Source organism: Blastopirellula marina, from assembly GCF_002967765.1.
GTDB classification, from domain to species: Bacteria; Planctomycetota; Planctomycetia; order Pirellulales; family Pirellulaceae; genus Bremerella; species Bremerella marina_A.
This window is the reverse complement of sequence record NZ_PUHY01000006.1, coordinates 517,980-575,650: the sequence shown is the minus strand read 5'-3', so window position 1 is coordinate 575,650 and position 57,671 is coordinate 517,980. Positions and strand designations below refer to the sequence as shown.

Genomic DNA, 57,671 nt, shown 5'->3' with positions numbered 1-57,671 from the left:
CACTACGGCCGAATTGGCTCGAACTGCCTATGCGGAAGCCAGGTCAACGAATGACACTCTCATCCAAAAAGAGAACGCTAAGTCCGGTGCGGACGATTGGCAGCTAACCCGCGTGCGTGTCGATGCCGAGGGCTTTCGCAGCCCATGGATTGAAGGCTACTGCTCGAAGCAAAGTGTCGCTGCAGGCGAATCGATAGATGTGATGGTATCTTGCAACCCGGCACGATCCTTTCGGCTAGAGCTATTCCGAATGGGGTACTACGGCGGTAAAGGTGCGCGGCTTGTAAAAAACTACGGACCGTTGGAAGCAAGCACGCAGCCTACGCCGACTCCAGGAGAGAAGAACTTGCACGAGTGTCGCTGGGCAACCTCACTGACGATCGATATTCCCGCAGATTGGTTGAGTGGTGTTTACATCGGCCGCTTGACCACGATTCCTGAACCGGGGGAAGCCTATTGGCAGAGCCATATCGTGTTCGTTGTTCGCGATAACCGTCCCACCGATATCTTGTTTCAAGTCAGCGATAACACATGGCAGGCCTACAATCGCTGGCCGAATAACTACTCGATCTATACGCATCCGAAGGGAAACCAAGGACCTTGGGCCGATGTTAGTTTCGATCGACCATATGGTCGCGAGGCTTAGCATAACGGTGTGGTCGACGATCCAAGGACTGTGGGTTCTGGTGAGTTTCTTCCGTTTGAGTTTCCTTTAGCCTATTGGCTTGAACAGCATGGCTACGATGTCAGCTACTGTTCCAATAGCGACATGCTGACGCCCGAACGTGGCTTGAATTGCAAAGCATTCATCAGTGTTGGCCATGACGAGTACTGGAATATCCGTCAGTTTAACTCTGTGCAAAAAATGCGGGACGAAGGAGTCAATCTACTCTTTCTATCAGGTAACAGTGTTTGTTGGGTAACTCCGTTTCGCAAAAGCAGCAGCGGTTCGCCTAACCGAATCATCTTCCGAGGTGGGCCTTACGGTGGAGAGCAATCGCATGCGGTGACTCGGCACGCCGAGCATGGTCCGTTCCCGCATCGTGGGCCTGATGAAGGGATGTTGATGGGGGCTCGTAATGTGCGACCGGTCAACGGAGGTGGCGACTGGGTGATTACCAATCCCGAACATTGGATGTTCGCTGGCACGAACATCAAGGAAGGGGATGCCATCCCTGGCTTGGTCGGTTGGGAATACCATGGTGACCCAGCTGAAATCGAAGGCCTGGAAGTTGTCGCAGGCGGAACTGCATGGCAAGGTGGTGTTAATCCGCAGAACTGGACCGCAACGATTTATCCTGGTCCCAAAGGGAACTATGTCTTCAATGCGGCGACGATCTTCTGGGCGCAAGGACTTAGCACGCCGCCTGGGCATGTGCTGCCGTGGTCGCATTGGTCGCGCCCCCACGGGCCGGATGTTCGCGTCCAGCGAATCACGCACAATCTCCTCCGCCGTGCGATCCACAGCTAACAGGCTTAACCAATATTCCGGAGTCATTCTCTGATGTTCACGCGTACGTTCATTTGTGGTTTCGTGGTCCTTGGCGTTGCCACAGTTTCGATTGGCGAAGAGGCCAAGTTGTCGACGATCTCCGTTCCAGAAGAATACCAGGTCGAAGTGGCTGCCTCCTCAGCGCTGGTGGCGCATCCCTTGATGGCTGACTTCGACGAGCAAGGTCGTTTGTATGTCGCGGCCAGCGCCGGCGAGAATCTGCCCCGTGAAGAACTGGAGAAGCAACTTCCCAACTTTGTCCGCCGCTTAGAAGATACCAACGGTGACGGCGTATTCGATAAAGCGACCACGTTCGCGGACAATATGACGTTCCCACAAGGCTGTATGTGGCTTGAAGGCTCGTTGTACGTGGCCTCTAGCGGTGCGATTTGGAAACTGACCGACACCGACGACGATGGCGTTGCGGACGAACGCGTGAAACTTGTTGGTGACTTCGGCTATACCGGCAACGCTGCGGATGTGCATGGTCCGTTTAAAGGGCCGGAAGGCAGAATCTATTGGTGCGAAGGACGACACGGTCACGAGATTGTCGATTCCGAAGGCCAACTAGTCAGCAAAGGGAAAGCGGCACGCATCTTCTCATGCCTTCCGGATGGCAGCGATGTGCAGACGTTTAGTACCGGGGGAATGGACAACCCGGTTGAAATCGTTTTTACGCCCAGTGGCGATATGCTGGGAACGGTGAACTTAATGTACTCACGGCCACGGGGAGATTGCCTGGTCCATTGGCAATATGGAGGTGTCTACCCGCGAGAAGACTTTGCGGAAAGCCTCGACAGCGAGTTCGTGCGGACAGGCCCACTGCTTTCGGAAATATATAACTTTGGTCACGTCGCGGTCTCGGGCTTATGCCGCTGGACTTCCAAAAGTAGCGAGACGTTGCTCGTTACTGAGTTCAATACGAATCGAGTTGTTCAAGTCGATTTGAAGTCCGCTGGCAGTTCGTACGAAACGCAGCAAGTAGAAGACTTCTTCGTGTCGACCGACAAAGATTTCCATCCGACCGATGTGCTGGAAGCTCCTGATGGATCGTTGTTGGTAATCGATACCGGAGGTTGGTTTCGCATTGGCTGTCCCCAATCGGGCGTCGCGAAGTCGCATATCGAAGGAGCCATCTATCGAGTTAAACGGACGAAAAATAGTCCGAGTCGAAAGCTGAGCCAAACCGATTCAAAGGTCGATGTCGTTTGGAAACTTCGGAACAATCCAACACAAAAAACGTTAAAGCAGTTCATTACTCTATTGGAGTCTGGCGAACCGCCGATTCGCGAAGCAGTAGCTCGGTCGCTGCAAGATTGGCCTGCGGAAGTCGATCGGAAAAAGGCGATCTTACCACTGCTTCAATTGGCCAAAGAAGGAACACCTGCGGAGCGTCGCAATGCTCTCGCCACACTTGCCCATTGGAAAGTGAATGGCGATTTGTTCGTGAGAACATTGATTGAAATGCTGCCGGAAGTCGAGAGCGATCCGCAACTTCGACACGCTGCTATCTTGGGACTGATCCGAAGCGACCGTCGCGATCTGCTGCGTCAGGCCGTACTTGATCCGCGTATTGAGGTCAGTCATGCCGCTTCGCTGTCCCTAGAACAACTAACTCGACCCGCCGCGTTGGTCGATGATAGCGACTGGCTTGAGATACCGGCGCCTTCGATGGGGCAGCCGTTAACGGAATCGCAAAAGCAAACGCTTCTGGATGTTGAGGCGAAGCTTGGTGATGGGGATGCGATCCGCGGGCGTGACGTCTTTTTTTCCACCCAGGCAACTTGTAGTAAGTGTCACCGCGTGACAGGCGAAGGGGGACTGGTTGGGCCTGATCTAACCACGATTGGCCGCAGTCGATCGCGCCGCGATCTGTTGGAATCGATACTGTATCCGAGTGCAACATTTGCCCGTGGCTTTGCACCTTACCTGGTGATGACTGAGGAGGGGAAGGCGCACACCGGGATCATCTTAGGGGAGAGCCCAAAACAATTGCACATTGGAATCGATCATGAAAAGTCAGCAAAGGTTGCCAGCCGGTCGATCGAGGCCATCCGCGCCAGCGATACTTCGATCATGCCGGCGGAGTTAAACAAAGCTATATCTGAGGAGCAACTGGCCGATCTGTTGGCGTATCTGCAATCCCTAAGCACCGTTTCACAGAGTAGGTAATTGGGAAGCAAGCGATGGGCTTGCGGTATATTCACTTCTATCTCGCTAACTTGTGGTGGTTGCGCAGTGCGTTCCCGTAAGCGAGTTAAGTGAACTTGATGGTTGGCAAATGTCGAGGAAATTCTTCCAGAAGAACAGTTAACGCGATTCTCCTGGTGTTAGCTCTGAATGACTGCAATGTCGACATCTATGGATACTAATGCAGTCCATATCGGCTCATTTTATAATGTAGGGTACGTATGCTGACACCCAACATTCTTGCCGTTTGCTCACGATGAAAGTCGTTTGCGGCCAGGGAAGCCAGGATTGCTTCTTTCTCCGCAGACTCGGTTACTTCTGCTAATGAACGAAGTTGGTTTGAAGACTTGTTTATAGCGGCCGCATTGAGTTCGGCTGGCAAATCTTTGGCAGCAATCCTCTCGTCGTTAACGGTGACAACCAAACGTTCAATGACATTGCGAAGTTGGCGGACGTTGCCTGGCCAATTCGCCGACATTAGGACCTGCAATGCGTCGTCGCTGAGTGTCTTCGTTGGCCGATGATGACGCGTACAAAAGTGAATCAGGAAGTGATCCGTCAATAGAGGAATGTCCTCGCGCCGTTGCCGCAGAGGTGGGACGTCAATTGGGACAATATTAAGGCGGTAAAAGAGATCCTCGCGGAAGCCACCTTCTTCCACAAGTTGAGGTATGTCTCGGTTGGTTGCTGATACGATTCGCGCATCTGACGAAATCACATCCTCGCCACCCACCCTTGTGAATAGTCCCGTTTCAAGAACACGCAGCAGATCTACCTGGCACTTCATCGGGATTTCGGTAATCTCGTCGAGAAAGAGGGTTCCTCGCATGGATTGTTCAAAGCATCCAGGTTTTTGGCGAAATGCCCCGGTAAATGCCCCTTTTTCGTGACCGAACAATTCGCTTTCTAGCAAGTTCTCCGGCAGCGCACCAAGATTTACGGGAATGAATGGAGAGGCGAAACGTCGGCTCATATCGTGGATCGCCCTGGCAATCAATTCTTTACCGGTACCACTTTCTCCGTGAATAAGAACGGTGGCATCGGTATCGGCAACCTGTCGAATCTGTTGCAATACGTCGTTGAGGGCTCGGCAATTACCGATGATATTCGGCAACTCACCCGCTTCTGCTAACCGATCTTTCAGGAATCGGTTTTCTGTCTGCAATCGATGATGCGCGACAGCTTTAGCAATCTGTTGTCGAATCAGATTCAAATCAACCGGCTTCGTTATGAAGTCGAACGCACCACGGCGCATGGCGTCGACCGCCATTTCGACGGTACCGTGCGCGGTGATCATAATCATCGTCGTATTGGGTTCGCGTTGTTGGATCAGTGACAATAGTTCCAGGCCGTCGCAATCCCCCGGCAACCGGACATCGGCGATGACGATTTGGAAGTTGCCGGCATCGAATTTATCGATCGCCTCGACGACGTTACTAGCCGTTTCGATTCCGTCGACCTCTTTTTCGAGCCCCTTTGCCAAACCGGAGCGAATGTTGGGCTCGTCGTCCACAATCAAAATACGAAATGCTTCGTCCATGACGTTAATCTAAGAGAGGGGAGACTTGTAAGGTAGGCAACGTCATTACGAAAGTTGTACCATCTTCGCTACTGAGGAAGTCGAGGTTGCCATGATGCTGCCGAACGATTTTGTCACACAGGGAAAGCCCTAATCCGGTACCTTCACTCTTGGTTGTAAAATAGGCATCAAACACGCGTTCGCGGAGACTGTTGGGAATTCCATTGCCCGTATCGGATATTTCTAATCGAACCGAATCAGAATTCGCCGATGCCTTGATGATGAGTTCACCTCCATTGGGCATTGCTTGCATCGCATTGACCAGAATATTAAGCAAAGCTTGTTCCATCCGAACGAGGTCGGCCGTTATTTTGGGCAGCGGAGAGTCCGGTAGAATACTGTGAACCAATATTCCTTGCTCCCGGGCTTGAGGAAGTGCTAAATCGACTTGTCGCTTGATGAGCTTGGCAAGGTCGACCGGTTCCAGATTTAGTTTGTCCATGGATGCAAAATCGCGGAAACCCTCGAGCACACCTCCAATTCGAGTCACTTCTGCCTTGATGACAGCCAGCATCAGTTGAACTTCCTCTGAAACCTGACTTTCCTCCAGTTGCTCTTCCAAGAGTTGAACGTGTAATGACACAGCGGCGAGCGGATTTCGGATTTCATGATGAAGTCCCGCAGCCAAAGAACCAAGGCCCATATAGCGTTCCATTCGCCGCATCCGTTCTTCGATCAAGATGCGTTCTGTTACATCGCGTAACTGCAAGACCTGCCCAATCTCTCTTCCTTCATAGTCACTTAATTTTTGGCACGTCGCCCGTACGGTCCTTCCACTATTATTTGCATGAAAATCACGAGTCATCGAGACAGAACGATCCGACTGCCAGTCTGCTAGGAAGCGATCTAGAGGGATCGTCTTGGAAAGTGATTCCAAGTGCTTACTTACACAATCCGGTTTGCTCCCGAGTAATTCCAGACCTTGGCGATTAATACTGGTGATGAAACCGTTGCGGTCTGTCGTGATGACGGCATGGTCCATACTACTTAAGATATCCCCCGCTAGAGCCTTGAGGTCGCGGAGCGACTCTTGGGATGAGCGGTATGCCCGAGAAAGCAACACTAGGGCGAGCCCGGTTGCAACGAGATTTAGCAAAACCAGGATTGAGAGACGAAATTGCCATCCCAACTCAACGACTAACTCTTTGGCTGTAGCCGTTGAATCACGAGGTAGCTTTCGAGTTAACTCTTCGACGATGGCCTGTTCTCGTAAGAAATCAGCCATCGTCCAGATTGTTATTGCCAAAGCCGTCAAGCTAAGTAGCAGTAGTCCCGCAATGGGAAACCGGAAGTTGTTTTGGGTCCCGCCTTGATGATTACGAAACATAACAAGTTTAAAATATGACGTTATAGAAAACTGACTTAAGCCATTTCAGTCAGTTTTCCCAAACAGCACGGTAATCCATGCAGTGAGACCAAAAACGAAATGAAACGTTTCGTTGATCACGTCATATCGGCGGAAGGTTTCTCTGCAACTCGTTGACTGGAGAAGCGGTTTCCTGGAGAGGTAGGTACTGATTTTTGTCCGGATCGAACGCAAATACTTCGCCAGTCTCGAACTTATACACCCAGCCGTGAAGTTTTAATTCTCCTCGTCCTATCGCGGCGGCGACTGCGGGATGGGTTCTCAAGCTCTCTAATTGAACAAGAACGTTCTCCTCTACCGTCAGCGTCAGCCTTTGTGCGGGATCGGAAAGGTGTGAGTAGTTTTCCTCGACAATTCTACGGGTCGACTCCGCATGCTGAAGATAGGCGCGAACCGCAGGCATTTTCTCGACCATTTCGGGAGAGAGGAGACCTGCCATGGCCCCACAATGGGAGTGACCACAAATGACAATGTCGCGTACTTTCAATGCCGCAACTGCGTACTCGATTGTGGCGGCCTCGCCGCCCAGGATAGACCCATAAGGGGGGACGATATTTCCAGCAGTTCGTTGAATGAACAGTTCGCCAGGCTCGGTTTGAGTAAGACGACTCGGATCAATACGAGAATCTGAGCACGTAATAAATAGTGCCAGGGGATGCTGCCCATCGACGAGTGTCTCGAATAGTTTTTGATCCTTGCTAAATTGTTCTCGCTGAAAGCGATGGATTCCCTGGACTAATTGTTGCATCGGTCAATTCCTTGAATTGGGAGAGGCCTTCTAGTGCAAGTATCTGCATGTCGCCTGCAAATTGCTGCACGACACACGTCAACAGATTCTATTCACAAAGCACTTTTCTGTCCTCATCCCTTGCTGAAATTCTATGTGCCAAGTGAATACATTCGAATATCAGCGAGCCAGATGGGACAGTCTGAACCTTCCCCCATGACAGAATCGATCTAGGCACGAGAATTGCAATTACCTCGCGATCTGCGTACCCTTCATCATCGCCTACGTCCTCCCTTGCTTGCATTTTTCTGAAAAAATATCTAGATCCGATTAACCTTTGACAAACACCACCGTTTCTGCGACCAAGAAAGTCGACGGATCTTCCAGAGCTGATGAAATTCGAATGTGGGTGCAGCATGCTGCGCACCTGTTGCCCTCGCAGGGGCCGATCGAAGTATTTGTTCATCACAATACTCTGCACGCTTTTGAAGAACAGAGTTTTCACCAAGCCGTCATAATGGGGATGGAGCGTTATGGGGCTCATCCCTATCTACCAGAACAAGAGTATCGTCAACTCCTAAAGGAAGGCCGCATCAAGGATGAGGACCTTCAGGCCGTTCTGAGAGAGGATCTGGGTAATCGTGATCAGATTGACGGACTGGGGACGCACGAGCTGATCCGCCTCGCGATGCTTAGTCATCCGGTCCATGTAGGGTCAGATGCGGAATTGCGGTGGATCTTGGCCGAAACCGATGCACTCGATCGATTTCGCATGGAAGTGGCCAAAGATCGACGTGACCGAATCATTGCAGGTACACGGCAATGGTTGTGCCAAGAGCAGGCATCCCAGTCGACTCCCTATGCAGATCTGAATAGTTTGCTGACAAAATTGGGGCGGAATCACCAGAAGTGGGACGAGTCCGCCTGGGAAGCGTTTTCGTTGCATCTGCTATGGCGAATTTGCTGCAATGGAATTCGAGCGATCGCTCCTCGGCAACACACCCACCACATGGTCCGCCCTCGGAATCTAATACTGAATTCGCTCGGTGACGACATCGACCGGAACGTGCATGACTTGTTAATTCGGTTTTGTGCTTCGTATGTGGATCAAGGTTATTCCGATTGGGAATTGCCTTGCCGTGGCGAAGGTTTCTATCAAGCATTTTTGTCGATATACTCGCTGCCGAATTATTTTGCGGAACGATGGCAACAGGGACTTCCCGATGAGTTGCATCGATTAAAGCAATCTGGCATTTCTCCCGAAGAATCGATCGAAGAGTCGTTCCGAGAACTAGGTATTTTGGAATGCGATCGCGAGGAATTTGTGGCCCAAACATTGCTGAGCTTGCGTGGTTGGGCAGGGATGATTTGGCAGATCGAGTCAGGGGCCGGTCCCGTCGTCCATCGTATTCCACAAGGCTCGTTGCTTGGCCTATTAGCGGTTCACTTGATTCTTGAGCGATTTGCCATCATCGACGCAGGCTTAACCGAAACCGGGCAACGTAGTTCCGCCGCAGAAGTAATTCAATTCGCTCGAAGGAAGTTGTCCAAGTCGCATCCACTGAGTATTGAACGCCGAGCATTCCTCCTGTTCCAAGTTGCTCAAACGCTTGGCTGGCAGCCGTTGCAACTGCTGGAGTTGAGTCAGTCTCATTGGCAGGAACTTCATGACGAGGCGGAAGGATTTTCATCGATCGAGCGCCGTCGAATCTATCACGAGGCGTTTGAGCGAAAATATCGCCGGGAAGCCTTGGATGCATTCGTAAGTCATACGCGAAAGCCCCGCGATACTCGGCCCGAACCAGGAACATCACGTCCCAGCTTTCAAATCCTGACTTGCATTGACGACCGTGAAGAGTCTTTCAGGAGGCACTTGGAGGAAGTACATCCCTCGTGTGAGACGTTTGGAGCCGCAGGGTTCTTTGCTGTGGCCATGTATTATCGAGGAGCAGCCGACAGTTTCTATCAGCCGTTATGTCCCAATGTGATTACCCCTAGTAACTATGTTCAGGAGGACGTTGGCTACACGTTTGAAGGACTTCATCAAGAGCGAGCACAGTTGAGGCGGCAATTGGGGCTGGCTGGACATGTATTCCAAACACATAGCCGGACATTCTTGGGAGGCATCGTTGCCGGTATCATTGGATCGCTCGCCACTGTACCCCTCGTGGCTGGTGTACTATTTCCGCATTTAACGGCTCGGATCCGAAGGAAATTGGGCACGCTACTACAGCCACCACCCGTAACGACCCTCCAGTTGGAACGGTATGAAGATACGCCCGGACCAGAAAACGGACACATTGGCTTCAGCCGTGACGAAATGGCGGCCGTTGTTGTAAGGCTTCTTCAGGACATCGGTCTAACACGGTCGGAAGTATTCTCTCGTTTGTTCGTCATTTGCGGTCATGGTTCTTCAAGCTTAAACAATCCTCACGAGTCGGCCTACTGTTGCGGCGCATGTGCTGGAAAACGAGGTGGTCCGAATGCGAGAGCATTTGCCAAAATGGCGAATGATTGGCGAGTGCGATCGAAAGTCAGAGAGGCGGGGATTTCTATTCCGGATGACACCGTTTTCGTTGGAGCCTATCATAATACGTGTGATGACTCGGTCGTTTTCTTCGATTTAGATCTTTTGCCCGCATCGCACCATCGAGATTTTGAAGCCGCCCGGGATGCGATGGAAGAGGCACGTGGACGAAATGCCCACGAACGTTGCCGAAGGTTTGTTTCGGCTCCCCTTTCCATTTCTCAGCGCGAAGCGATTCGCCACGTCGAGTCCCGCGCACAAGATTTTTCTCAAGCTCGTCCGGAATACAACCATGCGACAAATGCGATTTGTATTGTCGGACGACGCCAGTGGTCGCGAGGGTTGTTTCTCGATCGCCGAGCCTTTCTCACGTCGTACGATCCTGCCCAGGACGACAACGAACACTCCATTCTTGCCCGGATCCTGGCAGCAGTAATTCCCGTTTGTGCGGGAATCAATCTTGAATACTACTTCTCGCGTATTGACCATGTCGTCTACGGTTCCGGATCGAAGCTACCCCATAACATCGTGTCGATGCTGGGCGTGATGGAAGGTACATCAAGCGACTTAAGAACTGGCCTCTACCAGCAGATGGTCGAGATCCATGAGCCACTTCGTATGCTCTTTGTTGTTGAGTCTACGCCGGAGGCGATGCTCTCTATAATGCAACGCAATGAGGCGATTGGTCGACTCTGTCGTGGTATGTGGATTCACTTGGCGGTCATCGATCCGGCAACGTCGGAAGTGCAGGTTTATCGAAATGGAAGTTTCGCGCCCTACGAATTCGGTGGCACCTTCCTTCCTTTAGCACCTTCGTCCGTGGCATGTTACCAAGGATCAAGAGATAACGTGCAATTCTTCACGATCGCGGATGCAATGGAGTAGCGATGACGGTCGAATCCGTTCTTTACATTTTAGGCGTTGTTGTCGTCGCCAGCCCGACAATCCTGTTGAGCTCACTTGGTCTTCCGCTTTTGATGGGACTCCATCTCAGCGAAGCGACTCAGTCGAAATTGACAAAAGGTGCTGTCGTTGCCGGGTTCCTAGCCTCCGTATGCATCCTTGGAGTAATGCTGGTCTCAGGCTTACGCCATGTTCCAATCGAATTTGGAAACTGGGTTTCTCTTTCGCAAGAGCACTTTCACTTTCATTTGAAATTCGTTTTCGATCGACTTTCTGTTCCATTTGTCATCCTTACATTTGTCCTTTGTGGGACAGTCGGGGCGTTCGCGTCGGTCTATTTGCATCGAGACCGCGGCTATAGGCGTTTTTTTCTGCTCTACGCATTGTTCCTCTTGGGCATGGTTGTTTCCTCGCTGGCGGGCACGATCGAGACCCTTTTTTTCGGCTGGGAATTGGTCGGGTTGTCGTCCGCGCTTCTTGTTGCCTATTTCCATGAACGTCCGGCGCCTGTTCGTAACGGACTTCGAGTATGGGCGACATATCGCATCGCGGATGCTGCTTTTCTAATCGCCGCCTTGGCCATGCATCACTTGACCGGCGCCGGCGACTTCGACGGCTTGATGGGATCTGGTCCCTGGCCGTACGGAGAGGCGGCGATTGGCTCCACATCCGCCCTGGTGGTTGGCCTTCTTCTTCTCTTGGCAGCAGCGGGAAAGTCAGGCATGGTGCCGTTTTCGGGGTGGATACCCCGTGCGATGGAAGGTCCTACTCCTTCGAGTGCCGTGTTCTATGGAGCACTGTCTGTTCATCTGGGTGTGTTTTTATTGCTGCGAGTAAGCCCTTTGCTCGATGTCTCGATCCCACTACGTATTGCCGTCGTAATGCTGGGAATCACGTCCGCCGTCTTTGGAGCCATCGCATCACGTGCACAGTGCGATGTGAAGAACGCTCTGGCTTTCGCCTCGCTGACCCAAGTGGGGATTATTACCGTCGAGATTGGATTGGGGCTACGATATGTAGCTCTCATTCATATGATTGGCCACGCTTGTTTGAGGACGCTGCAGCTATTGCGAGCACCTTCGGTATTGAAGGACTATCGGATGTTGGAAAATGCCGTAGGAATGCACTTAAGTGGCGATACGGTAGATAAGTCGGTCTCTATTTCTCCAAGTCGGATTTGGCTGTATCGATTCGCTATGGAGAGAGGCTTTCTCGACGCTTTGCTAAATCGCTGGATTGCCCATCCGTTTACAAGTCTCTTTCGTTTCTGCGATTCCATGGAGAAGCGTTGGACGGATCTCCTGTCTGGTGGTGACTCGCATGGGGCAGATCGCTTGGCGCCCTACGGAGATTCACTGGAGGACGTCGAGTAATGTCAGAATTTCACCTGCCATGGCTAAGCCTGGCCATGGCTATGCCGCTATTTGGCGCCATTGCCGTGTCCGTGATGAGGAGTCGAGATCGAGCGTGGAAGGTTAGCGTTGCAACTTGTGGCGTGACGTTATTGTTTGCCTGTGGAGAATGGGCAGATTTTGCGTTGCTCCATTCCTTTCAAGCACATGATCGCTGGGACCTTTTTCGGCTCTTCAATTTGAATGAGAAATTCGTCGTCGATGAATTGAGTGCTCCACTCCTTCCGCTTGGGGCGTTACTTTATTTCGCGACCGTGTTGACCACACTTCGTACGAAAATCAATCGATTTTCGTTCGCCCTGACTCTTTTTTCGGAAGCCGTCTTACTCGCCACACTAGCATGCCGTGAGCCATGGATCATTATTCTTTTGTTGATCGTGGGAGTCATTCCCCCGTGGATCGAACTGCGTAAACGTCGCCAATCAACTCGTGTGTACGTGTTTCATATGAGCTTGTTTGTGGGACTGTTGGTGGTAGGCCAATGTTTGGTGGGGCCAGAGGCATCGGTGACAGATCCGCCTGTTCTGGCTGGTTGCCTTCTGACAGCGGGTGCGCTGATTCGTAGCGGCATATTTCCTTTGCACTGCTGGATGTCTGATCTGTTTGATAAGGCAACGTTTGGGACGGCACTATTGTTTGTCACGCCGATGGCAGGTGCCTATGCCATTATACGGCTGGTCTTCCCGATTGCTCCTTCGTGGGCTTTGCAGAGTATTGCGATCTTATCCTTGGTAACCGCGGTCTATGCTGCCGGCATGGCTCTTGTTCAGAAGGAATCACGTCGTTTCTTTTGCTACGTCTTTCTAAGCCATTCTTCTCTGATTCTGGTTGGCCTGGAAATGGCTACGCCGATTGGCCTTACCGGAGCATTGTGCGTTTGGCTTTCTGTTGGAATATCCCAATTGGGGTTTGGCCTCGCGTTACGATCGGTCGAGGCGCGCACAGGGCGACTCTCGCTAGATGGATTCCATGGGCTATACGAACACACGCCGTTTCTCGCAAACATGTTCTTGCTGACGGGGTTGGCCTCCATCGGTTTCCCAGGCACGATCGGTTTCATCGGCACGGAACTGCTTGTAGAGGGAGCGGTTGATGTCTATCCAATGATTGGCTTCGCTGTTGTCATGGCGACAGCATTGAACGGCATTGCTGTCGTCAAAGCCTACTTTCACGTGTTCACTGGGACACGCCACGTAGCGACAGCATCGCTCGTGTGCCGACCTTCTGAACGCGTGACCATCTTGATTATGGTAGTATTGATCATTGGCGGCGGTGTCTATCCACAACCGGGAGTTATTTCGCGCTATCACGCCGCCACTTCCCTGATCAAGCTACGTGGTGCTGAGAGCGTCACGCCACATCAAGAGCAAAATCTTGGTAGCGAGAAATAAACCAATCCGATTTTGATTCAGATCAACTTTTTAACCTGCAATCGAGCTGTTGTGTCTTGAAATACCTATCAGAAAATTGCAACAGATTTTCCTCGTGGTAAAGCTCAGGCGTTCGCTAATTGATTTTCCTGTGACTTCGCTTCAAGGTTACTGCTCTTTCTGATCGCCTTCTCGCTCTGCATGGCAGTCTCGCTTACTTGCGGTTTGCCCCTATCGCGTGCATCTTCACTGTGGCCTTCTGAACGCTTTGTGACGAGTGCCTCGCCTTAAGTGCTAGACTCGTTGGCCGCCATCTGCGGTGCAGTTCTTCACGAGGCAGTTCATTTATGGAGTTGTCTCAAGGAGATGGCCGGAAGCCACCTTTTCTATTTCGGAAAATGGACTTGCTTCCATCACGAAGCAGTGTTTTCAGAAACGCCGCCAATCTATTTTGTATTAACCCCCATACGATAAGCAGGTTGCCGCCGGGAATTGACTTAGAAAAGTAGAGAGAGGACACTAGGGGCGGGAACCGGTTTCGGTTCCTTACTGCCTAGGGATCAGCATACGGGTTGCAACTCGTGATCCCATGGTCCTTTCTTGTGTGTACAAGCCCCTGTACATCGCTTGTCTTGCAGCAGATACGAGCGCATTGCACCCATAATCCAAAGAATGGGATTCATCATGCTTCAATTCCTTGCCGTTTCGACGCAAATTCTTAGCAAGCTAGATTGCCACCGAACATTCTCGCGTCATCTACTACAGCGGATAACTACACTGGCATTGTTGTTCAGTGCAGTTTTCTTTACGCAATTTGTTCTTGCAGCACAACTTAATGCGGAATCGAACAACCGCCCAAACGTTGTGGTAATACTGACCGACGATCAAGGCTACGGCGAGTTCTCTTGCAATGGTAATCCGATCGCCAGCACGCCGAATATTGATGCTTTGGCCAAGGAGGGCGTTCGGCTAACTGACTTTCATGTATCGCCGATGTGCACGCCCACACGCGGGCAACTTTTATCGGGGCTTGATGCGTTTCGCAATGGTGCGATCAATGTAAGTAGTGGTCGCACGCTACTTCGTCCAGAACTCAAGACAATGGCCGATGTCTTCCGCGCCGCCGGCTATCGCACGGGTCACTTTGGCAAATGGCACTTGGGGGATAACTATCCGTTTCGGCCTGAGGATCGTGGATTCGATGAAGCCGTGTGGTTTCCTTCTTCGCATATTAACAGTGTCCCTGACTATTGGGATAACGACTACTTCGAGGATACTTACGTTCACAATACAAAGCGAGAGAAGTACGCCGGTTATTGCACTGACGTCTTCTTCCAGGAAGCTACCAAGTGGATTGAGAGCGGAGATGACGACCGACCATTCTTCGCTTACATCGCCTTGAACGCAGCGCATTGGCCTTGGTTTGTGCCGGATGAATATCGCGAACCGATTCGGCAAGCCATGCAAAAGAATCCAGAGATCGTGAAAGACCTGAGATCACAGCAGCGTGAGAACCTGGTGAGCTTTCTGGCAATGGGAGCGAACATCGACGACAACGTGGGCCGTTTCGATCAAGCCTTAGAACGCGCTGGGTTGAAAGAGAATACGATTGTGGTCTTTCTAACCGACAACGGCAGCACGATGGGGCCGGATTACTACAACGCCGGCATGCGTGGAAAGAAGACCACCTTATGGGAAGGGGGACATCGCGTTCCTTGTTTCATTCGTTGGCCCGCTGGACTTAGCAAGCCGCACGAGGTTGATGACTTGTCTCATGTCCAAGACTTACTGCCCACGCTGGCTGACTTGAGTGGGAATGCCAAGCATCTTCCAGAGACGCTCGACGGAATGAGTTTGAAGCCGGTTCTATTGAATGAGAATGTAAGCTTGCCTGAGCGAATGCTGGTGATCAATTACAGCCGGATGCCAAGTTTCAAAGTCAGTTACACGAAAGGCAACCCGGCGATTCCACAAAAGAACGGTGCCTGTGTGATGTGGAAAGACTGGCGACTGTTGGAGAACCGTGCCCTCTACAATGTTGAAGATGATCCGCATCAAGACAACGACGTTGCAGCCGATCATCCCGAAGTCGTCCAGCAACTGCGGGCGCATCTTGATGCTTGGTGGGATGAGGTCAAGGGGGACGTCCTCACACCGCAACGAGTAATCCTCGGTTCGGATTCAGAGAATCCGCTTTTGCTTTCCGCTTGCGAATGGCTCGATGTATTCGTCGATCAACAAGTGCAAATTCGGCGCGGCGTCCGCAAAGATGGCAGTTGGCACGTAACGGTGGCTGAGCCAGGAACCTACGCATTTGAACTACGACGTTGGCCCAAGGAAAGTGGCTTAAAGTTGGCGGAGGATTGTCCTGAGACGAAGGTGACCGATGGTACCTACGTGAAAGGTCGCGCTCTGCCGATTTACCATGCTCGGATGCGTATCAATGACGAGGTTCACGATATCGATCAGCCAACCAAGGATCTTACGGCCTTCGAGTTTGAAACAATGCTTGAAAAAGGTCCTGTGGAAATCCAGGCCACACTCCTGGACGATACGAAAAAAGAGATTTGCGGCGTTTACTATTTGTACGTCCATCGCGTCTCTCCCTAAGCGGCAAGCGGTCAAACTCGTATTGGCTAATTGGATAAGCTGGGTTATTCTGTCTTGCAATTCGCGAACCCCTTCATGCCATTGGGTTCGTTCGACGTTCTGCGAACACGAAGCCTGGTTGAAGTCTCATGGAATCGGATTCCGCTGCCGCGCCATCGAAGGTCTCTCAAAGAAGCCTGATCGCTGTCTTTGTGATTACAGCAATCGTCGGCACTCTGCTCGCATACGGCATTCTGTTTTTAGCGGTGCAAGCACGGCATTGTGGCGAGTGGAGCGGTATGTTGCTTTCTGGCTACCAGTTCGGCGTGCCAGATCAGCTTTACGAAAGGGGAGTCGTTCCGAACTGTGAAGTCGGCTGGGATGGTCAATTCTATTACCTACAATCGAACTACTTGAACCCAAAACCGGAAGCTTACCAACACATCGATGCGCCTCCGTATCGCTATCAACGAATTGGTTTGCCGCTGGTGGCTTGGTGCTTTGCCACGCTTACCGGCAGCGATTACGTTTCGCCGCAAATGTACCTATTCGCTTCGCTTCCCTTCTTGGGGCTGGCGATGGGGGCGCTGGCGGCTTGGCTGTTCGCTCATGGTTATTCGCCGTTATGGTGCTTAGGATGGTCTGCGAATTTGGGCATTCCGATTTGCTTGCTGCATGGCCAGCCAGATCCGCTGGCCGATGCCTTCTTTATTCTGGCGATGCTGTCGCTGATTCGTGGAACCCCGATTGCCTATGCGTTGGCCGCATCCATGATGTGCTTAACGCGGGAACCTTATTTCGCGATCGCCGCTGCGGTATTTGCTGCCTCATTCGCTGGTTTTGTTCCTTGGAAGGGCAATCCAGATGACGGTGGCTGGGTGATCACTGTGCTGCGGAAGATGGGGCTAATGAGTCTGGCAAATTGGTTGATGGTCGCCCCGCCGTCAATCGAAGAACCGACGGTACTCGATGGCCGACCAAGCGCATGGAACTATTGGGCCTACCGAACTCCGGTTTGGCAACTGTTCATTTTGGCGATCCCATGCTTTGTGTTTGTCGCTTGGCAGGTTTATCTCTACCGAGTGTTCGGTCAAACAGGTTCGCAATCAGCCGGTGGAACGATTCTCGATTATCCGTTCTTTGCGTTCTTCCGATCCTCCTTCAACTCGCCCAACTATGTGATCCGGCCATTCTATTTCGCCGTGATGATTCTGGGGTTTTGGGTTCTGTGGAACGTGCGCCGAAAGTGGGCATTGTCGCCAATCTTGCTGCCGTACTTTCTGGTACTTACTTTAATGTCGGAAGTGATTTGGATCGACTTCAGCGGATTCACCAAGGCCATGGGTACGGTGTTGGCCACGATGGTCCTTAGCCTTCCACTGTTAACACGACGCACACGATTCTTGATTGGAGTTGTGCTCATCTGTGCGGTGTTAACGTACACACAGGCCTATCGCCGAATCTTGGGTGGCGTCGATTTAGTACCGATCCCAGATTATCAGATCATCAAGCAGATTACCGACATCGATCAGCCGATGCTTAGTGCCCCCAGTTGCTCGATCGAAATCGATAAAGATAAGCTGAAGGAATTGGCTGCCCAGAAGGATGGTGACTATTTGTTTGTGCTGGGGGGACGTCGCTATCCACAGCATTACGTTACCATTCCCATTACCGTGACCAACACTGGAGACGAGCCATGGCTTCGCAGTCGGAACAATCCGGTTCAAATGGTCTATCGATGGATCGATGAGAACGATCGAACCTACTGGTGCCCTGGTGTTGAGCTACCCTATACGATTGAGCCAGGCCAGTCGTTGACGCGTGAGATTTGCTTGCTCTTGCCGCGCGAGTCGGGCCAATTTATGTTTCGCATTACAATGCGACAAGGTTGGGACGATACCTTCGACCAGCGCGAAAGTGGAGGCTTCGTTGAATTTCCGATGACGATTCGCTAAACAGCGTTTGCTTTTCTAACAAGCGAAACCGATGGACCGTAGCGACTAAGCGGCAGACCGTTTCTCGTAAGAATCGTTGTTGGATGCGACCGTTGGTGTCAGCTTGGGCGGAGCTGCTTTCAGGGATTTTCGCAGTTTCCAGATCTGGCCGAACGTCCGTTTACAAAGTCGATACTTACCGGCAAGCGTGCCGCCACCTTTAGATTCCCCTTCGGTTCGCAGATCAAAACGGACATCGACCAGCTCGATCGCCAGATCGAGCTTCTCGGCGACGTACAACAGATAAAGGTCGAGAGTGAAATCATAAGGTGCATCGTCCAGATGATTCATCAGCGAATGATGAAAGACCTTCGGTTGGGCGTTCACGTCAAAGTACGAGCCACCCAATGCCGCGGAAGCGACCCAGCCCATTCCAGAGGTAAAGAACTGATCGAAGAAGGGACGTCCCTTACGATTGCCGCGGACGAGGCTACGCTGCGGGTTAGGCATCTGTTCGATGCGATCGAGCGCGCGAATTACGTCTTCCGGAGGAGTCTGCATGTCGGCGTGCGTCCAAGCCAGGAACTCGCCGTGCCCAGCTTTCAAGCCGAACAGAATCCCATGACCGTAGCCTTGGTTCACTTCTACGCACACGGAACGGGCGAAGTGGTTTTCCGGCCGAGCAAGTAACTGATCCATCACGGCCGGCGTTTCGTCCTTCGAGCCGTTATCGACCAGAATCAACTCGATATCCCCGCGGTCGCCGATGGCATCGCGGAAAGCGGAAACCAGGCGATCGAGGTTCTTCGATTCGTTGTAGCACGGAACGATGATGGAAAGTTTCTTGTTCAAGGGAACCCTCTTGCCGGAAAGTCGGTGATTCGATGGTCCGAATAGGCGTATCTATAGGACATCGGTCTGACCAGGGTCAAGATCAATGGCCGTATGAAGTTACGATGAAGCGGGCGACGTTATTCGCCAATCGCGGCCTTCCACAGATCGGGGCGTTTCGTGCAGATAGCGTCCATCGGATAAGGCTTCAATTCTTCTGCGTACTGAGCGATCGTATCGACACTGCGTCCTTGAAGCTCTGGTGAGACGGCACACAGTTTGAAGTGTGGCTTAAGCTTGGCATAAGTTTCGTCGGTGAGGGGCATCTTGGTAAAGCAATCGACCCAGACCCACTCGACCTCGCCAGCTAACGCCAATGCTGATTCGACCGGTTCGTATTCCGAGAAGCGGACAGCAATCTTGCGTTCGCCCAGTTTGCATAACGTACGAATCATGGGATAGGACGAATCAAGGAAGAAATAATCTTTCAGCTTGCCTTGAATCATTTCTAAGACGCGATGTTCGATCCGTTCGCTCTTGATGTTTAGTATCATCAATCCGTGATGATACTGTTCAAGGTAATCTGCGAAGCGTTCGCCGTCCGTGAACGGATCGTGCTGCAAGATGAGATCGTCACCATGATCACGTAGGTCGAGTTCGACACCATATTCCGGTGGAACGTCAGCCAGTTGGTGACAGGTGTTGATTCGGTGGGCGATATATTGCATCAAGAAACCTACTAGGCAGCATTCCGTTCGGTGCTTGCTGGGTCGAACGCTTGTTCGAGCGGAAGCACGGATGGGGTGTTTGCTGCGGGGCTGTGACTTTCGCGAAACGCGAGAAACTTCATGCCAACAAAGTTTGATACGGTCGTGACGCCAGTTGCCAGAAAGAAGCCGAGCAAGCGGTACTCGTCTCCGGCCAACGATAAAACAAGCCGATTGATTCCGATGTTGATTCCCAGCGTGCAGGCATAAATCAGCACGTACAACAACGGCTCAGAAAGCGAGCGTTGTTTCGATTCGAATGTCCACAGCTTATTGCCCCAGAAACCAAAGATCATGCCGCAAAGGTAGCTGATTCCCTTGGCAAGATCTGGGGAAAGGGCCGAGAACGAAGTGATCAGTGCGTAGCAAAGTCCATCGATGGCGACCGAACTGCCACCTATCACAATGAAACGCACGATCTGTGTCGAGACCTCAGGCCGCGTGTTTTCGCTGCATTTGCTGCTGTTGGACAAAGTACTTCTCCCATCGCTGGTAGTCCCGCAACTCTTCCGGGGTTCCCCAGCCGATGTACTTCTCGACCTCGAACGTACCAAAGCGATTGCCAGCGGCGATCATACCGTTAGGGACGACGTCGAGGTAAAACTCGTTGTTAATGCGTTGGTTGGAAGCTACCAAAGAATCGATCGCGTTGAACAGAGCGAACGCCGAGCGGAACCAAAAGAAACCGCTGACAACGTGATCGTTCAGCAGATCCTCAGAGATGGGCTTCTTACACGAGATGTTGGTGACTTGCTGTCCGTTGCTCTCGACTCCAACCCAGCCGTAGCTGGTTGGCTTCGGCAGCACTCGATTGTCGCCACGATAGGTCCAGACTAAACCGTCCCACTGACCCGAACTGGTATCGCGATGAAAGACTTCGGAATCGTAAACGTGCGTATTGTCGCATGCGGCGACTAGGACATCAGTATCTTCGGCGAAGGCTTCAGCGGCGAGACGAACCGTGCACGCTTGCCCGTCGGTCAGACCAGGAACGATCACGATCTCGCAAGTCGGAAAGTGATGCTTTAGAACTTGATCGATTTGGAAGTTAGCAACGTGATCAGCGTGAACTAAAAAGACAACGCGTTCGGCCGCAGGCAGGTCACGGATCGCACGCACAACCATCGGTAGTCCGTTGACTGGGATCAATGGTTTCGGCAAAGTGTAGCCAGCGCTGGAGAAACGAGATCCGGCTCCGGCCATCGGGACGATGATGTTCATGACGCGTTCGCTGCTCGGGCAAAGTTTTGAAAGATCGCGCGTTCGACTTCTGGTGATAGATCGATGAACACGCCATGCTCGCGTGTTTGCACAAATGTGATTGGGGCGAGGTGTGGAATCCGTAGGCGATACCATTGATCTGCCGGGATGCCCATGGCTTGCCCGACCAGACAACGTAGCACAACGTTGTGCGTACAGGTTACGGTATCGTCGCCGCTTTCTTGCCAAATCTCTTGCATGACTGAGGTTGCTCGCGACAGTACGTCGGACGTGGACTCACCGCCTGGGAAAGGCGGATCTTCACCTCGCAGCCAGGCTTGGAATAGGGCAGGATGTTGGTTTCGTGCGGCCTGTACGGTTTGACCTTCGCAGGCCCCATAGTCGATCTCTTGGAGGCGATCGTCGAGGGTGACCCGATCAGCCGAAGTCGCGGCTGCCAAAGATTGTTGACATCGAGCCAGAGGCGAACTGTAGTGCTTCGGCGATTCCAATGTATTGATGGCCGCCTGAAGCAAAGTTAGTTGCTCAGACTTGAGTGGTAGGATGTCGGGATTACTTCGGCCAACGAACCGAACGCTTCCCTCAGTGGTCGAATTCAGTGGTGTTTCGGCGTGACGAAACACGATGTGCCGAGTTGCCTCTCCTTGGAAGACTCGTCGAAACTGCCGTTCAAATGTCGCTACGAACGCTTCGATACGTTCATCAAGGTCCGCAACCGGAGGATCGAATTGCAGTTTTTGCTTTCGTTCGGCCAACTCAGCAAAGAGTTCACGAATCGAATCCTCCTCATCCGGAAAGTAGCTGAAGAAACGGAATTCGAGTTCCGTACGCGTCAGGTCTTCGTTATTTCGGTCCAACAGTTTGACGATGTTCTTCATCAAAAAGCGGATGATATGATACGCGAACTCGTGCTGGTCGCGCGTCGTCATCGGTTTCAGGCACTTCTTTTCTTCATAGCCGACGTCGTTGCAGATCAGTTCGCGGTACGAGACAACCCGTTCGCGATAGTCTTTCAGGTAGTCGGAGATACTTCGGCGGGCACTGACGAAATGTCGTGGCTGCAAGGCAAAGGTCGGATAAACCGAAGCCATGCTCGCCCCGCGATAGTATTCCGACGATTGCCAGTCGAAACAAGTGAACGGGCTTTGGATGACGTGTTCGACATGACCGTCCCGCGAGTACGGCATCAAGTGTAGCACTGCCGTTTGAGGATCGTTGAATTTCAACGGACCCAACGTCGGATTGATTCGAAGGTTCCAATCGCGAGCACGCAAAACAGGTTCGAGTGCGGCACGAAAATGCGTTTGCAGTTGCGTGAAGCGATCGTTATCGAGGCGATCGACAATCACGATGAAGTCGATATCGCTGATCCCTTCTAGGCCGTTAGCATTCAGGAAGCTGCCAGTTATGGTGGCAGAAAGAATCCAAGGATGCTTGTCGACGGTCTCCCACAGCGACGTGATGATCTCACGTTTCAGGGGAGGAAGGTGTGCCAGACTGGTTTCATGTCTGGCCTGGTTCGTCTTCTTGGTATCAAGCAGAGACATTCTCGACTCGCTTCAAGTCAAACGTTGAGATCGGATGAGACTCGCCGTCGATCACGCGATAGTGAGTTAGCGACGAACAAACCGAAACGCCGGCGGGTGGATTATTCCACAGTGCGTCACGAACGGTTTCCCAAGCAGCTGGATCGATCGAGGCGATCGTAAAATGTGGATGCCAATCGCTACCCATGAAGGGGAAGCCAACGCTGCGAACGGCTTCCTGTTGCACTGTGCTAAACTTATCAAAAGCTGAGGCATAACGGGCGAAGGTGGCTTCGGTATCGTACGCGCCTGCCAATGCTTGGGCGATTTGGCTCTGCAAAGTTCGCAGGTACGCCTGAGACTGAGGCGTAAAGTCGACGACCAAAGTACGACGCTGAGTCATAGGGTCGGCGTCGAATACATGCCAACCGGTGATATCGATCTCGAAGGCATCAAGCTTGGCAGCCAACTTCGAGGCAGCTTCGCCCGCCTTCTTACCATCGGCAAAGCATGCCAGGTACGCGGTCATGTGAGGCGGCTCGGCGAGATACTGCTGATCGCCGACTAGTTCGCGCACCTGGGCTTTGTACCCGTCGATAATCTTGGAAAACGACGGCGACGGATCGATCGAGATGAAGTCGGTTACCGGAGGCATAGCTGGTTAGGCGGCCTTTCGTTGGCCATATCGATTCTGATAACGGTCGTGATATTTGGCTGCCGATTCCATCGAGAGAATACGGGGCTCGCCCAACTGCTTGGCCAGGAAGACTGTCTTGGCGACGTCCTCGGTCATAATGGCCGCTTTCAGGGCTGCTTGGGGAGTTGGTCCCCACGCGAATACGCCATGGTTGGCCAGCAAGATTGCTGGAGCTTTGCCGCGATGCTTGAGGATGCTCAGGCCGATTGATTCTTCATCGCATTCGGCGAACGGAGCACAAGGGATTTCACCACCGAACTCGTCAGCAATAGCCGTCAAGCAAAGTGGAATGTTCGAGTTGATTGCCGCGAAAGAGCTGGCGTAATTGCTGTGCGTGTGAATGATGCCGCCCAGTTCCGGCAAGTTGCGGTACAGCATCAAGTGGTGAGGCAAGTCGACGCTTGGGCGAAGGTCGCCAGAGATCACCTCGCCGCTGGCCACATCGACTTCGACGAGCATGTCCGGCGTAAGAGCTTCATAGTCGACGCCAGATGGCTTAATGACCAAGTGACCAGACTCGCGATCGAGTCCGCTCGCATTGCCAGAGTGCATTGTCACTAGCCCGGATTGCAGCAACATCTTGTTGGCATGACAAACCGCGGCTCGCAGTTCTTGAGGACACATAATGACAATCCTCTCCATGGAATCGGATTGGGGGAAAAACGTTGATGGGCGGGCGATCGCAATCCTTGCATTTTCGCCCCGTTTTCGAGAATCGGACGATAGTTAAATTCCAATATTGCCGAAAGAGCAGTTGCGAATTTAAATCCGATCTTGTGGATCACCCCAGGCCTTCAAACTACTTGGTTTAGGCAGCCTTCTTAGCCGGGAAGTGGGAACTACGTCGAATCTCGTGCACTGCTAGCAGCGGATTATCGGCTCGTAAAACAGCTGAGGCTGAAACGACATACTTAGCTTCGATGTCAGCAATGTTGCCTGGATTCACACCCCCGTCAAACATCAGCTCGAAGCCGTAACGACCGCGAACTGAGTTAAGAATGGTGACCAACTCAATTGCTTCCGGGCATGTCTTTTGACCTGATTGTCCAGGCTTGGCGATGCCTAAAATCATCACGAAGTCAACGTGTGGCAAGTACTGCATCAGTTGGCTTTGTTGGTTGCCCAATCGCCAAACGATGCCCACCTTCTTCTTCTTTTCGCGACACGAGAAGATCAGGTCATATAAACTGTCTTCACAGTCGAGGTGGAATAGGAACCAGTCGGCATCGTTCCAAGCTGCCGGCAACCAACGGGACGGTTGGCTGCTCATCACGTGTAGTGCGATTGGATGCGTTGGCCAAAGTTGTCGAGCTTGACGAAGTTTGAATAAGTTGACTGGTGCTGGATTCTCACCCATCGACTCATCCACTAGGTCGACGTGGACGTGATCGCAACTGCCTCCTACGGCACCAAAAATCATGTCAACGTCTTCATCCGCGGAAGCATAGACCGCGATACCTAGATTCCGTGCTTGATCGAATGTAAAGCAGCGATGAAGTCCGTAAGCGAACAGGAATAGTACGCCGGCCGTCGCCATACGTTGCCACCAGTAATTCGATTCGTTGGTATCGTGCAGATAGTAAATGACGGCCATGTTCAACGAGAACGACAGCACGGAGATCGCTGCGTACTTCATGAACGTGCTGGCCAAATACTTCGGAGCGACTTGAAAGTTGAGCTTCGCGTTCAATAAGTAGCCGACCCCAATCCCGCAAGCCAACGCCAAGCCAGCGCGGACCGGACGAGGCCACTCAGTGGGGATCACGGCGTACATCAATGCCAGTTCCAGGCAGATCGAGACAAAGCCAATCAGAATGAAGCCGACGAGGTATCGGGAGCGATACCACGTTGTCATAAAACGGTGTCGGAGTGTCTGCATGGTAGTTCTCGACTAGAAGGCATGATCGGATCGGGATAAGGGGAACGACACGCTCCGTGCAATATTAGGCGGCCATTGCCGAGGTACGAAAGCAAGAGAGCGTGCGGACGTAATCTTGGATCGCCTGTTCGAAGGAACATGACGTTTCAGCGTACACGCGACATTGTGCTCGCCATTGGTTCAATTGTTCGCGGCTCGTGCTGACTTGATTGAATCGGTGAATCAAGCCGCTCAGCATTCCTTCGCGTTCGATGGGCAGCTTGTCAACGCATGGCGGTAGCTCGGCGTACCAGCCGACATTATTCACAATTGTCGGAAGTCCAAGTTGGAGGGCCCGCGATACGACCGCGCTGGTTTCGCCCATCGTTGGGAATCGCAATGAAACGCAGATGTCGACTTGATTCATCCACGCCAGGAATTGGTCTTCCGAGAGTCGACCATGAAAGGTGATGTCGTTCGTGATACCCAGCGATTCGACGTATTCAGGGAGATCTTTCGAGCCTCCTTCCAGCGCACCCGCAATGTGCAGATGAACTCGTTTGCCCTCTGCATTGCAGGCTTTAACCGCTTCGGCGATGACATCGACATGTTTGTGCGGCTGCACCATGCCGAAGGCGCCTAGCTGAAGAACTTCACCATTGTTGTATTGCGCCGGAGGATGCATGTTGAGATACGCTTGGCGAACCTGGCGAGTATGCAAGCTAGGGACGCGTTTTTGAACCGCTTGTTGAGCGTATCGCGAATGAACGATGCAACCGGTCGCGTGTTCAAGCACCGGGTCGAAGAACGGAACCTCATTAACGTAGGGACTGTCCCAGAATCCTTGATTGTTCAGTTCGTTGTATGTTTGAACACGCTCGGCAATCTGGGACCCGTACCATGCCCGCAAGACACGGTAATAGTCCTGGGTATCATCACGGTACAAGAAGTACGCGATCAAGTGGTGCAGGGCGGGGTCGTGCAGATGGACTACGCCAGGGTTCTCGAACAAGACAGGAAGCTGCTCGCCGTGAAAGGAACTGCAGTTTCCCATCTGGTAAACAACTTGATCGTAAGGATAGTTCCCCGGGAACTTGTCCAGGTCTTGGATCTTAACCCCTGAGATCGTTCGCGAAGGCTTCGTACAGGTAGTGAAGACATCAAGTTCGATTCCCGCGTGGGCTAATCCGTTTGCGAGGTCGTAGGCATAATCGGCGATCCCCGTTCGCTGATCTGGCCATGGAGTAATCAGGGCGAGTTTACGAATCACAGTTGTTCTCCGATGCCATCCGCTTCTGACCAACCAAGATGACCGAAGTAGAAAGGTTTTCGTCGTTCCCAGAGGAAGACTGGGGAACTATGTTGAATCCACAAGCCGTCAAAGCCGATTCGAGACGTAAGCGGGCGAAAGCCAGATCGACTGCTTCCTCTTGAATTACAACCAGACCAGAATCGCTCAAGGAGCGATGAACAAGAGTCAGGCCATGAATCACTTCCCGGTCCGTCAAATAGAACAATCGGGAGTCAAGCACTATGCCTCCGCACGAGCCGTCCGCCAAGAGACCAAGCGAGGATCGGACATCGTACGGCTCCGCTTCTGCGGGAGTGCCGATCGTGGCGACTTCGAAACCAGCGTTGTGACAACCTCTTGCGACGTCGTGCGGATGCTCTCCGAAGACCGCCCAGTTGCAAAGCACGTTCGGGTCGCGAGCGATCGAGTCTGGCAGCGATTGCTTGAGTTGTAGAATGGCCCGCTCAAGCTTGGTGGGAGGGAGTTGGGCTAAGCCCGCACCGAGCATCTTGTTCATGGCTTCGAGTTTGGCATCGATCTCACTCGTTTGGATTTGCGAGTTCATTGCTAGACGCGGCGAGGAAGCTTGCGTGCTTCGAAGCTGAATGCGAATTTGTCGCAACTCGAATTCGATCTGCTCCGCAATCTCGACGCTATTATCAGCCAAGTAGGCAAGTTTGCGTTCGGTGGTATTTACTCGGTCGCTTAGCGAAGTCTTCGGTAAACGCGACTTCGACGAGAAAAATCGCTTCCACCAAGGTATTTTTCTCTTCGGAATGACATGCGTTCCGGTGGTATTGTCGTTCAGGCCAAGAACGCGGACGTTGCGTTGCCGACCTTCACGCGAACGCGCGATGCCGTAGATGACATCGGTCCGTGATAGTGATCCATCTTGCAGGCGTCCTAGCCAGTTGTTGATACAGTTCTGGCTCGCCGGTCGATGAACGAGGCGGCGGTAAGCGTTTCGCAAAAAGTCGATATCGTCCGACGGAGTCAGCAGGATGTCGATATCGACATCTCTTTGGGCTTGCTCGCGCAGGCGGTCGATCGGCAGCAGGTTGGCCATCAATCCAGCACGTACGTTCTGGATGGTCGTTTCACTGCACATGTAAGTGGTCCTAACGATTGGCGGGGGTTAAATCTGGGTTGTCCAATTCGCGCGAGGCAGTGTAAGCGGCAGCGTCCTGTCCTGGGATTACCGAAACCGTGTACTTTACGGAGTTTCGGAAGAACCAAGAGCCTTGAGCCACGCTGTAGCGGTTGTTGTTGTTCGTTTCATTCTTGAGACGGTCGTTCTTGTAGACCGGCAGATCGAATTCGCTGGTTGCCGAGCCTTGGGCGATAAACTCTTCAATGTCCTTTCGCCTTTGGTCGTAGTCAGGCACAAAGCGATACATGTCGAAGTCGTAGTTGTCGAGCACCATCAGATCGACATTGGAGGGCAGGGGATCTTTAAAGAGGATGTTCTTCTTATGGTCACCGACCGCCGATTGGAAACGCTCGGAGATGACGATCGTCGCGCCAGACGGCAACTGAGCGATTTCATTACGTAGCTGTGCTTCGACTTCAAAGAACGAGGCAGGGCCATGGTTCAGAACGCGTGTCGCCAGGAACGAACTGCCATTTAGCAGTGTCACCACAACAATCGAACCAGCGGCGAATCGAATCGCCTTGTTCCGCGTAGGATCGCTTGCCAAGAAGCAGAGAATACCAATTGCATAGATTGCCACGATGGGAGAATACGTCGGATTGAAGTAGCCCGAAGCATAAAACATGCCGAGTGTCAGCAGTGGGATCGAAGCGACAAACCGTGCTTCCCAAGTTCGCATCAACAGCGGCAGCGGAAGGGCAATTGCCCAGATCGTCGTCGCAATCAAACAGTGCGAGATACTGGGGATCGACTGAAACGAGACGAGTGAGTCCCACAAGTTCGTGTTCGCTGCCGAGTCATTCAGAAATTGAGGGCTATTCCAAAAGACGTTCACCAGAAAGTCTTTGATAGATGGCTTGGCTGCTGCGGCGTCGCCAACGCCGCCAGGCAGAAGGGCCACAGGAGTTTCCAAGATCCACCCACGAACAATCCGGTTGGCGAAAAAGCCTACGGCCAGCATTCCGGCGGCACATCCTGAGAACGTGAGTCCCAAGTGTTGTCGACCAAACAGTGCGAGGTACAAAACCAGGAAGAACGCAGGAAAGACGCTGAGCAGGTGATTCATTGGCAGCGCGAACAAGGCTACCAGAAGCAACCCACCAAACATGTAGCTCTTCTGAAAGCGAAGTTCGGCCAAGCACCAACAAGCCAGACTCGTGACCGCGACCCAGGAGATTTCTGGACGGACGCGAAGGATGGTGAAAACGCCTTGATACGAAATCGCAACCGAAAGGGGTACTAGCACTGCTAGCAGGATCGGTTGTGTCGGAATCAGTCTCTGGAGTGTTTTGGTTAGCGAGAATATAAGCAAGCAACCAAACGCCAGCGAAGCCAAACGTGCCGACAGCGGCGTAGGATCGCCCCAGCCCGACGCGAGATATGCGCCGTGAAACACGAGGCCTGAGTCGTTACTGGTGCTGACCGGAACGCCTGTCAGATAGATCGCCTCATCCGCATGGAAGTCGATACGCGGAATTGCGACCGCTAAAAGGCAGGCAGCCAAGGCTGTCGTGAGCAATGGGAGGACCCACAGCGTGAATTGAGGCTGTCGCCAGAAGCGGGTGTTCGACGTAGGCTTCTGTGCGTCATTTGACGACAAAGCGTTGCTGTCCATCGCATGCATCCTTGTTCGCGACGACCGATTTAGCACTGAGAAACGAGTTTTCGCAGCGTATATTAGATCAAGTCGCAATCTCGGCCAATACGAATTGAATGCAGCGTTAGCATGCGTCTGCTAGTACGTTTTGTTAGGCGATTCGAGTGACGCCTGACGAACGCTATCAACGGCTTCTTCCGTTGACAGCGAACCAGTCGTGGTCAGCTCGTAAACTAACGTAAAAGGCAGATCGAGAAGTTGCGTGCAGGTCGTACCTGGCGGGGACTTGGGAATGATGTTATCCCGCGAAAATGTCGGCATATCGCCAACAGCGTGCTTCGCTGATAGACGTTTCGAGAGGACCAAAAGGACCGATTTTCCTTCCGTCCCGTTTTCGCCCAGTTTAAAGATTTCTGACAACGCAAGTGCTTCCACGCCGCGGCCCCCGCTCGTACGAGGATCCTTAGGTCCCGACTTGTCCCCCGTGAATGCGGGGAAGCTTGGTGGACTCATCTGAACGATATCGGTTTCCGGTGAGGTTGGGAATGTTAGCCCCCCGACGTGGGAGACTTCCCAGTAGTCGATTACCCGATCGTAGTGACGATCTTTGATCTTATCATCAATGGCCAATTGCACCTCGTCGAGTTGCGTGAGTGCAATTGCCTGTTGCGATTTCATCTCGTAGCGGCCCAGCACTGCTGGAATCTGGTAAATCACGTTGAGCGTAATTGCAGCCACGATTGCGGTCATCAGAACACGATTCGACGAATGTTCGTTGATCGACCACAAAATCGCGAGCACGATCATCGGAATGAATCCGAACCAATACCAACCCAACAAAGCTCCACTACTACAGATCATCAACCAGCAACCAAGAAAGGTAGCCAAAAGGATCGCGAAAACGCGCGGGCTTTTCAGTAAGAAGGCAGCACCCAGCAAGCCAATCGCCAGCGGACAAGGACCCCACTGAGCGAGACCGCCAGCGAAGACGCCGTCCCATCCCCACAATTGGTTGCTCAGGGCCAGCTTGGCAATGTCCCATCGCCATGCATTGTCTCGTGGTAGCAACGTGACATTGTAAAGGAATTCGTGGGGATCGAGCACGGCAACCGGGGCGCAAATGACGAATCCAACGCCCATCATGCCAACGGCATAAAGCATTTTCTTCATGACATCGAGCTTCGACTTATCTTCCCATACATTTGGCATACCAAACGCGATGAGAAAGGCGAACATGGCGCAGGGAAGGTAGGTGATCTTCAATGAGACCGCGCCACCGATCAACAGCCATGCGAGAGTCTCGGCAACAGCCGGCTTCGGAAACCAAGGTAGTCGCTCGTCACGCGAGGCCAGATAGAGCAGTAGGACGCCGAAGATTGATAAAGCCAGTGAAAAAGTTTCTGGACCCGTGACTTTGCCGAACCACCAGGCAATCGGCATCGATAGCCACAAGGCAGCCAAGAGGTAGCCTAAATAGCGCTGAACTGCGTTACCCACAGCGGCGATGGCCAAGGTCATGCTAATGAAGGCAGTGCACGAGAGGACTCGCATTCCCCATAGTCCATAGGGGCCCAGTTGATCGACCACGTTGACGTAAAGCGTCCAATAACTCGAGCCATAGCCAGCTCCATTGGGGCGAAACAGGAAGCTCCACATCGAGGCGTTTCGACTGTTGTCGGCCATCGTATCGCTCCAGATGAAAAAGCCAATTTCATCGGGAACAAACGCAGCAATGAAAGAGATATGAATCGTTAGGCAGGCCGCTCCTACGAGAAGCATTAATCCAGGAATGTGTCCCCAATTTTGAGTCAGCCAGGTCGGGAGTTGAAGTTTCGAGTTCACGCGGACTTCTTTCGATTCGTTTGTTCGCTGGGAGATTCAATCGCAGATGGAGAACAGGGAGCTGTCTTGCTTACTCGCAACACATTTTCCCGGAGCAAGCTCCAGTTTTGGGCAAGGTCGTCAGGTAATACTATTTGCGAGTCTGCGATGCAAGCGGTAATTCGATCGAACCACAACTGATCGTGTTCCCTGCGGCGTGCTAGCGTTTGAGAAACCGTAAACTCGAACTGAGGCAGGAAGTGATCGAGCGTATGATTCCCGCGGATGAATTCCCCAGCCGCCATCCGTACTTGTTCGGTCAGTTTCGGATGGTTGTTGATAAATAGGAGCATGTCGCGCAGATCATTCACTTCGTGTTGTGCCGCTCGAATCTCCCATATCGTTCCTTCGGGGAATTCCGATGCCTCGGCGGTGGTTGAAACAACGCAGTTCGCTTCGCTACCCATTGCAACGAGCAACTCGGGAGAGATCGCACTTCGCGTCGGATTATGAAGCTGAACACAGACATCGGCGGCAGTAGCAAGACTTCCGAGGTCTTCGACTGACAACTCGTCGACGAAATGAATGGTGAGGTCTGGCGGTAGTTCGAGGAAGCAGGTTGTTTGGGGAGGAGACGGAGACCCCGCAATGATGACGTGACATTGACGTCTCAGGTCGCTGGGGAGACCGGCAGCGGCCTCAAGCAGCGTATCTACCCGTCCAACCTGACCGTGAACACCTAAGGAAGCAATCACGAATGCATCTTTGGCAATTTCAAAACGCTCTCGCACTTCCTGGCGAGGCCGATTCTTATGAAATGGTCCGCTGTATTGTGGTATGAAGTTTACCGGGCAAGTCGAGTTCGCTTTTACCCGTTGCCACGCCCATCGGGAGTGAACAACTACGTAGTCGGCAAGCTGAAGGATGCGGTGGTTCAGCGGGGAAAGCTGATTAACCAGCTGCGGAGAAATTTGCCCCGCGACCAATAGATTTGCCAGTTCGACGTGCCCTTCATGGTGCAGAGTTTGTTCGAGTGAGAGGCCCCAGGACCCTCGATCGATGGCCGAATGAACTAGGTCTCCGAGAAAGTACTCGTGAAGGACAACCAGCCCACGATATTTTTGCAGCAGAGGCAACATGTAGCCGTGAAATGGATCGTTCCCCAAATGGTAAATGAATAGGTCGTACGGATGGGCCTTGTGGCGGTCACCCACTTCGCCATCGGATACCACCAAAAAACGATCGGCGAAATTCGAAGTCATCTCAGGGGCAGCGGAATCGACAATCAGTTCGATTTCAAATTGTTCCGACAGTTGCCCTAACAGATCTTCCGAGTAATTGGCGACCGGTGAAGATAGCGGAGGCAGTGGTGAAACCCAGGCTAATCGTGGGCGTTTAGGTTTCAATCGCGACGCCGTAGCCGGCTGCGTGATTGCCTTGGCCGCCCGCTGTGCAGTCTCGTGCCAGGTGAATTGACGTGTAAACTCTAATCGCTTTTCAAGGGACTGATCACGTGGTTCCGCGAGAGCCTGCTGAAGCGACTGCGACATTTGCTGGGGAGAATGAGGGTCGGCTAGGTACGACAATTGGCCCCCATACTCCGGAAGGGACGAATTGTTGGAGCAAACAACTGGAGCACCGCTCTGCAACGCCTCTAAAACCGGCAGCCCTAGTCCTTCGTAAAATGACGGAAAGAAGAACAAGCGGCAAGTCTGATACAACGCATGCAGTTCTTCCTCGCTGACCCAATCGGTTAGTTGGACCGTTTCAGTAAGTCCAGCTTCGGCAATGAGCTCAGCGTATTGTCGCTTATGGTCACCATGGAAACCGCACGTGATGACCAAGTGATGCCGCTGCTGTACGTCCTTGGGAAGCAGAGCATGCGCCTCGATCGCCCCTCTCATATTCTTGCGATAGTCGCAGCCACCGACGTATAAGATAAAATCTTCCTGCAGATCGAGTCGCCGCAGTTTCCTACGAGCATCTTCGTCAGCTGATGGCAGGGTGAAGTCACCACTGGTTGCTCCGCGGATGTTGACGACCTGAGGGGCATTGATGATTTCGAGGTCTGAGAAGTCTTTACGAGTTGACTGGGAGATGGCCAGCAAGAGATCCATCTGGCAGAGCTGCCGAAAGCGATGAGCATAAAGGGCCGCATCGTCGGGTCGCCAGAGATACTCTTGGTCGAAAAGAAGCGGAATTAAGTCGTACAGGATTGCGGCTGTCTTGGGCGGACGAACCTCGGTGAAGCAAGGGACGACAGCTTCATGTTCGAATATATTGCAAAATAAGCAGACATCGGCCGCTTGACTGCAAAGCCAATCGGCATAGTAAAGTTCGTTCAGCTCACGGTTGGCAGGGAATTGATAGCCACTTGCCAACGGTGGCGTAAAGCGACGAATGGAGAACTGGGACCGAACTTCCGCAATGATGGCTGGTAAGTGGGTGTTTTCAACGAGTTCAATTTGCCAATCCGGATACATCGAATGAATTTGGCAAATCAACGCTCTGGCATATCGACCAACCCCGCGATTACGCGAGTTTTGCGTCTGCAGTGCTTGGGCGTCAATCAACAGAAACAACGGATCAACCCTTTTCCATTGCGATGAGAATGATCGTTTGGGTCCGTTCAGCAGGAATATTCCCCTCAGACATCGCTCCGCCGGAAACAATATTCCAACAGCCTCCGGTCTCAAGTGCAAAGCTGGTTTCGTGAACATGGAAGGGACGCGTGATCGCTGCCATCAGCGACCAGTCGATCGAGGTTCTCTGAGGTGTCTCGAAAGGAGCAGTCAGTAAGAATTGTCCCCCTCGGCGTAGTGCTCGCAAAACTTCTTTCGTCATAGCAGGCGTTTCCGCTGGTTCGGACGGCTTGCTAAGCTTCGTGCATTCGATTGCGGATGGAGCAACGACCATATCGAAGCTGTCTGATGCGACCGGTAATTGATCCCCATGGATTTGAATCGTCGTCAATCGCGGATGACGAAGGGTGCTTGGCCGATCGTCGACACCTACTACCTCAAAACCAAGGCTGGCAAGTTCCAACGCAATCTTGGATTGGGCACATCCAAAAACAAGGACCCGAGCGGGTGGCTTAGGAAGATGGGAATGAACAAACAATGCTTCCATGGATTGGTCAGAAACGACGTGCGGCTCCTCGATTACCTTTCGTCCAACGACTGCTTCGTGGAAGGATTGCCGCTCGCTGGCAATAATCGCTTGGTAGCGGATCTCCAGGTCTTGGACGCGCTGCTCCGATCTCGCGATCAATTGCTGACAGACATCGAATTTATGCTGCATGTCCTCCGTTAGATGCGCGATCGCACGTTCTGCCTTTTTGCGCGAATAGAACGGCCATTTGTCAGCCAAGCGACGAACGCGACGCTTCCAACCAGCGTGGATCTTCTGAAGTGTTGAAATCGTTGGGGGCTCGACCGGAGTTGATTCGGTTTCCTTGGGCGTTTCTGGCTGGGGCTCTTCTTCGACGCGGGAATTCTCAGTTGCGACGGGATCGGGCGCTGGGGTGATGAACTTTCGTGCTTCCAAGCCATTTTGCATTGCCTTGGCCAGTTGTGCCGTGCGCTGCTTCGGAGATTCGGCTTGAGAATGTTGAGAGATCATAGTTCGGCTTGGGATTCGCGGTGTGCTAGTTCGAGAAATCTTGAAAGCCACTCATCGCGTTATTTGAGTTGGAACCGATACCGTCAAAAAAGACTGCTATCGTCCATCGCCCAGGTTCTCCCTTCTGACACGGAAGGAGGGAGATGGGAACCTCGTATGTCGGAGGCAAAATTCTAATGGGGGGGGCGAATGAGGGTCAAGATTGGTTTTTGCCGTACGAATCTCCACGATTTCGTAGTCGGCTAGGACTTATCGCGTGATCGATCCGGAAGTCGTTACATCCGCCTTTTCTGCCAAGCGAATTGCCTGCATGTCCTCGAAAAGAGGCACAAGTGTCGGTCGGAGCAGATTCTGAGCACCGAGCCGCGAGAGATGGTTACCATCTCGGTAAAAAGAACCTTCCAGCGAGCCAATAATCGAGCGATCCGAGTCATTGAAACAGCTGCCAGCTGGATCGAGAACATGAATCTGGCTACTGGCCGCGGCCAAGTGGTCGATGACATCGTTTGCCTGGCGTTGTCGCTGCAAGTGTTCTCGGCGCGTGACTCCGCTTGGAATCTCATAGCCAATGAAGCAGGCTCGAGGCATTTCCAGTTGGGGATTGCACGATTGTTCTGGAGGTTGTTTCAATATCCAGACGTGGCATCCGGCGTCTTCAAGCGAAGCGACTGTTCGCTGCATGGCGGCCTCAAAGACAGGCATTGCGGATTTTCCGTTTGGTGTCGGGTTGGCTTCATCGACCAGAATCTGTTGGTAACGGGCGAGCGTGTTCTCAGGGGGGCCGTCGATATAGGCGGACCATCGTCCCACGAGGATGACGTTTTTGGGCTTCCGCGACACAACGTAGTTCAACGCAGCATTTCCCCAAGCAAGTCCCTCTTTTCCAACATCAGCGACTTTCCAAACCCCTTGCAGCGGCGCGACGCCTGCCTTGACGACGAATTCGCCATTGACATTGTGTTGCTGGGTTAATTGCTCGAATAACGTAGCGACCATCATTCCGTGGCTGTCGCCAAGTAGTACGAAGTCGCATGAGTCGGCGAGCGGTAATGTGGTTTTGACGACATACGCTTTACCGTTTTTCAACTGTTCGGTCTCGGCGACGTATTTGTCGTAGCCATGTTTGAGCGTGATCATCTCACGAATTTGTGGTGGCAGTCTCTGCGGTAAACCCTGAGTTTGCACCACTACGAGAGCCAGACAAGCAATCGCCAGAGATACGGCAAATGCTGAGCCTGCGGTTTTCCAAACCGGTGTTTCCGAAAAGTGCTTGCGGAATGGTGTCTCGATGTATCGCCAGCTTAAGACGCCAGCCACAATGCTGCCCGCGAGTGCCAGAGTTGTTTGGAGCAGAGTAAGTTGGGGACCAAACAAGTAATGCATTGATGCCAGGATCGGCCAATGCCACAGGTAGAGCGAATAAGAGATCAAGCCAACAAAGACCAGCGAGCGATGCGATAATATCTTGACCAAGGACGTCGGTTTTTGGCAGCCGCACGCATAGATAAGCAGGGCAGTACCTAGAACCGGTACTAGTGCCGAGGTGCCCGGAAAGACCATTGAGGGATGATAAAACCAGCCACTACCTAGGATCGCAGCGAGTCCCAGCCACGCACACAATTCTCGCGCGGCATGAGGCCATCGTTGCGGAGCAGGAATGAACGCAACCAGAGCACCGACTAATAGTTCCCACATTCGTGTTGGTAGTAGGAAGAAAGTTAGCGTCGGGGATTGTGTCATCCCCCACACACTTAGCGCAAAGGATGCCAATGCCAATAACGCAAGGAGGGTGAACACGGCACGCTTGCCTAGCGGACGAAAAGCAACGAGCAACAGTGGATAGAAAAGGTAAAACTGTTCTTCAACGGCCAGGGACCAAGTGTGCAAAAGCGGTTGGGTTTCGGCGGGACCGGCAAAGTAGTCAAGCGAATAGCTGAAATAGACGTTTGCTAGCATCAATTGCTGGGCGAGCGCCGATTCCGCCAATTTGTGGAAGTCAGAAGGGAGAAAAAGGAAGAAGCCGGCGGTGAGAGTGACTAGCACCACCACGAGCGAAGCAGGTAAGATTCGGCGTATGCGTCGTTGCCAGAACGCTCCCATGCTAAAACGACCTTCATCTTGTCCTTTCAGAATCAGCCCGGTGATCAGGAAGCCGGAGATGACGAAGAAGACATCAACCCCAACAAAACCGCCTGTAAAACCGAGACGAGCATGAAATAGCAAGACGAGAACGACGGCAATTGCCCGTAGTCCGTCAATGTCGGGCCGATAGCGGAATTCGTTTTCCAAAGACATGAGCGTGGTCTTTCGGTCGAGCCAAATTGCAATGACAAAGCATTGCGTTCACTGATCGCATCAGTTGGGCATGTTAGACCGAAGAGAACCAACGTCAAACAGCAGTTTCCTTACGGATGCCTGACGTCGTTCGTGAAAACTTCCGAAAACGTTAAATTTGGCCCCATGCAAACCACGTGGAGGAAAGCTTCGTAAGCGAAACTCCTTTTGATATGAAAAGTCGCGAAATTAAGGGATAAGCTATGGTCGAAGCGAGGAGACGATAGGGCGAAACGATCAATCTCGGGCTATATATCATCGTTTAGGCAGCGCCGGATGGTCTCGCGTAAGCGTGTGATTTCCAGCGGTACCGTTAAATAGGCATCGATGTTCTCGATTTGGGAATTGTCCATCTTGTCAATCATCAATCGATCGGAAATGGCAATGATTTTGGGACGTTTTTCCTCTTGGTTTCCCTGCGTGATTCCATCAATTCGGTTAGCGATGACAAAGACGTCGTGGATTGGCAAGTGACAGTCGATCATCAAGAGATCGAAGTCCTTTCTCGCCAATAGATACATCGCATCACTTCCATCCTTCGCGGTATCCGCAGAATGTCCGAGCTGTCGCAGTTGCTCGACCATATACAGTTGTAGGGCCCGGCTCTCATGCGCGACCAACACATGATGCTTTGCTGTTAGCGGTCTGCTTGGTTTACCGTTACCATTCTGGCGTTTGAGAAAATTGGGGCCTTTCAGCAGTGACTTGCTGCTTGAATCGATTCGACCGGTAACTTCCTGTTCGGGTAAGCGAACGGGAATATCAACCCAAAAGGTCGAGCCTTTCCAACGTTCGCTTTCTACTCCCATTTCCCCTCCCAGTTGCCGCGTTAATTGCAACGCGAGCGAAAGGCCGAGGCTAGGGCCAAGTAGCGGTGGCATCGATCGTAGACTTCCTTGCGAAAAGGCCGCTTTCAATTCGTCCAAGGTGTCGGCCGGAATTCCCACACCGGTGTCGGACACGGAGATTCGAATGTATCCACCGTGTGAGTCTTGCGAGAGACATGCTCCGTGCAAATCAATTCTGCCTTGCGAGGTAAACTTAATCGCGTTCGAGAGCAACAAGATTAGTACTTGGCGAATGACCTTTCCATCGCAGATTACCGATTCGGCAAACGCTTCGTCAGATGCCCACTTCAAAGCAATGTGCTTCGAGCTGAGTAGAGGATAAGCCGTAGAAGCGACTTCCTGAAGAATGGCCGATAGGTCACATAGGAATGGTTGAAGTTCTGCCCGCCCCGACTCGATCCGAGCGATATCGGACATCTCACCGACCATGCGGTAGAGAACGGTACTGTTAGCCAAGCTGGCGTCAACGAATGCCTTTTGTTGATCGGTCAGGTGCGTTTGTGCCAAGTGATCATGAATCGACAGAATTCCTTCCATCGTCATTCGTAATTCGTGACAAACGGTCGCTAAGAATTCACTCTTGGCGCGACTTGCTTGCTCGGCTTCCACGGCCATAATCGCTATGGCATCCTTACTAACGTGATTGGAGAGATGTTTGAAGTCTGTTGCTTCGGTTTGAAAACGGAGTTGATGCGCGTTCTTGAGTAGCTTATTCTCCTCACTCAATTGCTGTGAAAACGACTCTAAACTTCTTTGTTGCGTTCGTAAGTGATCGACGAGGGCTCGATGTTGTCGGACGAATCGTTCGCATCGCAGCGAATGCAGTATCGTGCGGATGATCGCTTTGCCTTGAATCTCGCATTTGACGAAATAGCCGTGTGCTCCGCGGCTGAGAACTTCCTGTTCCAATTCTTCGTCATCGAGACCGGTCATCACCAATAACACGGTCTGCGGACATCGCTCTGCCAGAGAGACAACCGTTTCGACCCCCTCACTATCGGGCAATCGTAAATCGGCAATGATCACATCGTAGTGACCCTGACTGAGCGTGTCGCACGCATTTTCCAACGTGCGGGCATGGGAGATCTCGAATTTAGTTGGCCCAGATGCCAAATGACGGGTCAGGGTTTGGTAGTCAACGTCGTCATCCTCCAGTAACAGGAGGTTTACGATCTGTTGATCGGTGATAAGGACTTCATGATTCATAGCCGTTCTCCCGGATTGGTTCTAAACAGACTACGGATTTGATGAACGCCTCTGCCCTCGTTTGCGATTGACCGGAGTTGGCTATTTGCAGCCCTGACGAATTCGTCTAACGCTTTCCGAATGCGCAGCAGTGTGCAGTCGAAAGGGATTACTGAAGTGCTTAAAGAGTGGACAAAGAGAAGACAGCCGAACGAAGGTGAGCAACATCGCGGAACGGCGACGCAAAGTAGATTGGCAGAACGCACCAATGAACGGCAGGAAAGCTTCCTGTGAGTAACTCGAATTGTAGGCACGACAGAAGGTCTCGCAATGAGCGCGAAAGCGTTGCTTCCAAGCGCAGTCTGGACACTAGACAGCCGAAGACGGCTGTTGTAGCGTCAAAAACTTCATGTTCAGAAGGGAAACGTCCCTTCAGACGCGCAATCCATTGCGGTTGCGAGCGAATCGGCTGCTCGCGTGCCTATTTGAGTTCAGCAGAGCTTAGCTCTTTGATCGAATCGGATCTGCCACTTCATCAATTATATACATGGGATTAATTCCCTATTTGAATTGAATGCTTTCACTGCGGCTTACCGGAAAGTTAACTTCGGATCGTCAACGAGCTAATCATGAAAAAATGTTTTGTCTTTCGTGAAGTATATCGTACACTCGCAACATCGGTTGAAAATGCGCGGGAGAGCTGAAGCGTTGCCTCAGCTCTCCCGGCGATGGTTAGCCGCTGGAGTATTAAATCCAATCTCCCTTGGAATTCTTTCCGCTCTCCCTGCGGTGAACTTCAGCGGCTAAGATGATTACGACTCCGGTATTCGACGAGTTGGTTTCTTGCTGATGGCTTCGATCGCGTTGATGAGGCCTTGTGGGTTAACGGGTTTGGGGAACCAGCGATCGATCCCTTTCACACCGCTCTCTAAACCGTTTTCTTTCGGTGATGTTCCGCTCAACGCGAAAATATGTGTGGAACCGATACGCGAATCAGATCGTATTTGCCGCACGGTTGTTGGCCCGTCACATTCGGGCATTTTCATGTCAACAAGGATGACCTTCGGCGCGATGTTCTCCTTGAGGTAATTCAGCACCTCTGATCCATTTGCGAACGTGTTGACACCGTAACCATGAAGACGAAGAAAGTCGGCTAACATTTCGCGTTCGTTGGCCATGTCCTCAACTAGCAGAACGTTACCCGAAGCAGAGGATGTCGGTGGTGTTCTCTGGAAGACTTCGTTTTCGTCTAGCCGTTGCAAACAACTTTGCATCACTTCAAAGGCTTCTTCCGCCTCTTGAACCTGTCCAGCTTGAAGCAGCTCGCGATAGAGGTGCAATCCAATACTGATTTGGTGTAGTTCGTTGCGAATCCCATGACGGATATCACGTGGCAGTCTAAGAAATTGCCTGCGAATAAGTGAAGCAGTCGTCTCCGTACTGTCGATTTCGTCGCGGACAATAGCGATGTCCCGCGGAGCATCGATTCCGATCTTCACGTTTCCGGAATGGACCCGGATGAAGTGGATGGTAATGCCAACCTGAGGGAAAGATATCTTATCTTTCGAATGGCGAGTAACGACTAACACAACGGTCTCCTTGCTGCAGTCATGAAGGAAGTGACTACATACGAGGTAAGGAGGCCAGGAATTCCTGACGAAGGAGAATTCTGCCCCAAGTTTAGGTTTGCGTAACTGCAAGCATACCTAGACTCGAATTTCCTCGAGTGGGCCGTCCGTTGCTGAAGCGAGCTATCGGCTGCCCGCACGCCATGACCTCAACCTATCAGTCGATCGGCATTGGGTCAACAAGAATTGATTCATTTATTACAGAAACAGGGTACATCAATCTCCCTCCTCAGAGATGGCAGTTGCGTTTTGCGCAGCATTAGCAAAGCATTTATGACGAAGATGGTACCGAATCATTGGGCAGTAGAAACGGAGCGATAGCAGAGGCTAGCTCGGTTGGATCGATCGGCTTAACAAGATGCATGTCGAATCCTGCATCTAAAGCTTTACGTCGATCTTCCTCTTGGCCATACCCAGTGACAGCAACCATGAGAACTTTGCTATGGTTTTTCAAACGGACTCGTCTCGCTAGTTCATATCCATCGATATCAGGCAATCCGATATCAACAATCGCCACCTGCGGAAGAAAAGCGTCAAAACGCGACAGGCCTTCCAAGCCGTTGCTGGCGGATTCTACTTTGAACCCCTTTAATTCGAGCGATCGAGCGAGCATCCGACGAATCCCGTCGCTATCTTCGATCAACAGTAGGCGAGTACCAGGCGTGATCTGAAAGCTGTGGCTTTTTTGGCTCGATGGCGGTGCGGAAGTAAGCGGAAGGCGAATTGTAAATTCGCTGCCAAGTCCTTTACCGAGGCTCTCGGCGTTGACTTTACCTTCGTGGGCTTCGATGATCATTCTCACCAACGAGAGTCCCAGCCCCATTCCGCCTTGGGAACGATCAATCGTTTGTTCTGCTTGAACAAACGGCTCAAAAATCTGATCGGCGATCTCGGGTGGGATGCCGTCGCCTGAATCACCCACGGTAATCACAACTTCACCGCCATCTCGCCAAATGTTGTAACGAATCGTACTTCCTGGTGGGCTGTATTTACTGGCATTGATTAGGAGGTTGACCTGGGCTTGCTGCAATCGCCCAATGTCTCCTTCGACGAACAGGGGAACGTTAGGATGATTTAGTTCCAGCTCTTGATTGTTGACTTCCAGCTGATGCTGGATACAGTCGACCACATCCAAGACGATCTTGTTGATATCGATCACTTCAGTGTGAAGAACAAGCTTGTCGTTGGTGATCCGAGCAACGTCTAGCAGATCGTCGAGGAGTCGAGACACGTGCTGTAGTTGGTGTTCGACGACTTCACGTGCTTCGTCTGTGGTCGTTTTGTCGACGCCCTCTTCTTTCAGTAAGCTGTTGGCATTCAGGATAGCCGCGAATGGATTACGTAATTCGTGTGAGAGCATCGCGAGGAATTGATCGCGACGGCGAACCGCTTCGCGAATCTTCAATTCGGCTTTCTTCAATTCAGAAATATCTCTGGCAATCGCTGACGCACCATGCACCGTCTTGGAAACATCACGAATTGGGGAAACGTGCAGCGAGATATCGAGCACCTTCCCTGTGCGACTATGCCAGACCATGCGATGATCGTTGACTGAATTACCCTGGGCAACTTCACTCAAGAGAAGCTGAATCGCCGGATCAGAATTGTCGGGCATCAGCAGCGAAAAATTTTGGCCAATCGTGCTCGACTCGGAATATCCGAGAAGCTCTGTCGCGCCACGATTCCAGGTGCGAATCGTTCCATCCAGGTCAATACGGATGATGGCGTCGGACGACTGTTGAACGATTTCCGACAGCTCGGTTAATCGGAGTTCGGCGGACTTCAGCGAGGTGATGTTGATCAATGTCATCACCAGGCCTTCGACCACGCCCTTGGAGAAATAGGGCAGGATTCGCAGCAAATACCATTCATCCTTAGCGTCGTCGACTTCAAGCTCGAGGGGTTCTTCCGATCGAAGAACTCTTTCCAGCGCGTCCAGTAATGCGAGGTTCTTCACGTTATGCGTGAAGCTATCGATTCGCCGACCTACGTCTTGTGGGATCAAGTTAAACGTCTTAGCGATGCCCGGGGTAAACTTGCGAATACGGAATTCGCGATCGAGAAAGACCGTGTCGACTTCAGTGCTGTTGAGCAGATTCTCCATGTCATCCGTCATTTCGGTTAACTCCGCGATCTTTCGCTGGTGTTCCATGTTGACGGTATAAAGCTCTTCGTTGACGGAGTTTAGCTCTTCATTCGTGCTTTGGAGTTCTTCGTTTGATGCGAGTAGTTCCTCGTTGGATGCTTGGAGTTCTTCATTGGTTGTTTCCAGTTCTTCGATCGTCGCTTGAAGCGTTTCCTTCGCGTACTGGAGTTCCGATTCCAAGGCCTGGATCTGTTCCCTGGAGATGCCTTGCAAGTCAATCGAGGGAAGTGTTTCTGTGACGTTCTCGCATTCGCGTGCCTCAAAAATGATGAGGAACTCGTTTCGATTGGCGGTACGATTGAAGAATGGTTTGACCACCAATTTGATCTCTTCGTTCGGTGGTCCTGCGAACGTCACACCGGAGTGGACGACCGGAGATTGATCCTTGATCGATCGCTGAAGTGCGGTGAGGATCGGGACTTTGAGATCTGGATGCACGTTCTCCACAACATCCGTGGAGGGACGACCATCTTTACGAATCAGATAACGACTGGCTCCTGAGAAGGTGTGTAGCAGGTCGCGACTGTCGGTCACGAGGATGCTAGGCGGCATGAATTCATCGAGTAAACGATCGTAAGTCTCCAGTTGGTGCGCAACGATGCCGCGGGAGCTCTGAGTCGGAACGTTACTGCCGGGCGATCCAGCAGCAGTGCGAATCGCAGTTCTCTCACCTGCGAGAATACGAACATCGCGACGCTTGCGAAAGATTCGCCAATGTTCGTTTTCAACATCAAACTCTCGCCCTAATTCTCCGGGTGTTTCGCTTGGGCCAAGCCACATCGTGCCACCAACTTTGAGGGCAAAATGAAATAGTGAGAGGGCTTTCTTCTGTGCCTCGGTTTGCAGATAGATCAGCAGGTTTCGACAGCTGATGAAATCCATAGAAGTAAATGGAGCGTCCCGGATGATATTGTGGGGCGCGAATACGATCATCTTCCGTAGATGTGGTGAAACCTGATAGCCATCACGACGTTTGACAAAGAATTTGGCAATCCGCTCGTTTGAAACATCACGTAGTTCATCTTCTGTAAAGATGCCTCTAGCAGCAATTTCTAGCGAGCGATGATGGACATCAGTGGCAAAGATACGGGTAGGAATTACGTGAGGGAGATTGTCTAGTTCCTCGCTAATCTGCATCGCGAGGGAGAAGGCCTCTTGTCCGGTGCCGGTACCGGCAATCCAAAACCGTAATTCGTTGCGAGGATCGGCCTCCTGGATTAATGGCCGAAGCACATTGCGATGAACGAACTCAAAGCCTTCCGGGTCGCGGAAAAAACGGGTTACTCCAATCAACAAATCGCGATAAAGCTTGCCTAACTCGTCAGCGTCATTTGATAAGCCTTCGGCATAAGTGGCCAAATCATAAACTTGATTAAGCATCAACCTCCGCTCAATCCGACGCGTGATCGTACCTGATTTGTAGTGAGAGAAGTCGATGCCATATTTGTTTCGTAGCAAGCGAAAGATCTGTTTGATGTACGCTTCCGACGATGCGCCGTCGAGATTGTCTAGGATGGAGTCAGTGTTGCCGTTGTTTCGTTCCGCGAATTGATGGATAACGTGATCCATTTCCTCGGCAAGTAGAATCTCGTCGACAACGCCCGTTTGAATCGCGGCGATTGGCATGCCATCGAAGCGAGCCGAGTCGGTGTCTTGTGCCAGAACGAGGCCACCAGCTGCGTGGATTTCGCAAATGCCTCGTGAACCGTCGGTACCGGTGCCGGAAAGAATGATCCCAATTGAGTTTCGACCGCAATCTTGCGCAAGCGATCGAAAAAACTGATCGATTGGTAGAGAGAGGCCATTGTGAGGAGAACGATCGGCAATCAGCAGCTTGCCGTCCGCGATAATCATGTCCTTGCCAGGCGGAATCAGGTAAACATTACCAGGCATGACTCGTAATTCATGCGTGGCTTGTTGTACCGGTAACGGCGTGTAACGCTTGAGCAGATGGTCCATCATGCTCGGTTGTTCCGGCGAAAGATGCTGGACCACTACGTAGGCGACTTTCGCGTTGCCCGACGCACCTCGAAAGAAATATTCGAGTGCTTCCAGACCTCCTGCCGAGGCACCGATTCCGGCAATGATCAAGTCATCAGCGGGATCGATAGAGGTTGTCTCGTTATCATTCACGTGAATCTGCCCCAACAAAATGACAACAAAAGCGAAGGGTATCGATGTCGAGTCGTGGCGTCATACGCACGTGACATCGGTCAATGTTTCAATCGCGATAGCGGCAGACGTCATGGCTGCCTAAGTGCTTCGCGTATTGGAAGTCAGCGAGATTTATACAAAGTAGTCCCCCGATTTAGGTTTCTGGATCTTCTAAATGACGATGAAGAGAAATAATCGTGGTGGTGTCGATCAATGTCAGCACAACGCCGTCGACACCACTACTACCGGCGTATGGTAGCAAACGCATTAGGTAGCTTCCGCCTGTGCGAGATTCGATGGCTCTTTCGACGGGGCGCATCGACGAGAGGACGCTCTGCGCTTCTTCGATTAGTTCGACATCTTTCAAGTTATGGGCGATGTGGCTAATGGGCCGACCGATATCCTGATCGAGGATATGAAAGGCTTCCTTCGCTTCGGCGGTGAACTTGCGGATCTTTAAATCGGTATCGAGGAAGATGGTGCCAATCCGAGTGCTCTTAAGCAGATGATCCATGTCCTCGGTAAGTTGGGTCAGCTCGGTGATCTTCTTCTGGTGTTCTGAGTTGACGGTGAAGAGCTCTTCGTTAACGCCGTGAAGTTCTTCATTGGTGCTTTGAAGTTCCTCGTTTGAGGCGACTAACTCCTCGTTGGCCGATTGCAGTTCCTCGTTGCTCGTCTCGAGTTCTTCGACGGTTGCTTGGAGGGTCTCCTTGGTGTAGTCGAGTTCACGTTCCAGTGAAACAATTCGTTGTGCTGATTGATCCGCCGAGTCGAACGGAACCGCTTCGGCCTGCGGGGTAACGTTGGGTTGGGTCATTTCTTCCAGGGAGATGAGAAACATTTTCTCTTGCCCCTTCAGATAAGGCTCGGCAACTAAGCGATAAGTCTGTTCGCCTTGATTGGTTCGTGCACGGACGCCTTCGAAAACGATCGATTCACCTTTTACCGAGGCTTTATGAAGTGCGGCGTTCATTGCCGTGCGAAGATCTCCTTCGACCATCCGCAAAACATCGAGAGTTGCTTTTCCTTCCGGTTGAACGAGCAAACGACGTGTGTCCCCGAACGAGTGCACCAGTTCCAAGTGCTGATTGATCAATAAGCTGGGCGGAACGTACTTGGCTAGTAAATGATCGTAGACCTCGGGAACCAGCCACGACTTGTCGCCACGCGTTTGGGTCGAAACGTACGATGGCCGGGTAAAAACAACCCGGTTCAAAGGGGGCTGAGGAGAGATCGGTCCGGTATCCGCGAGTCGGACGTTGCGCAGTTTACGGTAAATTCGCCATTGCCGATCGACAGGCTCGAACTCTTTCTCAAGGTCACCGATGCTTTCACTGGGCCCAAGAAACAGAACGCCACCGACGGTTAACCCAAAGTGGAAGAGAGAAAGAACTCGCTTCTGAACATCCTGATTGAAATAGATTAATACATTACGACAACTGATCAGATCGATTCGAGTGAATGGTGGATCTTTGGTGATATCGTGCGGGGCGAAGATCACTTTCTGACGAAGCTCGGTCGAAATGTGATAAAGATCGCCAATTCGAGTAAAGAACTTGTCGCGATACTCGATCGGCATTCGCGAGACACTCGTCGAAGAGTAAACACCGGAACTCGCGGTTTCCATCGACGTTTGATGGACATCGGATGCGAATAGTTTCAGGTCGATATTTGCGTTCTGGCGTTCAATACATTCCGTCGCGAGCATCGCCAGCGAATACGCTTCCTCGCCGGTGGCACAGCCTGGTATCCAGATTCGCATTTCTCCCGATTCGGCAGCGCGCTCTACCAATTGCGGCATGATCGTATTCCGCAAATGCTGAAATGCTTCCAGGTCTCGGAAGAACTGCGTTACCTCGACGAGGAGATCACGGTAAAGGACATCAAGTTCGCGAGAATCTCCTTCGACAAGCTTGGAGTATTCAGCCAAGGAGGAACAGCGAGAGAGTTTGACACGACGCTCGATACGACGAACGATCGTCGTCGGCTTGTACATGCTGAAATCAATACCATACTGATTTCGGAAGAGCTTGAAGATCGTCGCTAGTTCTCCCGCGTCGGGTAAGTCATCGTCTTGATCGCTATGGCTGATGAAAGAGGAGGGACTTTGGATATATTCCAGAATGCGGCTAGCCATGCTGTCAGGCGGGCATACCACATCGGCTAAGCCGGTCGCGAGGGCGCTACGTGGCATTCCATCAAACGCGGCGGATTGAATTGATTGCACGACGACCAAGCCACCACTTTCGTGAATGTCCTGGATCCCACGTGACCCATCGCTGCCGGTCCCGGAAAGGACTACCGCAATGGCTTTTTCCTTGGCATCTTTGGCGAGAGAGCGGAAGAAAATATCGATCGGAAGGTTGAGTCCACCGATATCTTGATCGGTCAGCCACAAGCTTCCATCGGCGAGCACCATGTTTTTCTTCGGTGGGATTAGGTAGATGGCATTGGCCTTTAGCTGCATGCCATCTTCCACCCGAAAGATCGTAATATCGGTCCGACGAGCAAGCAGTTCGTCCATCAAACTTTTGAAGTCTGGTGACAAATGCTGCACGACGACAAAAGCCATGCCGCTATCTTTTGGCATATTGTCAAACAAGCGTTCCAAAGCTTCCAGGCCACCAGCGGATGCACCGACGCCCACCACATAGGATGGTTTTGTTGTGGACGAGACGCTTTGCTTGGCCTCAGTCGAAGTCTGATTCGGTTCGCGTTCGTTCATGATGCGGTGCCTTGTCGGTCATGTCGGATCTTCTTGTCACCCTTAGGCAACTGAACGAAGAAAGTGCTGCCACGACCGGGTGTCGATTCGACCCAGATCCAGCCATGATGGCGTTCCAGAATTCTGCGACATAGAGCCAAGCCTAGGCCCATTCCTTCGGTTCCTTCCTTAAACTCCAGTCGCTGGAAAATGACGAAAATACGTTCGTAATGACGTTGCTCGATGCCGATCCCGTTATCGTGAACAGAGATAAGCCAGCCATCGTCTCGCACCCGTGCCCCGAGGTGGATTTTAAGTGGCTTATCGCTGCGAAACTTAATTGCGTTTCTCAGCAGTTCCTCAAAGCAAGCCAACAGTTGGCTGGAATCGCCCTGGACTTGCGGTAATTGTTCGAAGGAGATTGTTGCGTTGGATTCAGCGATTTCGTTCTTAAGATTCGCCAGGACATTTTCAAGAACTTGATCGAGCGAGACAGATTCGAAGCCGACTCCACGCGTGTTAACGCGAGAATAGGAGAGTAGGGAATCGATCATTCTTTGCATACGTTGGGACGACATCTGAATGCCATCGAGATGCGATTTCACTTCGCTGATATTTGGATCGCCTTCCTCTAGGCGGAGGGCAAACTCTTGGATGTGTCGGAGGGGCGCTTGAAGATCATGCGAGACTGCGTAGGCGAAGTCTTGCAATTCTCTCTGACTTACCGCTAGATCTTCTTCCGCTTGCTCTGCCTGAGATGCGGCGATCTTCACGGCCGTAATGTCGTCGAACGTCAGTACTAAACCATCCGAGGCACCCGATTCATTGAAATATGGGCGAACACGCTTCAGGAAAGACCGGCCGTCGCGGCTGCGTACTTCTTTTTCTAGCGCCTCGCCTGATTCGAGAACCGTGGTTAAGTCGGTCAGTAGATCAGGGTTCTCGAGATTGTAGCTGATATGTTGAATAGGCCGTCCAATATCGTGTTCGACGACATGGAACGCCGATGCAATCGATGGCGTGAACTTGCGAATTCGCAAATCGTTATCAAGAAAGATCGTGCCAATGTCCGTGCTACCCAATAGGTTGTCCAGGTCATTGGTAAGATCGGTCAACTCTTCGATCTTACGTTGGTACTCCGAGTTGACCGTGTAGAGCTCCTCGTTGACGCTGTGCAATTCTTCATTAGTGCTCTGCAGTTCCTCGTTCGAGGCAATTAATTCCTCGTTGGTCGACTGCAATTCTTCGTTGCTCGTTTCCAATTCTTCGACGGTTGTCTGCAGCGATTGGCGCGTATGATCAAGTTCTCTTTCTAGCTCTTCAACACGACCTTCTCTATCTTGATCAAATTCAACCGAGTTATTCGCGATTTGCTCGGGCCGAGAAGCCGTTTCCTGTTCTTCCAGGCAGATCAGAAAGAGCTTTCGACTTCCTTTCAGGTAAGGTTCAACGCGGACGTTAAGCCGCCTGGGCCCCATCGCCGTGTTAGCACTCACGCTTTTGAATGTGACAGATTCGTCTTTCTGGTTAGCACGATGCAGTGCGGCCGTCATGGCCGTTTGCAGGTCACCTTCAACCATTCGTGAGACATCGAGTGTCGTTCGGCCGGGAGGCTGAACTAATAGCTTCCGTGCGTCTCCAAAGGTGTGAATCAGCTCGTAGAATTCGTTAACAAGCAGGCTAGGGGGGACGTACTTGGCGAGTAGATCCTCGTAGGCACCGGGTAGAAACCAAGAGTCTTCGGTCTTGGAGCTCCCGCCGCCACCGCTGATGGTCGTTCGACCTTGAAAGATACTGGCTGGTGCCGGATTAATCGGCAGACGTGTCGACTCGGGCAGACGAACATCGCGCAGCTTCCGATAAATTCGCCAGTGCTGATCGATGGTCGAGAACTCTTTCGAAAGCGAGCCAATCGTTTCGCTGGGGCCCAGCATCAAGGTTCCGCCGACGCGTAGGCCGAAATGGAACATCGCCAGAATTCGCCTCTGGATCTCCGGCTCAAGGTAAATAAGGACGTTACGGCAGCTGAGCAAGTTAATGCGAGTAAAGGGAGGGTCTCGCGTCAGATCGTGGCGCGCGAAGACCACCATTCTGCGAATCTCTGGCTTAATATGAAAGAAGTCGCCGTGCTGCGAAAAGTACTTGTCCCGAAATCGCTTCGGTGTGTTCTCCATTGCCTTCGGGGAATAAATTGCAGAACTAGCAATCTCCATCGACTTCTGATGGACATCACTCGCAAAGATTTTGACGTTTACCGATCGCTTAAACTTCTCGGCGGCGTCGTGTAGAAGCATCGCGATCGAGTAGGCTTCCTCTCCGGTCGCGCAGCCTGAAACCCAGACGCGGATTTCGTCGTCTTCAGCACAATCTTTGAAAAGCTGTGGAATAACATCCGATTCAAGCCGCCGGAATGCTTCCGTATCACGAAAGAAGTACGTGACCTCGACGAGTAGATCGCGGTAGAGAAGATCGAGTTCATCGGAGTTATCAGACAGCTTGGCCAGATAGTCGGAAAGATCCGTGATCTGGCTGAGTTGCATTCGACGCTCAATGCGTCGTTGAATGGTAGCTGCCTTGTAGAAGGCGAAGTCAATTCCAAATCGTTGACGAAACAGGCGAAATAACGATTGCAATTCTCCTTCTTCGGAAGCGTGAGAATCTTCGACCTGCCCGCGCTGAAATTCGCCTGGCTGACCTGCGAACTCTAAGATCTTGGCGGGCATTGATTGTGGTCGGCAGACGACATCCGCCACGCCGGTTGCCGCGGAAGCTCGTGGCATTCCGTCGAACCCAGCCGATTCGGAATCTTGGATGACGACCAGTCCGCCCTTGGAATGGATATCACGAATTCCTCGCGATCCATCCGATCCGGTGCCAGAAAGGACGACACCGATCGCGTACTTGCCTCGATCGTTCGCCAATGATTTGAAGAAGACATCGATGGGCAGTTTCACGCCCATTTCACGCTCGTGCTTGGTTAACCGCAGCACGCCGTGTTCGATGGTAATGTCATGCTTAGGTTGCAGAAGATAGATCGCGTTCGGTCGAACACGCATGCCATCTTCCACACGGTGGATTTCAATTTGTGTATGACGGGCCAATAGTTGGTCCATCAAGCTTTTGAAGTCAGGAGAAAGATGCTGGACCACGACGAACGCCATGCCGCTACTGGTCGGCATGTGATCAAAGAACAATTCGAGCGACTCAAGTCCACCTGCAGACGCACCAATCCCCACTACGTAGAAAGGAGTTTCCGCTGACGTTTCCGAAAGAGATCCCTCGTTAGCCCCTGTGGAGATATTGTCTGAGTTCATCCAGCACTACCAATTAGCTGCCATACGTTGAATTCATCGTATTGTAGCAACTGGTTTTCCTCCTACCATTCGGTTCTCAACCGTTTCGATCGATGCTAGATGATAAGTGCTGGACTTGATGGATCAGGAAATTTGCCCGACTGAAAACTGGCTACGCTGATCAGTTCAGAACACTCTCTCGTGTGTTGGCACCGTGAATGATTTCGTCCACGAGCGTGCTGGGATTGATCGGCTTTTGGAACCAGCGATCGCATCCGCCTGGACCAACTTCAACGCCGTATTCTGTCGGATGAGCTCCGCTGACGGCGAAAACCTTGAGATGTTCGAACTTCGTATCTCGACGGATCTCACGAACGGTCCAGCCACCGTTGTATTGAGGCATGTTCATGTCGAGCAAGATGACATCGGGCGTTTCGTTATTGGCCAGATACGACAATGCATCGGCGCCATTGTAGACCGAATCGACCTGAAACTGTTTGAGGCGGAGAAAGCTTGCCAGCAGCTTGGCTTCGTTCTCGTTATCGTCGACGACCAAGGCTCGGCGATGTTCTTCGCCGCGTGGTGTCGTGGGGGATGGCGACCACATTTGGACTTGGCGATCGAGTACTTCCAAATCGCGAATAAAACGCGTCAAAAGCGCGAGTACGTGATCTGACTCGGTGATCTCAGCGGCAATTTGCACCTTCCGCAAAGAATCAACCGCGGTGCGAAGGTGCTCTGTAATAGGAGATTCCGTGATCTGCTCGTGATTCTTAGGTAGGCCACTGAAGTCGTCAGGTGGCAGTTCCTGGCGTCTTACTTGAACATCTCGCGGGGCGTCGATTCCGAGTCGAACTCGGGAACGCGAAATTTGTAGTACCTTGATGGAGATTCCCAAATTAGGAAATTCAATCGACTCCTGGGCACTTCGAGAGAGCACGAGAATAGCTTGGTTTCCTTTCCCGTCGGATTCGTTCAGGTATCGTCCTACCTGAATGTACAGAGGCACCGATAATTGACGTCACGTAAGCAGTTTGGAATACATTCCACAAATCACGCCCTCAAGAAGGCGGACTGCTCGCATGACAAGAGCGTGACGTCCAGTCGAACCGGTGAAGAAACCTGCCGGGAATCACTTCCCCGCATCTCGTCTTTAATACGTAGTAAATGTTCTACATGTCAAAAGCGAGTTCGACAACATCAAACAGGAATGTTATTTGCGGAAAAGACTAAAATACTAGCTCAAAGCTGCTAGCGAGAATTCAATGTTCCGGTGGGAACTCGATATAACGCCAGTACAGTTGTAGCGAGTTAAGCTGATCGACAAACGGGTCACCAAACTTGCCTTTGGGGAGATAGCCTGCGACATGCTTCTCATAGGATTTAAGAATGTCACGATCGTCGAGCGAACTCGAGAGGACAAACACGATACTGTCGTGAAGGTTTTTGTCGTCCCGGAGTTCCTGCAGAAATTCGATGCCGGACATGCGGGGCATGTTCAGGTCGAGCAGAATTAAATAGGGACGATTCAGAGCGGCTTCTGATTCGTTACCGCGAAGGACCGTTAATGCTTCTAAGCCATCGCGAGCACGTACGATCGGGTTCGCAATACGTTGCTTCGTGATCGCTCGACGGATGATATCGGCATCCACATCGTCATCGTCTACAAGCAAAATGGTAATTTGGTTGGCGACCATATGGGCAGGAATTTCCAGGAAGACAGGAAAGGTCAAGCTGGAATAAAGTCTATCAGGCAAGGCATAAGCTGCGACAGCCTACGTTCAAGCTCATCCGCCTCAGGGTGAGCGGCTTCGAATTCGTTGTTAAGTCCCCGCTTTTCAAGAGTTTCCGCGATTTTCGAGGTCTCGATTTGATGGAAAAAACGGAGTGCACTTTTGAGTTTATGCGCAGAAATCGTCAGCAAATGGCCATCGGACTTTCCTAAAGCCGTGCGAATGTTCTCCATGCTCTTTTCCATCTCAGGGGCATAAGCTTCTACGATATCAATTAGCGTTTTGTGGTCATTGCCAAGTCGCTCAAGAAGTTTCTCCCAAGGGATTTGCGTATGTGCCGATTCTGATTTTGGTTGTTCGGTGGACGCGCCAAGAGATAGAGTCAACGGGGCCGCTGCGTTACCGTTGCTGCGGTGAATCGCATTCTCAATCGCTGCGAATAACTCGTCGGCAGAAAGTGGTTTTGAGACATACTCGTCCATACCGGCGGACAGGCAACGTTCCCGATCCTTTTTCAATGCATGAGCCGTAGTGGCAACAATCGGAACATGCCCGCCGTGCTTTTGTTCATGCTCACGGATTTGAAAAGCAGCCGTCAGACCATCCATCTCTGGCATCTGCACGTCCATCAGGACAACATCAAACTGGTTGTGCTGAACAGTCTCTAATGCTTCCAGGCCATTTTGCACAATGGTAACGTCATGGTTACGTCGTTTGAGAATAGCCATCGCAACTTTCTGATTCGGTAGGCTATCCTCGGCCACCAATACACGAAGCTTGGGAATACTCGATTCGACCGTTTCCAATTCGTCGGAGGTCGAGATGACTTCTTCCGTAGTGCCAATTCCGAAGCCATCGATGATCGCCTCGAGCAATTCCGACGGTTTAATCGGTTTGCGAATCCGGGAGGCAATCTGGAGCGTCGTGTCTCGATCGTGACTGTTGATGCCACCCGAAGAAACCAAGATGACGACTGGCTGCCCGTAGGTTTCGGGTGCCGCTTGCAGCTTTTGAATCATCTCATAGCCATCCATTTCCGGCATCCTGACGTCGGCAATCACTACGTCAAATGGATATTCGTCTGTTGCCGCGGCTCGCAAGCGTTCGAGCGCCTTTGCACCAGAATCGGCGACTTGAGCTTGGATATTGTACGATTCGGCAACTTCCTTCAGCATCAGTTGGTCGATTTCATTATCGTCCACGACGAGTGCTCGTTTGCCAGCCAGAATGTGAGCAGCGTCTTGCCATGGCTGAGGCGTTTGAAATTGAGCCTTGCGAAGTTTGACCGTGAAGTAAAACGTACTTCCCACTCCCTCTTCGCTTTCAAGCCAGATCTCGCCACCCAGCTTTCGTACTAGAAGCGAAGAAATCGTCAGACCCAGGCCTGTGCCGCCATAACGACGCGTAACCGAAGTATCGGCTTGCTCGAAGACATTGAATATCGAATCCAGCTTGTCTGGTGGAATGCCAATGCCCGTATCACGGACCGAGAACTTCAATTGGATTTCATCGACACTTGCGCTCTCAGTAGGGACGTTCACCACTTTGACTTCAATCATGCCTTGGTGAGTAAACTTGATCGCATTGCCGACCAGGTTCAGCAGGATCTGTCCGAGTCGTCGAGCATCTCCCTTGAGAAGTGTCGGGACCGATCGTTCTACGTGATAGACGATTTCGACATTTCGATTGTGGAGTTTCGGAGAAAGCGACTTAAGTAATTTTGCGATCAAGTCTCGTGGTTGGAATTCTTCCTCGTCGAGTTCGAGTTTGCCTGCTTCAATCTTTGAGAAGTCGAGAATGTCGTTGATGATTTGCAACAGGGTATTGGAGGACTCGGCAACCGTACGCAAATAATCTCGCTGATCGTTGGTTAGTTCGGTTCGCAGTACCGAGTCGGTAAGGCCAATGATCGCGTTCATGGGCGTACGGATTTCATGGCTCATATTCGCGAGGAATTCGCTCTTGGCCAAATTGGCTTTTTCAGCTGCAAGTCGTGCTTCTTTGGCGACTTCTTCGCTTGTTTGTAGTTCGACCGTCAAGTTGTGCGCGAGCGCCATGTTGCGACCCATCAGCCAAATGACGCCGACCAGAAGCATGCTCAACGTAATTCCCCCCACACCAATCATTGCCGGTGTGACTCGATCGATTCGATTTTCAAATCCACGGGTGCTAAACACACTGATCCGCCATTTGCGGCCTCCGGCGATAATTTCTCGTGTAAGCGAGAACTGGCGAGTATTAGGGGCGAACTTCGAATCCCTGGAGTTGAGAAGTGTGTCATCTCCATAAAGGAGGGTCGGTGAATCAGGATCTTCGACATCTTGAATGACGACCTCAACGTTCCCAAGCGTGAGACTTTCGATGCCGGTTAATGTTTGTTCAAGGATGATTGGTGCATAGATCAGTCCTCGAAGTTGTTTGACGCGTTCTTCGGGCGAAAGCGGCGTTTCCGCGGATTGGTAGATTGGTAAGAAGTAAAGGAAACCACTGGTCTTCTGTTTGTCTTGCAGAAGTTCGATCCGGCCCGAGATTGTCGGTTTCCCGGTTCTGGTTGCCTTCTCTACGGCTGCGCGTCTGGTAGTCTCCGAACCGATATCATAGCCCCAGGCAGTTTGGTTTTGCTCTAAAGGATAGATGTAGCGAATGATGAAGAGATCGGGAGCGTTTCCGGTCGTTAAGACTTGAAATTCTGGAGTATTGTCCGCGCGAACCTCCGCGATATAGTTTTTCAAATTGGAACGCTCGACTCGTTGAATCAAACCAAACCCGATTGCGCCAGGAAACTCAACTGCTAGATTTCGCGATAAAACGAACTTTGCAAACTCATCGCGCGAGACGTGTTGGCTGCCGATATAGAGACCACGAAGTCCACGCAGTCCGTAGACGACACGGTTGATGCTGCGATCGATGTCTTCGACCGCCAAGTTGGTGTAATAAGCGAATCTGGCGTTGTTTGCTTCTCGAATGGTTCGCTGGGCATCCCAGACCAAGCTTCCTGTGACGAGCAAGGCGACGGCCAGCATTCCGACAACGACTCCACTGATAGGGCGTGCCCGTCGAAGTTCTGCGAGGACAATATCTTGATCGCTCTCAGTATGAATAAATCGGGATCCACGCCAGACTAGAAAGAAGCCAGCTGCTACAAAGACGAGTAACGTTGCCGTGTGAATCGCGGTCGTCGAAAAGATACTCGTTCCGCGAACATTGTTGCGAAAGAGGAAGAGGAAAATGCTAATGAGCCCCAAGATGCCAGCTAAGGAGGCGATCGACTTTCGGACCCAAGTGGGCACGAAGTTGGAAATGATTTGACTGACGGCGAGTAGCCAAAGTCCGATTGCCGTTCCGGTAGACATCAGCCCCGGAGTTCTGCCGATACGGATTGATCGAGGATCGTCACTGAGAAGCGTATCGATGCCGAAATCCCAGGAGAACGCGACTTCTAGCAGACTTATTGTTGCTAGCGCGAATACAAAGGCCGCCAATCCAATCGCCGCCCAGTCGATACGGTTGACCACGAAGTGCACACGAGATCGGAGCAGTCCTGTTGCGGCCAGTGCGGCTAGACCAAGTGCCGTGTTGAACTTCATGGTAGGAAGGCCGTCGACTAGTGATCGAAGGCTAATCCAACCGGCGGGCCAAGCCAACATGACAATGCATGCGGTGACGAGAGCCAGACATAGAAAGATTCTTCCGGCGATCAATAACCATGCCGCAGCGATCAGTCTCGACTTAGAAGAGGGGGCGGAGGTGGCGTTGCTGATCATGATGTCTATCTGGCAAGGACGACGAATCAATCCTAGGTCGATGGATCGGGAATCGTGAAGTAAAAAGTAGAGCCCTGGTCAGGCTCTGATTCAACCCAAATTTGGCCATCATGTTGTTCGACGATCTTCTGGCATGTTGCCAAGCCGATACCAGAGCCTTCGTATTCTCGCTGGGCATGTAAGCGTCGAAAAGGGGCAAAGACACCTTCCAGGTATTCCTTGCTGATCCCAATTCCATTGTCGGAGATCGAAATCTTCCACTGACGCTCTTCCCGCTGAGCGGAAATTCGGATGCGTGGGGCCTCTACTCCTCGAAATTTGATCGCATTTGAGATGAGATTTTGGAAGAGAAGTGTGAGTGTTGCGTCGTCTCCGGTGACATTCGGCAACGGTTCCGATTGAATCGTCGCTCCCGATTCTCGAATCTGAAGATCGAGGTTGAATAGGGCGGCATCACGTACTTGGTCTAATGAAACCTCTTGCCTTCGGCTTTCGAGCGAGCCGTTACGGGCAAACTCGATCAAGCTTTGCACCAACGCTTGAAGCCGCCGTGCATTGGTGCCAATGAGGTCGACATTGGTTGCACAAGTTTCGTCGAGCTTCCCTTCCAGATCTTCCTTGAGAAACTCAGAAAGCTGGGTGATGCGGCGAAGTGGGGCCTGAAGATCGTGCGCTGCCATGTGAGCGAAATCTCGGAGCTCTTTCTGCCGCTTAGCAAGTTCCCGAGAGAGTCTTACCTTTTCAATCGCATTAGTCAGTGCGCGGTGTACGGTCTCCGCAGTAACGGAGTCCTTGACCAGATAATCTTGAGCACCCAGTTTTAAGCCCTCGACGGCAATCTGTTCGTTACCCGCGCCTGAGATGGCGATGATTGGCACATCATTTCCGGCTTCACGAATCTTCTGAAGAAATTCCCAGTGGTCGGAATCCTCGAGGCGATAGTCCAAGAAGACGCAGTCGAAGTTGTTTTCCTGGATCTGCTCGAATCCTTCCTCTCCGCTTAGTACGTGTACCGATTCGAATCCTGCGGGGCATGCCTGGATAAGCATGGCCTGAAGGACACGGGCGTCGGCAATGCTGTCATCAATCGTAAGGAAACGCATGGGGAATATGCTGGCTATTTAGGAAACACGAGGATTGCGATGGGGCACGTACATAGCGAAACGTTTTGGCGAGTAAGTGCTCGTCTAACTCATCATTCCATGTTTTCGACCATTTGCAACGAGATCTGATGATTAAGCAAGGCGACGTCCGGTATTCCGGATTCAGATCGGATATACCCATTTAGACATGAGATTTGGAATGGTTGCCTAGCGACCAATCCCGAGGCCAGTTTGAACGGCTTGTAACGGGTCTATCAGTTTCTATATGCATCAGCACACATTGAAGTGATATTCTGCATGCCATCCCGTA

General features: G+C 51.9%; 33 protein-coding genes and 1 pseudogene (1 of these 34 only partly in view). 7 read left to right on the top strand and 27 right to left on the bottom strand.

The features are described 5' to 3' along the window. Both C5Y83_RS30065 and C5Y83_RS10265 read left to right on the top strand, forming a co-directional pair. Positions 1-1,471: pseudogene (locus C5Y83_RS30065) on the top strand (N,N-dimethylformamidase beta subunit family domain-containing protein) (it extends 71 nt beyond the left edge of the window). A gap of 33 nt (positions 1,472-1,504) precedes the next feature. Then, positions 1,505-3,664 (top strand): c-type cytochrome, encoded by a 2,160-nt coding sequence (locus C5Y83_RS10265; protein ID WP_105329579.1) that lies wholly within the window; start codon positions 1,505-1,507, stop codon positions 3,662-3,664. A gap of 196 nt (positions 3,665-3,860) precedes the next feature. On the opposite strand, the gene C5Y83_RS10260 is transcribed toward C5Y83_RS10265, so the two are convergent. The 3 genes from C5Y83_RS10260 to C5Y83_RS10250 all read right to left on the bottom strand — a co-directional run bounded on the left by C5Y83_RS10260 (position 3,861) and on the right by C5Y83_RS10250 (position 7,375). Further along, positions 3,861-5,222: a sigma-54-dependent transcriptional regulator gene (locus C5Y83_RS10260; RefSeq protein ID WP_105329578.1), complete on the bottom strand. Its 1,362-nt coding sequence runs from the start codon at positions 5,220-5,222 to the stop codon at positions 3,861-3,863. 4 nt (positions 5,223-5,226) lie between these two features. Further along, positions 5,227-6,486, bottom strand: a complete 1,260-nt coding sequence (locus C5Y83_RS10255) for a two-component system sensor histidine kinase NtrB (protein WP_158262314.1) — start codon at positions 6,484-6,486, stop codon at positions 5,227-5,229. A 223-nt stretch (positions 6,487-6,709) separates the two neighbouring features. Beyond that, positions 6,710-7,375, bottom strand: a complete 666-nt coding sequence (locus tag C5Y83_RS10250; RefSeq protein ID WP_105329576.1) for a carbonic anhydrase — start codon at positions 7,373-7,375, stop codon at positions 6,710-6,712. Positions 7,376-7,757: 382 nt separating this feature from the next. Here C5Y83_RS10250 and C5Y83_RS10245 point away from each other — a divergent pair, with 382 nt between their 5' ends. The 5 genes from C5Y83_RS10245 (at position 7,758) to C5Y83_RS10225 (ending at position 18,110) form a co-directional block, all read left to right on the top strand. After that, complete coding sequence (locus C5Y83_RS10245; protein WP_105329575.1) at positions 7,758-10,766, top strand: DUF2309 domain-containing protein; 3,009 nt, start codon at positions 7,758-7,760, stop codon at positions 10,764-10,766. A gap of 2 nt (positions 10,767-10,768) precedes the next feature. Continuing rightward, a complete protein-coding gene (locus C5Y83_RS10240) occupies positions 10,769-12,157 on the top strand; it encodes a proton-conducting transporter membrane subunit (protein WP_105329574.1) in 1,389 nt (462 codons plus the stop codon). After that, entirely contained in the window at positions 12,157-13,587 is a 1,431-nt protein-coding gene (locus C5Y83_RS10235) for a proton-conducting transporter membrane subunit (protein ID WP_105329573.1), read from the top strand. The genes C5Y83_RS10240 and C5Y83_RS10235 overlap by 1 nt, the downstream gene beginning before the upstream one ends. Positions 13,588-14,250: 663 nt before the next feature. Then, positions 14,251-16,176: an arylsulfatase gene (locus C5Y83_RS10230; RefSeq protein WP_105329713.1), complete on the top strand. Its 1,926-nt coding sequence runs from the start codon at positions 14,251-14,253 to the stop codon at positions 16,174-16,176. Between the two features lie 128 nt (positions 16,177-16,304). Then, a complete protein-coding gene (locus tag C5Y83_RS10225) occupies positions 16,305-18,110 on the top strand; it encodes a hypothetical protein (RefSeq protein WP_105329572.1) in 1,806 nt (601 codons plus the stop codon). Positions 18,111-18,155: 45 nt separating this feature from the next. Here the strand turns inward: C5Y83_RS10225 and C5Y83_RS10220 are convergent, their stop codons facing one another. The 24 genes from C5Y83_RS10220 to C5Y83_RS10105 form a co-directional block, all read right to left on the bottom strand. Continuing rightward, the gene (locus C5Y83_RS10220; protein ID WP_158262313.1) at positions 18,156-18,941 is read right to left on the bottom strand and encodes a glycosyltransferase family 2 protein; all 786 of its coding nucleotides are present in this window, start codon (positions 18,939-18,941) and stop codon (positions 18,156-18,158) included. A 119-nt stretch (positions 18,942-19,060) separates the two neighbouring features. Continuing rightward, the gene (locus C5Y83_RS10215; RefSeq protein ID WP_105329570.1) at positions 19,061-19,648 is read right to left on the bottom strand and encodes a hypothetical protein; all 588 of its coding nucleotides are present in this window, start codon (positions 19,646-19,648) and stop codon (positions 19,061-19,063) included. Between the two features lie 11 nt (positions 19,649-19,659). After that, on the bottom strand, positions 19,660-20,160 hold the full coding sequence (locus C5Y83_RS10210; RefSeq protein WP_158262312.1) for a GtrA family protein: 501 nt from the start codon (positions 20,158-20,160) through the stop codon (positions 19,660-19,662). Beyond that, the gene (locus C5Y83_RS10205) at positions 20,120-20,908 is read right to left on the bottom strand and encodes an NTP transferase domain-containing protein (protein ID WP_158262311.1); all 789 of its coding nucleotides are present in this window, start codon (positions 20,906-20,908) and stop codon (positions 20,120-20,122) included. The genes C5Y83_RS10210 and C5Y83_RS10205 overlap by 41 nt, the downstream gene beginning before the upstream one ends. Next, positions 20,905-22,455: a histidine phosphatase family protein gene (locus C5Y83_RS10200; RefSeq protein WP_105329567.1), complete on the bottom strand. Its 1,551-nt coding sequence runs from the start codon at positions 22,453-22,455 to the stop codon at positions 20,905-20,907. Before C5Y83_RS10200 ends, C5Y83_RS10205 begins: the two co-directional genes overlap by 4 nt. Beyond that, positions 22,442-23,089, bottom strand: coding sequence for a 2'-5' RNA ligase family protein (locus C5Y83_RS10195; protein ID WP_105329566.1), 648 nt, complete (start codon positions 23,087-23,089; stop codon positions 22,442-22,444). The genes C5Y83_RS10200 and C5Y83_RS10195 overlap by 14 nt, the downstream gene beginning before the upstream one ends. Before the next feature lie 6 nt (positions 23,090-23,095). Next, positions 23,096-23,755, bottom strand: coding sequence for an L-ribulose-5-phosphate 4-epimerase (locus tag C5Y83_RS10190; protein ID WP_105329565.1), 660 nt, complete (start codon positions 23,753-23,755; stop codon positions 23,096-23,098). A 184-nt stretch (positions 23,756-23,939) separates the two neighbouring features. After that, a complete protein-coding gene (locus C5Y83_RS10185; protein ID WP_105329564.1) occupies positions 23,940-25,010 on the bottom strand; it encodes a GtrA family protein in 1,071 nt (356 codons plus the stop codon). 64 nt (positions 25,011-25,074) lie between these two features. Continuing rightward, complete coding sequence (locus C5Y83_RS10180; RefSeq protein WP_105329563.1) at positions 25,075-26,259, bottom strand: glycosyltransferase family 4 protein; 1,185 nt, start codon at positions 26,257-26,259, stop codon at positions 25,075-25,077. Beyond that, on the bottom strand, positions 26,249-27,388 hold the full coding sequence (locus C5Y83_RS10175) for a DUF4214 domain-containing protein (RefSeq protein WP_105329562.1): 1,140 nt from the start codon (positions 27,386-27,388) through the stop codon (positions 26,249-26,251). The genes C5Y83_RS10180 and C5Y83_RS10175 overlap by 11 nt, the downstream gene beginning before the upstream one ends. 10 nt (positions 27,389-27,398) lie before the next feature. Continuing rightward, positions 27,399-29,045, bottom strand: coding sequence for a hypothetical protein (locus C5Y83_RS10170; RefSeq protein ID WP_105329561.1), 1,647 nt, complete (start codon positions 29,043-29,045; stop codon positions 27,399-27,401). Between the two features lie 120 nt (positions 29,046-29,165). Further along, positions 29,166-30,869 carry a hypothetical protein gene (locus C5Y83_RS10165; RefSeq protein WP_105329560.1) on the bottom strand — a complete coding sequence of 568 codons (1,704 nt, stop codon included), beginning with the start codon at positions 30,867-30,869 and terminating at the stop codon, positions 29,166-29,168. Next, positions 30,866-33,430: a glycosyltransferase gene (locus C5Y83_RS10160; RefSeq protein ID WP_158262310.1), complete on the bottom strand. Its 2,565-nt coding sequence runs from the start codon at positions 33,428-33,430 to the stop codon at positions 30,866-30,868. Before C5Y83_RS10160 ends, C5Y83_RS10165 begins: the two co-directional genes overlap by 4 nt. A 4-nt stretch (positions 33,431-33,434) precedes the next feature. Then, complete coding sequence (locus C5Y83_RS10155) at positions 33,435-34,469, bottom strand: methyltransferase domain-containing protein (RefSeq protein ID WP_105329558.1); 1,035 nt, start codon at positions 34,467-34,469, stop codon at positions 33,435-33,437. Between the two features lie 249 nt (positions 34,470-34,718). Next, on the bottom strand, positions 34,719-36,764 hold the full coding sequence (locus tag C5Y83_RS10150) for an acyltransferase family protein (protein ID WP_105329557.1): 2,046 nt from the start codon (positions 36,762-36,764) through the stop codon (positions 34,719-34,721). Positions 36,765-37,051: 287 nt separating this feature from the next. Then, positions 37,052-38,857 carry a response regulator gene (locus tag C5Y83_RS10145; protein WP_105329556.1) on the bottom strand — a complete coding sequence of 602 codons (1,806 nt, stop codon included), beginning with the start codon at positions 38,855-38,857 and terminating at the stop codon, positions 37,052-37,054. A gap of 791 nt (positions 38,858-39,648) precedes the next feature. Next, the gene (locus C5Y83_RS10140) at positions 39,649-40,425 is read right to left on the bottom strand and encodes a response regulator (RefSeq protein WP_158262309.1); all 777 of its coding nucleotides are present in this window, start codon (positions 40,423-40,425) and stop codon (positions 39,649-39,651) included. 310 nt (positions 40,426-40,735) lie between these two features. Beyond that, a complete protein-coding gene (locus C5Y83_RS10135) occupies positions 40,736-44,743 on the bottom strand; it encodes a chemotaxis protein CheB (RefSeq protein WP_146117732.1) in 4,008 nt (1,335 codons plus the stop codon). Between the two features lie 175 nt (positions 44,744-44,918). Beyond that, positions 44,919-47,489 (bottom strand): chemotaxis protein CheB, encoded by a 2,571-nt coding sequence (locus tag C5Y83_RS10130; RefSeq protein ID WP_105329553.1) that lies wholly within the window; start codon positions 47,487-47,489, stop codon positions 44,919-44,921. Then, the gene (locus C5Y83_RS10125) at positions 47,486-50,782 is read right to left on the bottom strand and encodes a chemotaxis protein CheB (RefSeq protein WP_105329552.1); all 3,297 of its coding nucleotides are present in this window, start codon (positions 50,780-50,782) and stop codon (positions 47,486-47,488) included. The genes C5Y83_RS10130 and C5Y83_RS10125 overlap by 4 nt, the downstream gene beginning before the upstream one ends. 160 nt (positions 50,783-50,942) lie before the next feature. Then, a complete protein-coding gene (locus C5Y83_RS10120; RefSeq protein WP_158262308.1) occupies positions 50,943-51,701 on the bottom strand; it encodes a response regulator in 759 nt (252 codons plus the stop codon). Between the two features lie 322 nt (positions 51,702-52,023). Then, on the bottom strand, positions 52,024-52,518 hold the full coding sequence (locus tag C5Y83_RS10115; protein WP_233207180.1) for a response regulator: 495 nt from the start codon (positions 52,516-52,518) through the stop codon (positions 52,024-52,026). Continuing rightward, positions 52,491-56,258, bottom strand: coding sequence for a CHASE domain-containing protein (locus C5Y83_RS10110; protein ID WP_105329549.1), 3,768 nt, complete (start codon positions 56,256-56,258; stop codon positions 52,491-52,493). The genes C5Y83_RS10115 and C5Y83_RS10110 overlap by 28 nt, the downstream gene beginning before the upstream one ends. 32 nt (positions 56,259-56,290) lie before the next feature. Then, on the bottom strand, positions 56,291-57,361 hold the full coding sequence (locus C5Y83_RS10105; RefSeq protein WP_105329548.1) for a sensor histidine kinase: 1,071 nt from the start codon (positions 57,359-57,361) through the stop codon (positions 56,291-56,293). Positions 57,362-57,671: the final 310 nt, after the last annotated feature.

Excerpts from the sequence above, each read along its gene's own strand:
- C5Y83_RS10230 (WP_105329713.1), top strand. The coding sequence starts at position 14,251 with ATGCTTCAATTCCTTGCCGTTTCGACGCAAATTCTTAGCAAGCTAGAT.
- C5Y83_RS10145 (WP_105329556.1), bottom strand. The coding sequence starts at position 38,857 with ATGAATCATGAAGTCCTTATCACCGATCAACAGATCGTAAACCTCCTG.
- C5Y83_RS10185 (WP_105329564.1), bottom strand. The coding sequence starts at position 25,010 with ATGCAGACACTCCGACACCGTTTTATGACAACGTGGTATCGCTCCCGA.
- C5Y83_RS10105 (WP_105329548.1), bottom strand. The coding sequence starts at position 57,361 with ATGCGTTTCCTTACGATTGATGACAGCATTGCCGACGCCCGTGTCCTT.
- C5Y83_RS10240 (WP_105329574.1), top strand. The coding sequence starts at position 10,769 with ATGACGGTCGAATCCGTTCTTTACATTTTAGGCGTTGTTGTCGTCGCC.
- C5Y83_RS10170 (WP_105329561.1), bottom strand. The coding sequence starts at position 29,045 with ATGGACAGCAACGCTTTGTCGTCAAATGACGCACAGAAGCCTACGTCG.
- C5Y83_RS10175 (WP_105329562.1), bottom strand. The coding sequence starts at position 27,388 with ATGTGCAGTGAAACGACCATCCAGAACGTACGTGCTGGATTGATGGCC.
- C5Y83_RS10195 (WP_105329566.1), bottom strand. The coding sequence starts at position 23,089 with ATGCCTCCGGTAACCGACTTCATCTCGATCGATCCGTCGCCGTCGTTT.
- C5Y83_RS10205 (WP_158262311.1), bottom strand. The coding sequence starts at position 20,908 with ATGAACATCATCGTCCCGATGGCCGGAGCCGGATCTCGTTTCTCCAGC.
- C5Y83_RS10125 (WP_105329552.1), bottom strand. The coding sequence starts at position 50,782 with ATGAACTCAGACAATATCTCCACAGGGGCTAACGAGGGATCTCTTTCG.
- C5Y83_RS10215 (WP_105329570.1), bottom strand. The coding sequence starts at position 19,648 with ATGCAATATATCGCCCACCGAATCAACACCTGTCACCAACTGGCTGAC.
- C5Y83_RS10245 (WP_105329575.1), top strand. The coding sequence starts at position 7,758 with ATGTGGGTGCAGCATGCTGCGCACCTGTTGCCCTCGCAGGGGCCGATC.
- C5Y83_RS10225 (WP_105329572.1), top strand. The coding sequence starts at position 16,305 with ATGGAATCGGATTCCGCTGCCGCGCCATCGAAGGTCTCTCAAAGAAGC.
- C5Y83_RS10250 (WP_105329576.1), bottom strand. The coding sequence starts at position 7,375 with ATGCAACAATTAGTCCAGGGAATCCATCGCTTTCAGCGAGAACAATTT.
- C5Y83_RS10200 (WP_105329567.1), bottom strand. The coding sequence starts at position 22,455 with ATGTCTCTGCTTGATACCAAGAAGACGAACCAGGCCAGACATGAAACC.
- C5Y83_RS10255 (WP_158262314.1), bottom strand. The coding sequence starts at position 6,486 with ATGGCTGATTTCTTACGAGAACAGGCCATCGTCGAAGAGTTAACTCGA.
- C5Y83_RS10150 (WP_105329557.1), bottom strand. The coding sequence starts at position 36,764 with ATGTCTTTGGAAAACGAATTCCGCTATCGGCCCGACATTGACGGACTA.
- C5Y83_RS10190 (WP_105329565.1), bottom strand. The coding sequence starts at position 23,755 with ATGTGTCCTCAAGAACTGCGAGCCGCGGTTTGTCATGCCAACAAGATG.
- C5Y83_RS10130 (WP_105329553.1), bottom strand. The coding sequence starts at position 47,489 with ATGAACGAACGCGAACCGAATCAGACTTCGACTGAGGCCAAGCAAAGC.
- C5Y83_RS10235 (WP_105329573.1), top strand. The coding sequence starts at position 12,157 with ATGTCAGAATTTCACCTGCCATGGCTAAGCCTGGCCATGGCTATGCCG.
- C5Y83_RS10260 (WP_105329578.1), bottom strand. The coding sequence starts at position 5,222 with ATGGACGAAGCATTTCGTATTTTGATTGTGGACGACGAGCCCAACATT.
- C5Y83_RS10155 (WP_105329558.1), bottom strand. The coding sequence starts at position 34,469 with ATGATCTCTCAACATTCTCAAGCCGAATCTCCGAAGCAGCGCACGGCA.
- C5Y83_RS10265 (WP_105329579.1), top strand. The coding sequence starts at position 1,505 with ATGTTCACGCGTACGTTCATTTGTGGTTTCGTGGTCCTTGGCGTTGCC.
- C5Y83_RS10110 (WP_105329549.1), bottom strand. The coding sequence starts at position 56,258 with ATGATCAGCAACGCCACCTCCGCCCCCTCTTCTAAGTCGAGACTGATC.